Here is a 56,092-nt window from a genome sequence, read left to right as displayed (position 1 = left end):
CTGGCAGCTGACGGGGCTGGTCTCGGTCATGCCGTAGGCGATGGTGATCTCCCCCAGGTGCATGCGGTCGACCACGCGCTTCATCACCTCGATCGGGCAGGCGGTGCCGGCCATGATGCCGGTGCGCAGCGCCGACAGGTCGAACTCGGCGAAGCGCGGATGGTCGAGCTCGGCGATGAACATCGTCGGCACGCCGTGCAGCGCCGTGCACTTCTCCGCCTGCACCGTCTCGAGCACGCTCAATGCATCGAAGCCGTCGTTCGGGAACACGATGGTGCTGCCGTGCGTGAGGCAGGCCAGCACGCCCAGCACCATGCCGAAGCAGTGGTACATCGGCACCGGGATGCAGAGCCGGTCGGCCGGTGTGAGGCGCATGCATTTGCCCACGAAGAAGCCGTTGTTCAGGATGTTGCGGTGCGTCAGCGTCGCACCCTTGGGGAAGCCGGTGGTGCCGCTGGTGAACTGGATGTTGATCGGGTCCGTCGCCTTCAGCGTGGCGCCGACTTCCGCGACGCGCGTGTCATCCGGATCGCCGCTCGCGAGCAGTTCCGAGAAGCGAAGCATGTCGGCCTGATCCGCATCGCCGGCCTTGTCGATCCACACCGTGTGCTGCAGCAGCGGCAACCGCTTCGGGCCCAGCTCGCGCAGCATGCCAAGGTAGTCGCTCGTCTTGAACTGCGCCATGGTCACGAGCAGCTTGCAGCCGACCTTGTTGAGCGCGTACTCGACTTCCGACGTGCGGTAGGCCGGGTTGATGTTGACCAGCACCAGCCCGACCTTGGCGGTCGCGATCTGCATCAGGATCCATGGCGCGTTGTTGTGCGACCAGATGCCGACACGGTCACCGGATTGCAGGCCAGTCTTGAGCAGCGCGCTGGCGAGCCGGTTGGCAGCGGCCTGCAGTTCACGGTAGGTGAAGCGCTGGCCTTCGTGGCGGCTCACCAGCGCCTCATGGTCCGGCTGCTTGCCCACCATGTCGTCGAAGAAGGCGCCGAGCGTCTGCTCGATCAGCGGAATGTCGGTGGCGCCCTGGGCGTAGCTGGGGTTCGCTGCCATCGCGCGGCCTCAGGCGGTTTCGTTGAAGAGCTCGCGGCCGATCAGCATCCGGCGGATCTCGCTGGTGCCGGCACCGATCTCGTACAGCTTGGCGTCGCGCCACAGCCGCTCGACCGGAAAGTCCTTGGTGTAGCCCACGCCGCCCAGCGCCTGGATCGCCTCGCCGGCCATCCAGGTCGCCTTCTCGGCCGAATACAGGATGGCGCCGGCGGCGTCCTTGCGGAAGGTGCGTGCGTGGTCGTTGCGGTCGCAGGCCTTGCCCACGGCGTAGACGTAGGCACGCGTGGCCTGCCACGTCGAGTACATGTCGGCGATCTTGCCCTGCATCAGCTGGAACTCGCCGATGCTCTGGCCGAACTGCTTGCGCTCGTGCACGAAGGGGATCACCGCGTCCATGCAGGCCGCCATGATGCCCAGCGGGCCGCCCGAGAGCACGGCGCGCTCGTAGTCGAGGCCGCTCATCAGCACCTTGGCGCCCATGCCTTCGCCGCCCAGCACGTTCTCCTCGGGCACCTCGCAGTTGTCGAAGAAGAGCGGGTAGGTGTTGCTGCCGCGCATGCCCAGCTTGTCGAGCTTGGTGCCGGCGCTGAAGCCCGCAAAGCCCTTCTCGACAATGAAGGCCGTCATGCCGCGTGCGCCCATCTCGGGCTCGGTCTTGGCGTAGATGACCAGCGTGTCGGCATCGCCGCCGTTGGTGATCCACATCTTGCCGCCGTTGAGCACGTAGCGGTCGCCCTTCTTCTCGGCGCGCAGCTTCATGCTGACGACGTCGGAGCCGGCGTTGGGCTCGCTCATGGCCAGGGCGCCGACGTGCTCGCCGCTCACCAGCTTGGGCAGATATTTCTTCTTCTGCGCTTCGCTGCCGTTGCGGTGGATCTGGTTCACGCACAGGTTGGAATGCGCGCCGTACGAGAGGCCGACCGAGGCCGATGCGCGGGACACCTCTTCCATCGCGACGATGTGCGCGAGGTAGCCGAGTTCGGTGCCGCCGTACTCTTCCTTGACCGTCATGCCGTGCAGGCCGAGGTCGCCGAGCTTCTTCCACAGGTCGTGCGGGAACAGGTTGTCGCTGTCGATGGCGGCGGCGCGCGGCGTGATCTCGTGGTGCGCGAAGTCGTCGATCGCCTCGCGCAGGGAATCGACGGTGTCGCCGAGATCGAAGTTCAGGCCGGGAAGGCTCGGTGCGGGCATGGGCGTTGTCTCCTCTGAGGGGGCGTCGCGCAATGCGCCATAAGGCGGCAACGCGCGCAAAAGCCGCAGCTTACGCCCGCCCCCGGCGCATTTGCGGCCACAATGGTTGCAAATTGCGCCAGCCGTACGCCCATTCGCCATGACCGCCCCCGCCTTCCTCAAGCCCGGCCGCGCCGCCACGCCGATGGCTTTCGTGCGAGCGATCGTGCAGGGCTACGCACGCTACGGCATGGACCCGTCGAAGGCGCTGCGCGCGGCACAGATCGCGCCGCGCGAAGTCGGCAAGGCGAACGCGCGCGTGACCGCCCTGCAGTTCGAGGCACTCAATGCGCACGCGATGCAGGAGCTCGACGACGAAGCGCTCGGCTGGTTCACGCGCCGCCTGCCCTGGGGCAGCTACGGCATGCTGTGCCGCGCGTCGCTCACCGCGCCCGACCTGGGCGTGGCCATCAAGCGCTGGTGCCGGCACCACCGCCTGCTGACCGACGACATCGTGCTCGACCTGCAAGTGGCGAGTGGCGTGGCCACGGTGTCGATCACCGAACAGCGCGACCTGGGCGCCTTCCGCGAGTTCTGCCTGGTGTCGAGCCTGCGCTTTTTGCACGGCTACGCCTGCTGGGCGATCGACTCGCGCATCTCGCTGCGCAGCGCGGACTTTCCGTTTGCGCCGCCACCGCACCGCGACGCCTATCCGCTGATGTTCACCGGCGAGCTGCACTTCGGTGCCCGGTGCGCCAGCTACAGCTTCGACGAACGCTACCTGCACCTGCCGCTACAGCGCGACGAGCCCGCGCTGCGCACCATGCTCAAGCGCGCCCTGCCGCTGACGGTGCTGCAGTACCGGCGCGACCGGTTGCTGGGCGAACGGGTGCGCGAGCTGCTGCGCCTGCGCCCGGCGGAAGCCGCCACGGCCGATGCCATCGCCGCGCTGCTCCACATGTCGAGCCGCACGCTGCATCGGCAACTGCAGGAAGAAGGCGTGCCGCTGCAGGCCCTGAAGGACGAGGTGCGCCAGGCGCAGGCCGCCGACCTGCTGCGGCGCACGAGCCGTCCGATCAAGCAGGTCGCGCTGGCCGTGGGCTTTCGCAATGAGAAGAGCTTTTCACGCGCGTTCCGCGAATGGACCGGCACGACCCCCGGCGAGTTCCGGCGCGAAGGTCGTTGAACGCTGATCAGTGGCGGTAGGGGTTGTTCGGGCGGCGGTCGTAGCGGTTGGGCACGCCGTCGCGGTCGTTGTCGCGCCAGCCTCCGCGGGGACCATGGCGGTCGTAGCGGCGATGGTCGTAGCGGTGGTCATAGCGATGGTCGTAGCCGGGGCGCACCATATGGCGCGGCGGCGGCGGGACCACCACCACGCGCGGCCGGTAGTCCGGGCGATGGTCATAGGGCTGGGCCTGGGCCGGCGCACTCAATGCGGCCAGTGCCAGAAGTGCGGCGGTGCCGAGGGCAAGGGACATCTTCTTCATCATGGCAACTCCTTCGAGGCGTTGTGTTCAGGAGCCTTCATGTTGAAGGCCCGATGTGAACGCCACGTAAGGCTGCGACGAATTCTGATGAACAGGTGCAACGCGCCGGCACGAGGGCGAATCAGCCGCCGGCCATGCGCACACGGCGCGCCGACTCTTCGGCCCGTGCATCGTCCACTTCGCGCAGCACGCCGCCCACGTCCACCGGACCGGTGGCCCGAACGAACTGCCCCGTCAGTGCCGTGGCGGTGTCGAGTTCGCCGCGTTCGTAGAGGTTCCACATCTCCTCGCCGTAGCGGGTCTGCAGCAGTTCGGGCGCGAACTGGCCGAAGAAGACCTTCAGGTTCTCCACGTCGCGCAGCAGCATGCGCTTGGCGTGGTTGTTGCCGGCAGCGTCCACGGCCTGCGGCAGGTCGATGATCACCGGGCCGTCGGCCGCGAGCAGCACGTTGAATTCGGAGAGGTCGCCGTGCACGACGCCCGCGCACAGCATGCGGACCACCTCCCTGAGCAGCGTCGCATGGTGGCGAAGCGCGTCCTCCTGACTGAAGATCACGTCGTTGAGCCGCGGCGCCGCATCGCCCTCGGCATCGGTCACCAGTTCCATCAGCAGCACACCGTCGCAGAAGTTGTAGGGCACCGGCACGCGCACGCCGGCCGCGGCCAGACGGTAGAGCGCGTCGACCTCGGCGCTCTGCCACGCAGCCTCGGTGGCCTGCCGGCCGAACTTCGTGCCCTTGGCCATGGCGCGCTGCAGGCGTGTGTTCTTGACCTTGCGGTTCTCGGTGTAGTCGACGGCCTGGCGGAAGCTGCGGTTGGTCGCTTCCTTGTAGATCTTGGCGCAGCGCGTGTCGTCGCCACACCGCACCACGTAGACCATCGCCTCCTTGCCGCTCATGAGCTGGCGCACCACGGTGTCGATCAGGCCTTCGTCGACGAGCGACTGCAAACGGGGAGGGGCTTTCATCGGCGCATTCTGCGCTGTGGCCGGGTCACCCCTCATTGCCATGCCCCTTGGCCACGCGTACCGTCCAGCCGATTTCGTCCCGTCCCTGCCCTCCCCACTTGCTCAGGAGCCTCGCCATGATCCGTCGTTCATCCTTCGTCGCCCTCTCCGCAGCAGCCGCGGCCCTGTTGGCCGCGTGCGGCGCCATGGGCCCGTCGACGCCACAGGCGGGCATGAGCTTCTTCGTGACCAGCACCAACCCGGGCAAGGGCGCGGACTTCGGCGGCCTGGCCGGCGCGGACCGCTACTGCCAGTCGCTGGCCGCGAGCGCAGGCGCAGGCAGCCGCACCTGGCGCGCCTACCTGAGCGCCAGCGCCACGCCCGGCAGCCCGTCGGTCGACGCGCGCGACCGCATCGGCAGCGGCCCGTGGCGCAACCTCAAGGGCGATGTGATCGCCACCAGCGTGGCCAACCTGCACAGCGACACCAACAACCTGACCAAACAGACCGCGCTGACCGAACGGGGCAGCACCATCAGTGGCCGCGGCGACCCGGTCAACCTGCACGACATGCTCACCGGCTCGTCGCCCGACGGCCGCGCGGTGAACGACGGCAAGGACAACACCTGCGGCAACTGGACGAAGAGCGGCGACGGCTCCGCGCTGGTCGGCCACCACGACCGCATGGGCCTGCGCGACGATGCACCGTCGAAGTCGTGGAACTCGTCGCATCCCACGCAAGGCTGCAGCCTCGACGCGCTCAAGAAGACGGGCGGCGGCGGCTTGCTCTACTGCTTCGCGCAGAACTGATCGACACCTTCAGGCGACGGCGTCGGGCAGCCGCTGCAGGCTGCCGACCTGTGATCGCACGATCAGCAGCGCCTGCAGCACGAAGCCCGCGAGCGCCAGCCACAGGCAGGCGGCCTCGCCCCAGCGCGCGCCGACCAGTCCGCCCAGCGCGGCTCCCACCGGCCGAGCACCCGCGTTCACCGTGAGAAACAGTGCGCCCACGCGTCCGAGCATCGCGCCGGGCGTGAGGCTCTGGCGCAGCGTGGTCGACGTGATGGTCCACACGATCGGCCCCGCGCCGAAGAGGAAGAAGGACAGCCCCGCGACCCAGGCACTCGGCACGAACAAGGTGGCGACCATGGCCGCAGCCGCAGCCACCGACACCACCGGCCCCAGCTGGATCGCACGGCCGAAGGGCATGGCGCGCACGAGGCGCGGCGCCAACAGCGCGCCCACCACCATGCCCGCGCCGAACGCGCCCAACGTGACGCCGACCACGCCGGCGCCCAGGCCGAGCACGCGGATTGCATACGGCACGTAGGCAGACTGCAGCACGAACCACGCGATATTCCAGGCGACGGCGGTCAACAGCATGGGCCGCAGCATCGGGTTGTGCCAGACGAAGGCCGCGCCGTCCTGCACCTCGCGCAACGGGTGACGCGGCGCGCGCGGCACCATCGGCGGCTCGACCAGCCGCCACAACAGCGCGATGGCTGCGATCGACAGCACCGTCGCCAGCACGAAGGCGGCCGACGCACCGGCCCACGCCACCAGCGCGCCACCGATCGCCGGCCCGCCGGCGTAGGCCGCGCTGCGGGCGAGCTCCAGCCGCCCGTTGGCTTGCGCCAAAGCGGCGCGCGGCACCAGCGCAGGCACGAGAGCGGGCGCCGCGACGCTGAAGGCCACCGTGCCCACCGCGCCGATGAAACCCAGCACCGCGAGCCCGCCGATCGACAGCCGGCCCGTCGCCACCGCCGCGAGCAGCCCCAGCAGCGAGGCCGCGCGCAGCAGCTCCGCCCCCACCATGAGCCGCCGCCGCGGCAAGCGGTCGGCCATCCAGCCGAGCGGCAGCGACAGCAGCAGGAAGGGCAGGGTCTGCAGCGCCGCGAGCAGCCCGATCTCGCCGGGCCCGGCGCCGAGCAGCAGTACGGCGACGAGCGGCACGGCCGCCAGGCTCAGTTGCTCAGCCGACTGCGCGGCCAGGTTGGCGGCGGTGAGGGCCGCGAAGGTACGGGGAAGAGGGGCGATCATGCGGTGTGCGGGAAAGGTTCGATCATCGGTGCGCCATCGCGTCTTGGCTGGCCATTTGCGGACATGAAAATTCACGTGCACGATTTATTTCAATAAATCAATTCCGATTTTCAATTGAATATTATTTCGGCCTAGATTTGTGAATTATATTTCAATATACACACCTGCACTTAGGCTGGTATACTTACGTCCCACACACTTCGGCCCATCCGCGCCGCGAACCAGAGGCACCCGGTGACAGAGACATCCGACAGCATCGTCGAACAGGTTTACGAGAAATTGAAGCTGATGAGCATCGACTACAGCTTCAAGCCGGGTGAGCGCCTGAATGAAGGTACGCTCGCGCGCTCGCTCGGCGTGAGCCGGACGCCATTGCGCGAAGCATTGACGCGGCTTTATACCGAAGGGCTTTTGCAATTCGTTTCCGGCAAGGGCTTCTATTGCCGCAACCTCGACGTGCAGGAAGTCTTTTCGCTGTACGAATTGCGAAAGGTGATCGAAGTCGAAGCGCTGCGAATTTCCATCGATCGCGCGAAAGACGAGGACATAGACGCGCTCCTCGCCTTTCTTGACAGCACCGGCCCCGAGCCCGGCGACCGTACCGTCGACGAACTGGTCCGCTTGGACGAAACCTTCCACGAGCGCCTGATGCAGATGTCCGGCAATGCCGAAATGATGCGCGTGCTGGCCAACGTCAACGCCCGGATCCGCTTCGTGCGCTGGATCGACATGGAGCGCTGCGACCGCACCCTGAGCCAGAAGGACCACCGCGACATCCTGCTGGGGCTGAAGGCGCGCGACCCGGATCGGTGCATTCCGATCCTGAGCAAGCACATCAACCGTCGCCTCGACCAGATCTCGTCAGCCCTCAAGGAAGGCTACGCCCAGATCTACATGAGCACCGCGCCGGTCGCCTGAAGCGGCGCCGACGCGGGCCGGCAGCGGATCGCCCCACCCCATCGATGCGCGTCAGTCCACCTGCGCGCCCGACTCCTTCACGATCTTCGCCCAGCGCACCAGGTCCGCCTCGTGCACCTTCTTGAAGGCGGCCGGCGAGCCGTCCTCGATCGGCGCGATGCCCTGGCTAACGAGCCACGCGCGGAAGCTGTCAGTCTGGATGGTCTTGAGCACGGCCTGCGACATCTTGGTCTGGATAGTCGCCGGCAAGGCGGCCGGGCCGAAGAGGCCGTACCAGGTCGTGCTCTCGAAACCCGCGAGGTCGCAGGCCTCGGCCGCAGTCGGCACGTTCGGCAGCGCGGCGATGCGCTGCGATGAGGTGACGGCCAGCGCGCGCGCCTTGCCCGATTGGACCACCGGGATGCTCGGCGAACTCTGGTTGAAGAAGAAGTCGACCTCGCCCGACAGCAGCGCCGTCATGGCTGGACCCTGGCCGCGGTAAGGCACGTGGGTGTAGCGGGTCTGTGATGCCCCGCCGAACTGCACGGCTGCCAGGTGCCCCGAAGCGCCGTTGCCGGTCGACGCGTAGTTCAGTTCGCCGGGCTTCTTCTTGGCCAGCGCCAGCAGGTCCTTGCAGGTCTTGATGTCCGGGTGCTTTTCCGGATTCACCAGCAGCACGTTGGGCAAATTGCCGAGCAGCGCGATGTGCGTGAAATCCTTGACCGGGTCGAAAGGCAATTTCTTGTAGAGCGCCGGATTGATGGCGTGCGTGCCCGCCGTTCCCAGCAGAAAGGTATAGCCGTCGGGCTTGGCCTGCGCCACGATATTCGACGCGATATTCCCGCCGGCGCCCGTCCGGTTATCGGAAATGAACGACGTGTTCAGGATCGGCGTCAACTCACTGCCGAGTTTGCGCGCATAGATATCGGTCGCGGCGCCGCCCGGAAAGCCGCTGACGAAGGAAATGGGCTGGCTTGGCCAATTGGCATCCTGCGAAATGGCCGGCACGCAAAAAAGGGCCATCACGGACGCCAGAACACAACGCAACTTCATACGAATTTCCTCGAAGAGTGGTGCGACGAAGCGGTCCTTGCAACATGCAACGCCTGCGCTCCGCCCTGTATACAGACTATAACTATTGCCTTGTATGCTGACAAGCGATATGCTTTCCGCACGTTTTCATGAGGATGCGCACCGATTTGGTTCGCATCTTTTCACCGATCCAGCCCCCTCTTTTTCCCGGAGAACCAGCCCGTGACGTCTTCCGTTTCCCATGCCGCTGCCGCCCCCGCCAGTCCCCCATTTGGGGAATGGCGGGCGACTTTCGTGGACGCCAATCCCACGCTCTCCGCAGTGTTTTCAAGCCTGCATCGCGCCGACGACCTGCCGTTGCACATCAACCGGCAGCCCGACATCACCTCGGCCGAGCTGCCCGCCCTGCTCGCCGGCGCGCCGATCGCCATCGTCGACCACACCTTCCTGCCGACCGCGATCGCGCGCGAATGCCAGGGCCTGAAGCACGTCGTGTTCCTCGGCACCGGCGCGCGCAGCTACATGGACGTGGAAGAACTCGCGACGCTCGGCATCAGCGTGCACACCATCAAGGGCTATGGCGACACGGCCGTGGCCGAGTGCGCCTTCTCGCTGATGTGGGCAGCGGCCAAGGGCTTCGCGCTGATGGACCGCGGCATGCGCGCCGGCCAGTGGCTGCGCACCGAGGCGGTCCAGCTCACCGGCAAGACGCTGGGCCTGGTCGGCTTCGGCGGCATCGCCGAAGAACTGGCGCGCCTGGCCACCGGCGCCGGCATGAAGGTGATCGCCTGGAACCGCTCGCCCAAGCAGCACGCGGGCGTCGAGTTCGTCGATATCGATGAGCTGCTGGCGCGCAGCGACGTGGTGTCGCTGCACCTGCTGCTCAACGACGAGACGCGCGGCTTCCTGTCGCGCGAGCGCATCGCCGCGATGCGCGATGGCGCGATCCTGGTGAACACCGCGCGTGGCGCGCTGACCGACGAGGACGCGCTGGTCGACGCGCTGCGTGCCGGCAAGCTCCGCGCGGCCGGCCTCGATGTGTTCGTCACCGAGCCGCTGCCCGCCGACCACCCGCTCACGACGCTGCCCAACGTCACGCTGTCGGCGCACTCGGCCTTCCGCACGCCCGAAGCCAATGCCAACCTCGGCGAAGCCGCGCTGGCGCACTGCCGGCGCATCGTCGCCCAGAACACCTGAGGCATCGAATGACCACGCCCACCCCCACCACCGAATCGACCCCGCGCGACATCGTGCGCCTCGACCAGAACGCCCGCCGCAGCCGCGCCGTGATCGCCGGCGGCATGGTCTACCTGGCCGGCCAGGTCGCCGACGACAAGACGCTCGACATCGGCGGCCAGACACGCCAGGTGCTGCAGAAGATCGACGACCTGCTCGCGCAGGCCGGTACCACCCGCGACCGCCTGGTCACGGCACAGATCTGGCTTGCCTCCATGAGCGACTTCGCCGGCCTCAACGCCGTGTGGGACGCCTGGGTCGTGCCCGGCGAGACACCGACGCGCTGCTGCGGCAAGGTCGAGCTCGCCGACCCGGACTTCCGGGTCGAGATCGTGGCGACGGCCCTGCTGCCCTGAACCGACTTCCTTCCCACCGACGGACACCGCCATGATTTCCACCACCGATCCGCACCGCAACCGCAAGCCGCGCAACATCAGCGACGAAGAATGGGCCGTGCGCACGCAGCTCGCCGCGTCGTACAGGCTGGCCGCCAAGTTCGCGCTGACCGACCTCATCTACACACACATCTCGGTGCGCGTGCCGGGCCGGCACGACCAGTTCCTGATCAACCCGCACGGCTGGTTCTTCGACGAGATCACCGCGTCGAGCCTGGTGAAGATCGACGTCGACGGCAACCCGATCGGCGACGACCGCTTCGAGGTGAACGCCGCCGGCTTCACCATCCACAGCGCGCTGCACCAGAGCCGGCCCGACGTCGAATGCGTGGTGCACCTGCACACCAATGCCGGCATGGCCGTGGCCGCGCTCGAATGCGGGCTGCTGCCGCTCAACCAGATCAGCATGCAGTTCTACAACCGCGTGAACTACCACGACTACGAGGGCATCTCGCTCGACCTCGACGAGCGCCAGCGCATCGTGCAGTCGATGGGCAACGCGCACTACCTGATCCTGCGCAACCACGGCCTGCTCACCACGGGGCGCTCGGTGGCCGAGGCCTTCACGCGCATGTTCTACCTGAACCGCGCCTGCGAGATCCAGGTGCAGACGCTGTCGATGGGCCAGAAGTACGTGCTGCCCTCGCCCGAGGTGTGCGAGCACGCCGCCAAGCAGCACGACGACTACGCCTACCTCGACACGGTGCACCTCGACCGCGAATGGACCGCGCTGCTGCGGCTGCTCGACCGCGACGGCGGCGACTACAACTGCTGAAGGCATCGGCATGCTCAAGGTCTGGGGACGGCGCAGCGCGTTCAATGTGCAGAAGGTGATGTGGCTGATCGGCGAGCTCGGCCTGCCGCACGGGCACGTGCCGGCCGGCGGCAGCTTCGGGGGGATCGACCAACCCGACTTCCTGGCGCTGAACCCGCACGGCCGGGTGCCGGTCATCCAGGACGTCGACGGCACGGCGGTGTGGGAGTCGCACAGCATCCTGCGCTACCTGGCGGCGACCTACGGCACAGCCCACGGCGACGACGTGCTCTGGCCGGCCGACGCGGCGGGCCGATCGCAACGCGACCGCTGGATGGACTGGTCGCTGAGCCGCCTGCAGCCCGCCCTCATCGACGGCATCTTCATGCCGCTGTGCCGCACGCCGGAGGCACAGCGCGACCCGGCGCTGGTCGAACGGAGCATTGCGCAGTGCGCGGCATCGTTCCAGCTGCTCGACGCCCGCCTGCAGACGCGCGACTTCCTGGAGGGCGACCGGCTCACGCTGGCCGACATCCCGGCCGGCACCTGCCTGTACCGCTACTTCGAACTCGACATCCCGCGCCCACCGCTGCCGAACGTCACGGCCTGGTACCAACGGCTGCAGGCGCGGCCGGCGTACCGCGACCACGTGATGGTCGCGTTCTAGACGGCTCCTCTTCGCCATCGTTCCTCGCCCCACGAAAGCCACCATGTCATTGCCGCTGGACCACGTCGTCATCGCCGTCCTCGACCTCGAAACCGCCATCGCGGACTACACCGCACTCGGCTTCCAGGTGCTGCGCGGCGGCGACCATCCCGGCCGTCCGACGCACAACGCGCTGGTCGTCTTCGCCGACGGCAGCTATCTCGAGCTGATCGCCTGGAAGTCCCCCGCGCCGCAGGAGCGCTGGTGGCCGCTGCTGCAGCGCCACGGCGAAGGCATCGTCGACTTCGCGCTGCTGCCGCAGGACACGGCCGAGACGGTGGCGGGCGCCGCGCGTCGTGGGCTGGTGCTCGAAGGCCCGCTCGACGGCGGCCGCCTGCGGCCCGATGGCGAGCGCCTGCAGTGGCAGACCGCGCGCCCCGCGTCGGCCGACCTGCCCTTCCTGTGCGGCGACATCACGCCCCGCGCCCTGCGCGTGCCGGAAGGCGCGGCGCGCGTACACCCCAACGGCGCCATCGGGGTAGCGCGACTGGACATTGCCGTGCACGACCTCGACACCAGCCTGGCACGCTACCGCGCCCTGTTCGGTGAGGCCGCCTCCGATGCGCAGATCGGCACCGCGGTCACCGAGCCCGGCAGCGGACTGCGCCATGCGCGGATCACCGTCGGCAGCAGCACGCTGGTGTTGTCGTCGGCGACCGGTTCGGGCGCCGCATCGCCGAACGCGATCGCGCGGCGCCTCGCATCGCGCGGCGAAGGCCCCTCGGCGCTGGTGCTGCGGCGTGCCGACACCGCACGGGCCGGCCAGGTCCTCGACATCGCACGGACGCACGGCGCGCAAATCCGCTTCGAGTCGGACGACGGCCGCTAGGATTTTTCCGCCGCGCCCGGCGCCGGCTTGCCGCCGATCCACAGCCACGCGCTCACCGCACTCAACAGGGCCAGCAGCGCGCTGATGCCCATCACCCACCGGAAGCCCGCGACAAAGGCGCCATGGACCGCGACCTTCACGGCCTGTGCGCTCGCCGCATCGAGGCCGGCGGGCGGCTCGGCGGCGGCAAGCCGGCTGCGCTGCGCCTGCAGGTGGGCGACGAGTTCGGGCGAGGCCTGCATGTCGCGCAGGCCCGTCGCCAGGCTCGCATCGAAGGCCATCGCCATGACCAGGCCGAACACGGCAACGGCCAGCACCGCCGCCGTGCGCGACACCGCGTTGTTCACGCCCGAGGCGATGCCCGCCAGGTCGGGCCCGACCGCGTTCATCACGGTGGTGGTGAGCGGCGCGACGGTGATCGTCATGCCGATGCCCAGCACCACCACGGCAGGGAAGAAGGCTGTCCAGTAGTTCGCGCCCGTGCCCGGCAGCGCGAACAACGCGAAGCCGACACCGGCGATGACCGGCCCGACGACCAGCGGCAGGCGCGGGCCGAAGCGGTCGACCAGTTGCCCGGCCTTGGCGGAGAACAGGAACATGATGACGATGAAGGGCAGCAGCGCCGCGCCCGCCACCGTGGCGGAGTAGCCCTGCACCTGGATCAGGTTGAGCGGGAAGAAGTACAGGCCACCGCCAAGCGCCGCATAGAGCAGCAGCGTCAACGCATTCGCCCCGCCGAAGTTGCGGCGCGTGAACAGGTCGAGCGGCAGCATCGGCGCCCGGGCGCGCGACTCGACCCACACGAAGGCCGCGCTGGCCGCCACGCCGATGAGCAGCGCCGCGATCACCGCGGGCGCGTGCCACTGCTGCACCGGGGCCTCGATGAAGGCGTAGACGATGCCGCCCAGGCCGACCGTCGCGAGCACCGCGCCCCATGTGTCGAGCCCGCTTTCCGACGGGCTGCGGCTTTCGGGCACGCGGCGCCACACCACCCACAGCACCACCGCCGCCATCGGCACGTTGATGAGGAAGGCCCAGGTCCACGAATACTGGTCGACCAGCCAGCCGCCGATGACCGGGCCGATGGCGGCCGTGATGCCGCTCGCGCCCGACCAGGTGCCGATCGCCCTGCCGCGCTCGCCTTCGGGGAAGGACGCGCTGATGAGCGCCAGGCTGCCTGGTACCAGCAGCGCAGCGCCGATGCCCTGCACCGCACGCGCGGCGATCAGTTGCTGCACCGTGGCCGACGCGGCGCACGCCGCCGACGCGACCGCGAACAGCGCGACGCCGGCGGCGAAGATGCGGCGCCGGCCGAAGTGGTCGCCGAGCGAGCCGCCGACCAGCAGCAGCGCCGCGAGGAAGAGCGCATACGACTCCACCACCCACTGCGCCTGGAAGGCATCGGCGTGCAGGTCGCGCTGGATGGCCGGCAGCGCGACATTGACCACGGTGCCGTCGATGAAAGCCATGCTCGAGCCGAGGATGGCGGCCAGCAGGATGCCGCGCTTGGCCGCGTCGGAACAGGGTGCGGCGACGTCGCGACCGCTGCGGATGATGGCGTCATCGCAGGGTGGTTTTCCGATCTGGGTCATGGGACTCCTGGGTGCGCCGCACGAAGACAAAGCGGTGGCGCCCGCGCACTGTGGTGCGAAGCGCCGCGGGCGTCAATCGCCTGTCAGGGTCAGCCCTGGCCGGGCGATGGCTCCACCGACACGCCCTGCCCGGTCGCCGCGGCGGCCTGCGCGGCCATGGCGCGGCCGAAAGCGTCGCGCTGCTGCAGGCGCCCCCAGTAGGTGGCCACGTTCGGCGGAAAGCGGTGGACCAGGTCGAGGTGGCTCGCGAGCAGCAAGGCATAGCCCACCGAGACGTCGGCCGCAGTGAAGCGGCCTGCACAGAGCCAGTCGTTGCCGGTCAATGCGGCCTCGATGCCGCGCAGGCGTGCGATGAACCACTTGGCATAGTCGTCCGCCGCTTGCGGCAGGCGGCGCTCGACGGGCTCGAAGCGGCCGTAGCGCAGCACGATGGTCTGCGGAAAGGTCAGCGTCGCTTCGCCGTGGTGCAGCCAGTTGAGCCACATGCCGTAGGCCGGCTCGTCGCGCCGCACGGCCAGGCCCGTCGTTCCTTCGGGGTCGCAGCGTTCGGCGAGGTACTGGCACATCGCGGCGGACTCGGTCATGCGCGTCTCGCCATCGACCAGCAGCGGCACGGTGCCGAGCGGGTTGATGCCGAGGTAGGCGCGCGCCAGCACGCGCGGTGGAAAGGGCAGCATGCGCAACTCGTACACCGCGCCGAGCTCCTCGAGCATCCAGAGCGGACGAAAGGACCGGGCGCTGACGCAGTGGTGAAGAACGATCATGCGACGAATTTAGCCACCTGCATGCAACGCCGCCACGATGGCATTCCCCATGTGCTCGGTGCCGACGCAGCGCGTTCCTGGGGCCTGCACCATGTCGGCCGTGCGCAGGCCGCCCACGAGCACCGCAGACACCGCGTCTTCCACACGCACCGCCAGGTCGGCGCGGCCCAACGAATGCCGCAGCATGAGCGCCACCGCGCGGACGCAGGCGATCGGGTTGGCGCGGTCCTGCCCCGCAATGTCGAGCGCGGTGCCGTGCCCCGCCTCGTACATGCCGCGCGGCCCGTCGCCCAGCAGCGCGGATGCGGACAACGCGATCGAGCCCGTGAGCACCGATGCCGCATCGCTCAGCAGGTCGCCGAAGAGGTTGCCGGTCACGATCACGTCGAAGCGTGTGGGCTGTGCGATCAACTGCATCAACGCGTTGTCGGCGTAGAGGTGGGTGAGCGTCACGTCCGGGTAGTCCGCCGCCATCTCGCTGACCACGGCACGCCACAGGCCCGAGGTCTCGAGCACATTGGCCTTGTCGACGCTGGCGAGACTGCCGCGCCGCGCACGCGCCGCCTCGAACGCAATGCGCGCGACGCGACGCACTTCGCCCTCGGCATAGCGCATGGTGTCGAAGCCTTCGCGCTGGCCGGTGAAGGGTCCGCCGGGTGCCGCACGCCGGCCGCGGGGTTGACCGGTGTAAACATCGCCATCGAGTTCGCGCACCACCAGCAGGTCGAGGCCTGCGATTCGCTCATCGCGTAGCGGAGAGAGCGAGGCGAGAGTTGGCGGTACGCAGACATGCTTGAGCTGGGCGTAGAGCCCCAGTGCGCGGCGCAGCCCGAGGATGGCGCGCTCGGGCCGCAGCGCGCGCTCGAGGTGGTCGAAGCGCGGGTCGCCCACCGCGCCGAACAGCACCGCATCGGCACCGCGCGCGAGTGCGACGGTTGCGGCGGGCAGTGGATCGCCGTGCATCTCGTAGGCCATGCCGCCGACCGCCCCCTCGACCCATTCCGCCTCGAAGCCGAAGTGCCGCAAGGCCTCGAAGACCTTGCGGGCCTGCGCGACGATCTCGGGGCCGATGCCCTCGCCCGGCAGCACGGCGATGCGCGTCATGCGGCGCTCAGTCGAGCGTGGCGCCGGACTGCTTCACCAGTTTCTGGTGCTTGGCCAGCTCAGCCTGAAAGAAAGCCGGTGCAGCGTCGGGACCGATCGACATCGGCGTCAGGCCCTGGCCGGCCAGCGCGCTCTGCAGTTCGGACGCGGCCATCGCGGTCTTCACCGCGGCGGCGTAGCTGTCGATGGTGGCCTTGGGCAGGCCCGCCGGGCCGACCAGCGCGATCCACGCGTCGAAGCTGTACTTGGGCACACCAGCCTCGGCCAGCGTCGGCACGTCGGGCAACGCGGCCGAGCGGGACGTGGTCGACACGCCGAGCGCGCGCAGCGTGCCGGCCTTGATGTGCGACGCCACCTGCGAGATCGACACGAAGCCCATCTGCACCTGGCCGCCGACCAGGTCGGTCACCAGCGGACCGGTGCCGCGGTAAGGCACATGCTTGATCTCGATCCCCGTCTCGCTCACGAGCAGCTCCGACGCCAGGTGCAACGTGCTGCCGTTGCCGGCCGAACCGTAGTTGAGCGTGCCGGGCCTGGCTTTCGCGAGTGCGATCAGTTCCTTCACGTCCTTGGCAGGCACCGACGGATGCACCACCAGCACCAATGGCACCGTCGCGATCACGGCGATCGGCGTGATGTCCTTGAGCGAGTCGTAGGGCACCGTCTTATAGATGCCCGGGTTGATGACGTGATTCGACGAGATCATGCCCAGCGTCAGCCCGTCCTTCGCGGCTTTCACCAGCTGCGAGGTGCCGGGAATGCCGCCCGCGCCGCCGATGTTCTCGACCACCACCGGGTGTCCGGTGGCGCGACCGAAGCCCGGCCCGAGGGCGCGCGCCACCGCGTCGACGGTGGAGCCGGCGGCCAGCGGCACGATCATGCGAAGGGGTCGGTCGGCATGGGCGGTTTGCGCGCCGGCCGTGAAGGATGCGCCGAGCAACGCGGCGACGCCGAAGGCTGCGGCGAGGCGTTGGGTGATGCTTGCGTGGTTCATGTCTCTGTCTCCTTTTTTTTGGGATGGATCGATGCGGCTTCAGGGCGGTCGCTGCTGCAACTCCGCGAAGGACACCAATTGGCCGGCGATGGCGCTTGCGGCCACCGTGGGCGGACTGGCAAGCCAGACCTGCCCCGGCCCGCCGCGGCCGGGAAAGTTGCGGTTGATGGCGCTGACGGTGACCTGCTCCGCACGCACCGAGCCGCCCGGGCCGCAGTTGCCACAGGCGCCGCAGGAGGGCTGCAGCATCCGTGCGCCCACCTGCTCGAACGCATCCATGTAGCCCGCGGCGATGCAGTGGTCGCGAACGGCCGTGGTGCCGAACTGCAGGAACAGTTCGACCCCCGGCGCCACCTTCAGGCCGCGGTCAGCGGCCCAGCGCAGCACCGCGTGGTAGTGGTCGAAGTCCTCTCGTTTGCCCGCGGTGCATGAGCCGCCGTAGGCGATGTCGATGCGCGGCCGCTCGGCCAGATCGGCCAGCGGCAGTCCGTTGCCCGGGTCGCCGGGTGCGGCCACCATGGGCGGCACCGCGCTCACGTCGAGCACGATCTCGGCCGCATAGGGCGCGCCGGCATCGCTGTGCATCCAGGGCTCGATCGTGAAGTCGACGCCACGACGTTCGCGCAGGAAGCGCACCGTCTCGTCGTCGGGCGCGACGATGCCGGTAAAGCCACCGAGTTCGGCCGTCATGTTGGTGAGCGTGGCGCGTTCGTCGGTCGACAGTCGTGCGATGGCCTCGCCGGTGAATTCGAACACCTTGCCGACACCGCCACCCTCTCGGATGAAGGGAAGCGCCAGCAGGTGCAGCACGATGTCCTTGGCGGTCACGCCCGCGGGCACGCGGCCATCGAGCACGATGCGCAGCGACTGCGGCACGGTGAGCCGCACGGCGCCGGTGACGAAGGCATTGGCCATGTCGGTGGTGCCCACGCCGAACGCCACGCAGCCCAGCGCGCCGCTGTGCGGCGTGTGCGAATCGGTGCCGACCACCAGCTGCCCGGGCAGCGCATAGTGCTCGGCCACCATGGCGTGCGAGATGCCGGCGACATGGCGGCCGTCGTCCGCGGCGGCTTCGCGCTCGGTCAGCGTCCGGTGCGTGCGCAGGCCGAAGCGCGCCGCGAAGGCACGCTGCGCCTCGACCATGCGGTGCACGTTCGGCACGATGCCGCCGCGCACATGGGCGGGGCTTTCCGCCACGTAGGAGGTATGGTCCTCGAAGACCACGATCGATTCCGGCGCATGCAGCGCCAGCGCGTCGCCGAAGGTCTTGGCCAGCATGTGCGCGGCCATGCCCGTGTAGTACTCGTGAATGAAGCGGCGGTCGGCATGCACGAAGGCACCGTCGCCCGGTGCCGGGTGCGCCTGCGTCAGCTCGGTGCCGAGCGCGTGGCGCGAGACGATCTTCTCGAACAAGGTGCGCGGGCGGGCATCCTCCGTGTCGTCTGCCGTGTCGATCTGGCGCATGAAGCGCTGACCGAAGCGCAGCAACCCGCCGTTGCGCAGGATGGCCGCCGCCAGGGCGTCGCGGCCAGCCACCAGGTCGTCGACGGCGATCGGCTCGCCCGCGCGGATGCGCTCGATCAGCGAGAAATCGGTCGACGTGAAGAGCCCGATGTTGTCGGCGTTCTGTCGGTAGATGCGCTCGAAGCTCTCGGCCACGACCAGCCGCACGCCGGCGGCGCGCTCCGCCGCCGGGCTGTGCTCGCGCGACGAGCCCTTGCCGTAGCGCTTGCCGCCGACCACCACCTCGATCTCGGCGCGGCGGACGGCGTCGATGCCGATCGGTGTGCGGTCGCCCGCGCGAAAGCCGGTGTAGGGGTAGCGGCCCAGCGTGTCGTCGTAGTGCGTGAGGATGGGCAGCGGCGTGATCTCGTCGGTCGAGACGTCGTCGCGCAAGGGCAGCGCGTCGGCCAGCGCGGGCGTGTCGCCGGCAAGCGCACGCTCGACGGATGCTGCAGCGCAGCTCAGGAAGAGGATGCGCGGCGAGAACCGCAGCGACGAGGGAGACGCCGACGGTGCGGCGCCGGCTGGCGTGGAAGCTGGCATGCCCCATCTTCCGTGCGACCGTGCCACGGCGGTAGCGCCAAGTCGGCACGGGGGCTCTCGCGAAATGCGCGAGCCCCGGCGCACGGCCCCGGGTTCAGGACGTCGTCCGCGGCGGCCGGGCCCGCCTGCGCGTCGGGCCCTCCTCCGTGGGCAGCCGCAGCGCATCGATGAGCGCCTCGACGGCGCGCGAGCGCGGCGCCTTGCGCAGGGCATACACGCTCAGCTCGCGATCCGCCCAGGGCTCGGCCAGCGGCCGCCGCACGAACCGCGGGTTGCCCGCATAGGCCGCCGCGGCGCTCCGAGGGATCACGGCGATGCCCAGACCCGCCTCGACCATGCGGCAGACCGCGTCGAAGCTGCTCACCGTCACCTTGGGGGCGAACACGCGCGCCAGGGCTTCGGCCCGCGCGTGCAGCGAGCGGTCGAGCGCGCCGCCGCTGTGCACGCCGATGAGCGGATGGTCGAGCGCCTGGGCGAATCGCAGCGAAGGGCGGCGCGCCAGTGCATGCCCTGCCGGCATCACGACCTGGAGCGGATCGACGGCGAAAGGCCAGGCCTCCAGGCCGGCCGGCACCGGCAGCGCGACACCGACGCCCACGTCCGCCCGGTCATCGATGCAGGACCGCAGCAGGTCGCGTGTGTCCTCCTCCTGCAGCTGCACCTCGACATGCGCGTAGGCCGCCATGAAGGGCTGAAGGCGCTCGGGCAGGAAGCCGATGACAGCCGACATGTTGGCGTGCAAGCGCACGCTGCCGCGCACCGCGTCGTCGAGCGTCTGCACCTCACGCACCAGGCCCTGCAGGTCAGCGTCGATCTGCTCGCCGCGCGCCAGCACCAGGTGGCCGGCATCCGTCAGCGCGATGCCGCGCGGCGACCGCACGAACAGCGCCGCGCCGAAGGCATGTTCCAGGTCGGTGATGCGACGCGACAGCGCAGACGGCGCGATGTGCTCCTGCTGGGCGCCGCGAACGATGGAGCCGGCGCGCGCCGTCGAGACGAAAAGGCGGAGGCTGTAGGCGTCGATGCGGCGGGTCATCGCGCCATTCTGACCTTTCGTCGTCGCCGTCAGGCTCGGTGCGTCAACGCCCGCACCGCCGTCGCCTCGATCTCGAACAACATGCCGTCGAGCGCCAGCCGCGGCACGGGGATCAGCGTGCAGGCCGGCGGCGGCTCGTCGCCCCACGCGACGGCCAGTGCGCGGCTCAGCACCGCCAGCCGTGCTTCGCTGTGGTCGACCACGAGCACGACCAGGCGCACCACGTCGAGCGGCTCGGCGCCCGCGGCTTCGAGGGCGATCCGCAGGTTGCATAAGGCCTGGTCGACCTGTGCGCCGAAGTCCGGCGACAGCGCGCCCGACGCATCCTCCCCACCCTGCCCCGCCACATAGATGAAACGGGCCGGTGAGGTCGCGACGGCCACGTGCGAGTAACCGTTGGGGCGCGGGTCGTAGAGGCGCGGCGGGTTGATGAACAACGGCAGCGGCTGTGGCGCCGGCACCGTGGTCGTGAAGAAGGACAGGGTTGTCATGGCGAACGATGAGTGCGGGAGGAAGAGGCTAGTATCGAATCTCAACCTAACTTGAGGTCAAGCGCTTTCGACAGGCGCGCTTCCTTTCATGGCATCTGCAATCACGCCCCTCCCCGACACACGCGCCCCGGCGCCCGAACTGGCCGTCGGCGATGTCGCCGCGCGCAGCGGCGTCGCCGTCTCGACGCTGCACTTCTACGAATCGAAGGGCTTGATCCAGGCCGCGCGCACCGGCGGTAACCAGCGCCGCTACCCGCGCGCGATCCTGCGGCGCGTGGCCTTCATCAAGGTCGCACAACGCGTGGGCATTCCGCTGGCAGAGATCGCCGAGGCGCTGCAGGCGCTGCCCGAAGGGCGCACGCCCACAGCCACCGACTGGCGGCGCCTGTCACGCGAATGGCGTGCCGAACTCGACGAGCGCATCCGCACGCTGACGCAGCTGCGCAACCAGCTCGACGGCTGCATCGGCTGCGGCTGCCTGTCGCTCAAGGCCTGCCCGCTGCGCAATGCGCAGGATGCGCTCTCGCAGGAAGGGCCGGGGCCGCACTTCGAGGATTGAGGCGCTGCGCTGTCAGGCCGCGCGCGGGCGCCAGGCCGCCAGCACCGCCGGCAGCGCGGCCATGTCGGTGAAGACCTCCACCACGCCGGCCGCACGCAGCGCCTCTGCCCCGCTGTGGCCCAGGCCGCCGGGGCTGTAGCCGAACACGGTGGCGCCCGCAGCGACGCCGGCGGTGGCGCCCGTCACCGTGTCCTCGACCACCGCGCAGCGCGTCGGGTCGACGTCCAGCGCGGCGGCGGCGGCGAGGTACACGTCCGGGTAGGGCTTGGAGCGTGGCGTCTCGTGGCCGCTGAAGATGCGGCCGTCGAAGGCATCGAAGAGACCGATCTTCTGCAACTGCAGCTCGACCTTCCTGCGGTCGGCGCCCGACGCGCAGGCGATGCGCCCTCCCAGCGCGGCATGCAACGCGCGCGCAGCCGCCGGCGCGCCGGGAATCTCGAGCAGGTCGCGGTCGAGCTGCACGTTGCGCCGCTCCCAGAAGCTGCGCAGCCATTCGTCGGTGACGGGCGCGCCGGTCTGCGCCTCGATCAACGCGCGCTCGTCCTTGACGGCCTTGCCGACGAAGATGCGCATGCATTCTTCGGGCGTGAGCACCCAGCCGCGCTCCTCGAGCATGTCGCGCAGCACGCCGTTGGTGATGGGTTCGGAGTCGACCAGCACGCCGTCGCAGTCGAACAGCACGGCATCGAAAGGAATGGAAAGGGTCATGGGGCGATCGTAGCAACCGCCCCACCTCGACCGCCTGCGATTGATGACTTTAGGCACTCCCTTGCCAGCGCACTCCGGGCCAATATCCGTCGCCGACCGTTCTGGTCGATCGAGCAACCTTGAGACGGAGAAGCCCGGATGAGAGAAAGTCTATGGCGCGTGGGCGCCGCGACGGCGATGGCCGCTGCCGCACTGGCAGCATGTGGTGGTGGCGGCGGAGATGGCGGTGGCCAGACCACACCGGCACCAACTCCCGCTCCCGCTCCCGCGCCGGCTCCGGCTCCGGCTCCCGCGCCCGGAACTTCCGAATCGGCCAGTGCGTGTGTCAACGAAGCGGACTTCAACCCCGGCACCGTGCTCGATTACGACCTGCGCTCCACACCGACAGGAGGCAATCCGACCACCGGGCGGCTCGTGGTGACCACCGGCCCACGCGACGCCTTCGCCGGCGCCAATCCGGTGGCCTTCGGCCAGACCATGTACAACGGCGCGAACGCGCTGCCCGTCGCGACGATCTTCAAGGACCTCATCGACGGGAACGTGGTGCGCTATGGACAACGCACCGGCACGGGCAGTTCGACCGTCACCACCACCGAGGCGCCAGCCGTCACGATCCCGCGCGCGATGCAGCCCGGCCAGACTGTCAAGCTGACGCGACGTTCCACGTCGGTGAGCAGTGCCTCGACGACTAGCCTGAATGTCACCGAGGACCTCACCTACGTCGGCCGCGAGACACTGCAGTCGCCGGTGGGCACTTTCAGCACCTGCCGTTTCGCCAGCGTGATCACCACCACGCCCGACCAGGGCTCGGCGTTCGTCACCTCTGCGACCACCTGGATCGCGGCCGAAGGTCCGTACCGGGGCCAGATGCTGAAGACGTACGTGCCGACCGAAGGCAACCGGGTCGAGACCACGAGCGAGGTGACGCGCATGACCTATGCGCCCCAATAGCCTCGACCGCGGCGCCACCCACGTCGCTCGTGGCCTGCGGGTCGCCTTTCTTCTTCCTGCTGGACGGCTCTCGACCCGTTCGCTCCTGATGCCTCCTATGAATCTCTCCCTGATCTCCACAACCACCGCGGTGGCCGCGGCCTTGACACTCGCCGGCTGCCAGACCATGCCCGGCCTGGACATGCAGATGGGCAGCCCGTCGGCCAAGACGGTCGCCACCGGCGCCACCGCGGGCGGAACCGCTGCCGGCGAAAGCACCGCACTCGAGCGCTGCGATTCGCCACTCGGCACCGTGTCGCTGGTCGAGAATGTGAACGCAGGCTGGTACACCATCCTCACCAACGAATACAAGCTTCCGCCGACCGCCAATCTGCTGCGTCTGCTGGTGCAGCAGTCCAACTGCTTCGTCGTCGTCGAGCGCGGTGCGGCCGGCATGAACGCCATGACGCGCGAGCGGGCGCTGATGCAGTCCGGCGAGATGCGCGGCGGCAGCAATTTCGGCGCTGGCCAGATAGTCGCGTCCGACTACGGGCTGTCGCCCGAGATCGTGTTCAGCAACAGCGACGCCGGCGGCCTCGGCAGCGCGCTGGGCGGCCTCCTCGGCGGCAGTCGGGGCCGCACCGTGGCCAACCTCAGCGCCAACGTGCAGACCAAGGAAGCCGCCGCCATGCTGACCCTGGTCGACAACCGGTCGGGCGTGCAAGTGGCTGCCGCCGAAGGCAGCGCGTCCAAGACCGATTTCGGTGGTTTTCTGGATCTCAGCGGCGCCAGGGGCGCCGGCAATGTCGGTGGCTACACCCGCACCCCGCAGGGCAAGGTGATCGCGGCCGCGTTCATGGATTCGTTCAACCAGATGGTGCGCGCTTTGCGCAGCTACAAGGCACAGGCGGTTCAGGGCCAGGGGCTCGGAGGCGGCGGCCGCCTGAGCGTCGATGGCGCGGCCGCACCGTCGCAGACCAGCGCACCGGGTGCCAAGCCCCGTCGCAAGTAGTCGCATCACGCGGCCGGACACGGGCCAGCGTGGCCGGTGGCGAATCAGGCCGGTCTAACCCGCTGCTCGCGCGGCCCCATGGGCCCTGCCTTGCCAGCGGACACCACCGCGTCCATCGTCCGCAGCAGCGCCGTCGCGCTGACCGGCTTGAACAGCATCGGCACACCCGAGGCTCGTGCGCTCAGCAGGCGCTCGGGCGAGGTCTCCCCGGTGATCAGCAGCAGCGATGAAGAGGGCAGGAAGCGCCCGCACAGGCGCAGCCCGGCCTCCAGACCGTCCGCACCATCGGCCAGGCGGTAGTCACACAGCAAAATCACGAAAGGGCGGGCCTTCGCCTCGGCACTCGTCAGCACCTCGATGGCCTGCGTCTCGTCGGCCACCGCCACGACCTCGATGCCGTAGGCGCGCAACAACTCCGTCATCGCCACCCGGATCTCTGCCTCGTCGTCGATCAGCAGTACGCGCCCGCCCAGGTCCGGCGCAACGAGGCGATGACGCACCTGGGACTCGAGCCCCTGCAGCAGGAGATCCGTGGCCGCATGATCGACGGCCTCGGCGAGCGGCAGCTGAACGGAAAAACGTGTCCCTCGTCCCTGGCGCGAATGCACCCGCACCGGATGATCCAGCAGGCGCGACAGCCGCTTCACGATCGACAGGCCGATGCCCAGGCCCCGGGCACGGTCGCGGCCGGGGTTGTCGACCTGGTAGAACTCCTCGAAGACGCGGCTGGTCTGTTCCGGTGCGATGCCGATCCCGGTGTCCGTCACATCGATCCACACCCCCGAGCCGCGCGAGCGTGCGGTGACACTCACGCCGCCGCGCTGGGTGTACTTCAAGGCGTTGTCGATCAGGTTCGAGAGCATTCGATAGAGCAACTGCACGTCGCTGCGCACCCATAACCCGCTGGCGCGCAGACGCAGTTGCAAGCCCTTCTCTTCCGCCGGCCCGGCAAAGGTGTGGTCCAGCGCCTGGAACAGCACGTCGAGGTCCAGCTCACGCGGATCGGCGCTCACCACGCCGGCATCCAGGCGCGAGACATCGAGCATGGTGTCGAGCGAGGCACTCAGGGCATTGACTGCGCGCATCAGCCGCTCGGCGCTTTCTCCGGCTGGATGGTCGACCAGTGCGTTTTCCAACGCGGCGCCGAACAGCGCGACGGCGTGCATTGGCTGGCGCAGGTCATGGCTCGCGGCCGCGAGAAATCGGGTCTTCTCGGCGCTGGCGCGTTCGCTGATGGCGATCTGCTCCTTCAGGCTGGTGGCCAGTGCTTCGTTCTCGAAGCGCAGGATGAGCGATTCCGTCAGTCGCTTGTTCTGCTGGACGCCAAAGCGCAGCGTGAGCACCAGATTGACGGTACAGAATGCTGCAAGGAACAGGCACAGGACTCCCCCTTGCCAGACCAGCCCTGCGATCAGTCCGGAAATCATGGGGATACCGTAGCCGAACATCGCCGACTTGAGCGGCCATCGCGCCTGGACGGCCCGCGTCCAGCTGCCGATGACCACGACGGTGATCACTGTCGTCACGACAAGGTCGGCCGTTGCCACGAAGACAAAAGACACCGGCGCGGATGCACCACTCACCATCGTCACGGCGAAGGCATAACGGCGGACCCACAAGGGGCTGTCGGACACAGGCCGGTCGGGGTTCCAGCGTGGTAACAGCAAGACATAGATGTCCACCACCGCAAGCAGCGCCAAGCCATAGAGCGGCAATCGAGTGCCCTGGTGCCAGAAGGTAAAGAGGCCCAGGGCCGTCGTAAAGCCGAGATGTGCCAGGATCGCGGTACTGTGGCCGGTATAGACCGACGCCAGGTGCTCGCGCAGCACGCGCTGCTCTAGGCTTGCAACCTCCGTCTGCCCGCTGGTTGTGCTGTTAGTCATCTGCATCTCTGCCCGGAGTCGGCTGCTGCGCTGCTGCCAGCAGTACGAACCCCACTCATCGGAGGCTGCTGATCAGCTGCGCGCGAGAGCGCACGCCGAAGCGCAGCAGGATCGTCGACACATAGTTCTTCACTGTGCCCTCGCTGAGGTGGACCGCCTCGGCGATCTCCCGGTTGTTCTTGCCCTCGAGCATCAGTTGAAGGACCGGAACGTGGCGCGGCGAAAGCGCTTGCAACGCGCGTTCGGACAGGCTGCGCGCGCTCGGCGGTGTGTTGCTCGACAAAGGGGGCAAGCCGTCGACGACGTCGCTGCCGAGCACCCCGCAGGCGCGGATGAAACTCAGCACTTCCTTCAGGTTGGCACTCTTCGGCAGGAACGCACTCGCGCCCATCGCCAATGCGCTCTGCGCCAAGCCGTTCTGGGCCAGCGACGACGCGCCGGTGCCGGAAATGACGACGATGCGCGCATCCGGGTAGCGCGCATGGAGCTGCGTCACACCATTGAGGCCTTGCGTGTCCGGCAAGGCGATGTCGAGCAAGACGAGATCGATCGCCTCCTCGTGGCGCTCGTACAGCGCAAGCGCATCGGCCAGGCTGCCCGCCTCCAGGATCTCCACCGTGGTGCCCGACGCTGACACCTGGCACTGAAGCAGCGCACGCACCCCCAGACGAACCAGTTCGTGATCGTCGACCACCAGGATGGTGAAGCGTCGTCCGGATGGGGGCACATTCATGGCCACAATGTTAGACGGCTCGCATGCGCGTCATGGTGACGAAAGTCACTCCCGCTGTCGACCTCGCACCGCGCCGACCTTTCGATCCGGTGCTGTCGACGAGGCGAGCCGTGGCTGCGCAGACCCTATTGCTGCACCAGTTCGACCCGCCGGTTGCGTGCGCGACCGGCCTCACTCGCATTGCTGGCGAGTGGCGCGAGCGAGGCGACCCCTTTGGCCACCATGCGCTGCGGATCGATCCTGAGCGCGGCCAGTGCCTTGGCCACTGCTTCGGCGCGCCGCTGCGAGAGTTCGAGGTTGGCGCCGAGCCCACCGGCGCTGTCGGTGTGGCCGACAACGTAGATACGCAGCGCCGGATTCGACGTGAGCAGCTTGGCCATCTCTTCCAGGGAAGGTCGGGACTCGGGCTTCACATCGGCCTTGGCCGTGTCGAAATAGACGCCGTAGATCGCGACGCGGCCCTCGGCATCGAGGCTTTTCTTCAAGTCCGATGCGCTGAGCACGCTGACCTGCCCGGTGGCCATGGGCCGACCCTCGACGATCTGCTGGTAGGCGAGTGTCCGCTTGTTGGCGGGGTCTTCCACCACCCAGAGCAGCACATGCACATCGCCGTCGGGGCCCGACCGCCGGGTGAGCAGGTAGCGGCTCTTCTCGTCGAAGCTCGCCGTGAAGCCCGTCGGCATCACCTTCCCGCTGTTGGCGATATATCCGCCCATGTCCCGCCCGCACGCGTCCGATGCGCACTGGAACACAACCTGGAAGCCGCCGCGGCTCAGCGCCTGCTCGTAGTTGCGCATCACCTCCAGCGCTGTCTTCTCGCCCTCGATGACGTAGCCGATGCGGGTGATCTTCCCCTCGACCTTGGCGAGGTCGCCCGCGCCGATCTTGTCGACCGCCGGAATCGCCTTGACGGGCAAGACGGCTTCGTCGAACGCACTGACCTTGTACTCCGCAATTGCTGCGCCCTTGAAGCGCGTGAGCAGCGGATGGTCCTTCGCGCCGGCCGCGTCCGCCGCGACCGCCGACGGGCTGGCGAGCAGTGCATGGGCCGCGAAGGCCGAGAGGATGAGGCGATGGATCGGATGCATGGTCCCCGAGGGCTCCCTGAAGTCAATGGCGGTCGCCGCGGATGCGGCGCTCTTCGAAAAATTCTAGGGGTGCAAAGGTTCGGCGTTGGATGACTTTGGTCACCAACGAAAGCCATGCGCGGTCAACCCGTGCGCTGCGTGCGGCTTGTCTGCCATGTTCTGAAGAGCCGGGCGCGACGATCGACGCGTCGGTCTGTACCAGTCGCGCTGATCGGCGGCCGCGTGTACGGTGAGCTGCGGTCACTCGGTCCGGATCGGGATGTACATCTCCCCGCCCGCCGCCTTGAACTCCGCCGACTTGGCATGCATGCCGTCGAACACCGCCGCGCCCTCGTCGAGCCCGCGCTGCGCGGCGTACTCGCGCACTTCCTGCGTGATCTTCATCGAGCAGAACTTCGGGCCGCACATGGAGCAGAAGTGCGCCGTCTTGCTGGCGTCCTTCGGCAACGTCTCGTCATGGAAGTCGCGCGCGGTGTCGGGATCGAGGCCGAGGTTGAACTGGTCCTGCCAGCGGAACTCGAAGCGCGCCTTGCTGAGCGCGTCGTCGCGCGAGCGCGCACCCGGGTGGCCCTTGGCGATGTCGGCCGCATGCGCGGCGATCTTGTACGCGATGATCCCCTGCTTGACGTCGTCCCGGTCGGGCAGGCCCAGGTGTTCCTTGGGCGTGACGTAGCAGAGCATCGCGGTGCCGGCCCAGCCGATCATCGCGGCGCCGATGGCGCTGGCGATGTGGTCGTAGCCCGGTGCGATGTCGATGGTCAGCGGGCCCAGCGTGTAGAACGGCGCCTCGTGGCAGTGCTTGAGCTGCTCGTCCATGTTGGCCTGGATCATGTGCATCGGCACGTGGCCCGGCCCTTCGATCATGGTCTGCACGTCGTGCTTCCAGGCGACCTGCGTGAGCTCGCCCAACGTGCGCAGCTCGGCGAACTGCGCCTCGTCGTTGGCATCGGCGCCACTGCCCGGGCGCAGGCCGTCGCCGAGCGAGAAGCTCACGTCGTAGGCCTTCATGATGTCGCAGATGTCCTCGAAGTGCGTGTAGAGGAAGCTCTCCCGGTGGTGCGCGATGCACCACTTGGCCATGATCGATCCGCCGCGCGAGACGATGCCCGTCATGCGGTTCGCGGTGAGGTGGATGAAGGGCAGCCGCAGCCCGGCATGGATGGTGAAGTAGTCGACGCCCTGCTCGGCCTGCTCGATCAGCGTGTCGCGGTAGATCGCCCAGGTCAGGTCCTCGGCCACCCCGCCCACCTTCTCGAGCGCCTGGTAGATCGGCACCGTGCCGATGGGCACGGGCGAGTTGCGCACGATCCAGTCGCGCGTGGTGTGGATGTTCTTGCCAGTCGAAAGATCCATCACGTTGTCGGCACCCCAGCGGATCGCCCACACCAGCTTCTCGACCTCTTCCTCGATGCTCGAGGTGACGGCCGAGTTGCCGATGTTGGCGTTGATCTTCACCTTGAAGTTGCGGCCGATCGCCATCGGTTCGACCTCGGGGTGGTTGATGTTCGCGGGGATGATGGCGCGGCCGCGCGCCACCTCGTCGCGCACGAACTCGGGCGTGATGATCTGCGGGATGCGCGCGCCCATCGGGTTGCCCATGACGCGCCTGGCGCGCTCTTCGTTGGCTAGGTACTCGGCCATCCATTCGCGCTTGCCGTTCTCGCGCAGCGCCACATATTCCATTTCGGGCGTGACGATGCCGCGCCTTGCATAGTGCATCTGCGTCACGTTGGCGCCGCTCTTCGCGCGGCGCGGCGTGCGCTGCAGGGCGGCCGCATCGGCACGCAGCTGCGCGATGCGCGCGTTCTCCTCGCCCTTCACGCCGTCGTCGAGCGCGGCCAGCTGACGGCCTGCGTAGCTTTCGGTATCGCCGCGCTCCACGATCCACGCGCCGCGCACGTCGAGCAGCCCGAGGCGCACGTCGATGGCTACCGTGGCATCGGTGTACGGCCCCGAGGTGTCGTAGAGCGACACGCACTCGCCGTTGGTCAGCGCCACGTCGCGCACGGGCACGCGCAGGTCGGGCCGGCTGCCGACGATGGCGGACTTGGTGGAGGCGGGGAAGGGCTCGCGCGTGAGCGTGAGCAGCGAGGCGAACTTGTCGGTGGCGTTCATGGGGGCACTCCGGTGGGATGAGGGTGCTCCGCAATCGCTCGACGGACCCATGGCCCCAAAAGAAACGGGGCCTGTGGATCAGGGGAACTGCAGCTCTTCTTCCGCCGGTACTAACCGGTTCAAGTTCGCGGGTTCGACGATAGGAATCGCCATCTCAGCACGTCGACACATGCGCCCCGGAGCGGGTTGGATTCTAGGGGCCGAGCAACGGCCGACGCAAGGGCCGTGATCGCGATCCGCACATCGGTTGCCGCTCGTCGGCTGTCAAAGGCTTGTCACGCACGCGGATGAAGATCGTGGCACGAATGGTAGTTGTGGATTTGGTTGCACTTTCGACGCAACTGCAATTCGCCGGATTCACCGCCTCGACCACCCCTTTGAAAGCCCCCGATGAAACCTCTCTCGCCTTCGTCGCGCACCACGCCGCGCCAGCTGGCTGCCGGCGCCGCGCTGGCCCTGCTGACCCTCACGCTGACCGCTTGCGGCGGCGGCAGCGACAGCACGCCGGCCACCCCCACGACACCGACCGCGCCCACCACGCCTGACACCACCGTCAAGCCCGAGATGCGCTGCGCGCCCTGACCCTTTAGCGAGCACACACCATGACGACATCCCGCCGCAACTTCCTGCGCAACACCGCCACCACCGGCATCGCCGCCGCCACGTTGGCGGCCTTTCCGCCGAGCATCCGCCGCGCCCTGGCCATCCCCGCGAACAACAAGACCGGCACGATCAACGACGTCGAGCACGTTGTGATCCTGATGCAGGAGAACCGCTCCTTCGACCACTACTTCGGCACGATGCGGGGCGTGCGCGGCTTCGGTGATCGCTTCACGATCCCACTGCCGAATGGCCGCACGGTTTGGGAGCAGGAGTATCGGGCGGGCCAGATCGTGTCGCCGTACTACCTCGACAGCTCTCAGGGCAACGCGCTGCGCGTCAAGGGCACACCGCACGACTGGAGCGATGGTCAGGACGCCTGGGACGGTGGTCGCCTCAGCAAATGGCCGCTCTACAAAGAGACATCGAAGGCGCCCTTCACGCAATCGATGGGGTACTACAAGGAGGCCGAACTGCCGTTCCAGTTCGCCCTTGCCAACGCCTTCACGCTTTGCGATGCCTACCACTGCGCGATGCACACAGGCACCAACAGCAACCGGACTTTTCTGTGGACCGGGACCAACGGCCCCACGGCCGCCAATGTGGCCATGGTCACCAACGAATGGGACGACATCGGGCCCTCGACCAGCGGCTACGACTGGACCACCTACCCCGAGCGCCTCGAGAAGGCCGGTGTGAGCTGGATCGTTTATCAGAACATGCCGTCGAACTACACCGACAACTCGCTGTGTGGCTTCAAGCAGTACCGGCGCGCCAACGAGGCGTCCGGCAAGCCCGTGAGTCACGACGGCAACGTCGTTTCGCCCGCCTATGACCCGGCGTCCGACAACGTTGGCAACCCGCTCTACAAGGGCATCGCCAACACCATGCCGGACGGCGGCTTTCTCGGCACGTTCAAGCAGGATGTCCTGAACCGAAAGCTGCCGAATGTCAGTTGGATCGTCGCACCGTCGACCTACTCGGAGCACCCGAGTCCCTCCAGCCCGGTACAGGGCGCCTGGTACACCCAGGAGGTGCTCGACGCTTTGACCGCCGTGCCGGAGGTCTGGAGCAAGACCGTGCTGATCGTCAACTTCGACGAGAACGATGGCTTCTTCGATCACCTGCCTTCACCCGCAGCGCCGTCCCTCAATGCCGACGGCACGCCCGCCGGCAAAACCACGCTGACGGAAGCCGAAGTGGCGTTCGAGCGGTTCACACATCCTCACCCGCCCGGTACGACGGAGCAAGACACACCGGACGGTCGCGTCTATGGCCCCGGCATGCGGGTGCCGATGTACGTGGTGTCGCCGTGGAGCCGCGGCGGCTGGGTCAATTCGCAGGCCTTCGACCACACTTCGGTGGTGCGCTTTCTGGAAGCCCGCTTCAACGTGATGGAACCCAACATCAGTCCGTTCCGACGCGCGGTATGCGGTGACCTGACGAGCGCCTTCAACTTCGCGACGCCCAACACCGAAGTGCTGCCCAAGCTGGCCGGCCGTACGACGAAGGTGGATGCGGACACACTGCGGGCAACACAGGACGCACTCACTCAGATCGCACTGCCCGGCACCGTGGTGCGCCCGACACAAACCACCGGTACCCGCCCCTCGCGAGCGCTGCCTTACGAACTGCACACCAGTGCGCGGGTCGATACCACGCGCGGCACGGTACAGCTGCTGTTCTCGAACACCGGCCGGCAGGCCGCCGTGTTCCACGTCTACGACAAGCTGCACCTCAATCGGTTGCCGCGCCGCTACATGGTGGAGGCCGGCAAGGCACTGGACGACACCTGGAACGCCGCGACCGACAACGGCTCCTACGACCTGTGGGTGCTCGGCCCGAACGGCTTTCACCGCCACTTCAAGGGCGACCTGAACATGCTGCGCGCGGGCGACGCGCCGGTGCCGGAGGTGCGCGTCTGCTACGACATCACCAACGGCAACGTCTACCTGAGCATGACGAACACGGGCAAGAACGCGGCCAAGTTCAGCATCCGCGCGAAGGCCTACCGCGAGGATGGCCCGTGGGTTTCGACGGTCGCCGGCGGCGCCACGGCGGAACAGCACTGGGAGCTCGCCGGGAGCGGCCGCTGGTATGACTTCGAGGTCACCTGCGACGCCGACGTGAACTACTACCGCCGATTCGCCGGCCGCGTCGAGACCGGCGAGCCGTCGGTGAGCGATCCGGCCATGGGCCTGACCGCGCTGTGAGTTCGGCCTGAGCGCAACGGCCCGCCCTGCGCGGGCCGTTTTCCTTTTCAGGCGGCGATGTCCGGCACGGTCGCCAGCCATGACAGCGCCTCGCGGTGCAACGCCGCGGTCGCGGCCGCCAGCACCCGCCCGTTCGAATGGATGGACAGCGCGCGTCCTTGCCAATCGGTGATCACGCCCCCCGCCCCTTCCACCACACCCACCAGCGCCATGTAGTCGTAGGGCTGCAACTGGCATTCGGCCACCAGATCGACATGGCCGCCCGCGAGCTGCGCATACCCATAGCAGTCGCCACCGAAACGGCGCATCGCGGCACGCCGACTGAGCGCATCGTAGGCGGCCCATTCATCGGGGGCAAAGGCATCGGGCGACGTGGTGAGGACGCGGGCCTGCGCCAGCGCCGTGCAGCCGCTGGTGTGAACCGGCTGCCCGTTGCAGTGCGAGCCCCGGCCGGGGCGGCCGATCCAACGCTCACCCAGGACCGGCATGTCGATCAGTCCGAGATCGACCGAACCTTGGTGCACCAGCGCGATGAGCGTGCCCCACAGCGGCGAACCGGTGATGAAGCTCTTGGTGCCGTCGATCGGGTCGAGCACCCAGACATGCGCCGCGTCGATGCGCTCGCGGCCGTGCTCCTCGCCCAGGATGCCGTGCGTCGGCGCCTCCTCGTTGATCAGGGCACGCATGGCGGCCTCGGCGGCACGGTCGGCCAGGGTGACCGGGCTGGCGTCGGCCTTGAGGTCGACCTGCAGGCGGGTACGGAAGCTGCCCAGCGAGTGCGTGCCAGCGACATCGGCCAGACGGCCGGCGAGTGAGAGGGGGTCGGTGTAGGGCATGTCGGAGGTGAGCCGCAAGCGGCGCAGGTTGTCAAAGAGTTGTCATGCCTGTCGATCAAGATCGTGGCATAGATGGTGCTTGTGGATATTGTTGCAAATTACCAGTATTCGCACAAACGCAATTATTTGCACAATATTGGTGAAGCGCCCCGACCCGTTCCGCCCCATTTCCGATCACCGCACCCAGGAGGTTCACATGTCTGCCACCGCTCGCTTCCGTCCCGCGATCCTCGTCGCCGCCTTGCTCGCATGCGCCGCCCACGCCGGCACCCTCACCGTCTATTCCGCCCTGGAAGAAGATGAAATCAAGGACTACGTCGCCGCGGCCAAGAAGGACATGCCCGACATCGACGTGAAGGTGCTTCGCCTGTCGACCGGGGACCTCGGTGCCCGCATCCTGGCCGAGTCGGCCAACCCGCAGCACGACGTGATCTGGGGCTGGGCCCTGACCAACATGCTCGACCCGCGCATCACCGCGCTGCTCGAGCCCTATGCGCCCAAGGGCAGCGACAAGCTGGCCGCCGCCAACAAGGCCGCCGACAGCAAGTGGTTCACCACCACCGGCTACGTGGGCGCCTTCTGCGTCAACACAGAGGTGCTCAAGGCCAAGGGCCTGCCGATGCCCACCAGCTGGAAGGACCTGACCAACCCGGTCTACAAGGGCGAGGTCGTGATGCCCAACCCGGTGTCCTCGGGCACCGGCTACCTGCAGATCGCGGCGCTGCTGCAGTCCAAGGGCACGGACGAAGGCTGGAAGTTCCTGAAGACGCTCGACGGCAATGTCGCGCAGTACATCAAGTCGGGCTCGCGCCCGTGCAAGGCGGCGCGCGCGGGTGAATTCGCGATCGGCACCTCGCTGGCCTTCGCCGCCATGCAGTCCATCGAGGAAGGCTACCCCGTCAAGATGGTGATCCCGAGCGATGGTGCCGGCTACGAGCTCGAAGCCTCGGGCCTGATGGCCAAGGCGAAGAACAAGGCCGATGCGCAGCGCTTCCTCGACTGGACACTGTCGCCCGGCGCGTCGGCGCTGTACACCAAGTACAAGGAAATGGTGACCATCCCTGGCGCAGCGCAGTCGAAGGCCGCCAAGGCCGCCGGCCTGCCGGTCGACCTGAGCACCGTGCTCTACAAGATGGACTTCGCCCAGTCCGCCAAGGACCGCGACGCGATCCTGGGCGCCTGGACCAAGAACATCGGCCGCTGATCCCGCCCTGCGGACGGCCGGCCCACCGCCCCTCCGCAGATTCGAAGCCGGACACGTCGCGACAACGTGCCCGCGCGCCCTTCTGTTGCTCGAGCTCCACCGATGAAAACACCAAGATCCCGCATCGCGCGTGCCGCGCTGCACGCGAGCCTGCTGCTCCTGCTGACCGCCTGCGGCGGCGGTGGCGTCGGCAGCGATCCCGCGCCTGCCGAGACGACCACGCCGCCCCCACCGACCGCGGCCACCCCCGCGCCCCCTGCCCCCCCTGCGGCACAGAGCAAGACCTTGTTGATCGGCATCGACGGCGTTCACTACACCGAGCTGCAGCGGGCGATGGCCGAGGCACGCGTGCCCAGCCTGCAGGGGCTCGGCACCGTGTTGCCCGCCTATACCGGCGGCATCCTGGGAAGGCCCACGCAACAGCAGGCGACCGCTGGTCCGTCGTGGGCCACGCTGCTCACCGGCGCCTGGGCCGACCGTCACGAGATCCGCTCGAACTACGAAGGCCAGGCCTTCCAGGCCGACACCGTCTTCAAGATGCTCAAGCAGCGCAACGCCGGCGCGCGCACCGCGGCCATCGCCAGCTGGAGCGGCCTGCCGCAACTGCTGCGCGCCGACAAGGCCGCGGGCTACCTCGACCTGGCCAAGGACTGCGATGGCAGCGACAGCTGCGTGTCGTCCGAAGCCGGTGCCGCCATCGAGGGCGGCAGCTATGACCTGATCGTGGCGGACTACCAGGGCCCGGCCCAGGTCGCCGACGTGGCGGGCTACGGCACCGACTATCAGAACGCACTGGCCGAAGTCGACCGCCAGGTTGCGCTGCTGAAGGCGTCGCTGGCCAAGCGCCGCGCCGCGCACCGGAACGAGGACTGGCTGGTGATCGTCACCACCACGCATGGCCTGGGCGCCACCGGTGTGGCCGACGGCATTCCGGTCCCGTCCAATCTCGCGACGGTCATCGCACTCGACAAGCCGGCCAATCTGTCACCGGCGCTGCCGGCCGGCCTGCCGACCGACATCGCACCCTGGTATGCCTACGCGGCGGCCACCGACGTCACGCCGACGGTACTCACCCACCTGTCGGCCCGCCCCGCCGCCACGCAGTACGGGATGGACGGCAGCCCGCTGATCGGCGCGGCGGCCGTGCGCCAGCTCGCCGCGACGACCAACGCGAAGCAGACCGGCATCCAATTGAACTGGACCTTGCCCGCGACGCCCGCCGCCATCACGGTGCTGCGCGATGGCGTCGCAGTGGCCACGCTGCCGGGCAATGCCCTGGCCTTCGAAGACACGACCATGGCACCGGCCGCCAGCGGTTACTTCAGCTACGACTACACGGTGGTCGCCGACCAGGTGCCGGTGTCGCTGCGCGCCACGCTGAACTATGTCAAGCCCATCTCGCTGCTGGCGAGCGTGGCGAACGGCATCACGCACCTGTTCACGCTGAAGACGACGCTGGTCGACCGCATCGGCGGCACGCAGGCCTTCACGCCCTGGGTCAGCGGCGCGGCACCGGTGTACACCGCCGCGGGCGAGGGTCCGTTCGCCGGCACCGACACCGCGTTGGCCTCGACCAGCTATGCCGGCCCGACCGTGTGCAGTGCCTGCGACGGGGGCTACCGCATCCCGACCAGCCAGGTCACCAGCACCAGCGCGCCCTTCACCTTCGGCTTCTGGTTCCGCTCCGACGCGACGCGCTCGGGCATGCCCATCGTGTCGAACAAGAACTGGGGCAGCGGCAACAACGCCGGCATCGCCCTGGGCCAGTACGGCAGTGCGATCCGCTTCAACATCGGCCGCGGCGGCGGGCGGCTCGGCGACAAGGACCTGAGCTTCAGCGCGAACACCTGGGTGTACGTGGCAATGGCGGTGGACGTGCCGAACCTGAAAGTCACCTACCACGCCTACGACCCGGTGTACGGCATGCAGAGCAGTTCCGCCGTGCTGACCAGCGCCTTCGTCGCGGCGCTCAACGGCCTGGGCAACGGCTTCTCGCTGAACGAGGACGGCGACGGTGGCTATGGCCCGAACTACCGCAACGGCAACGCCAGCAACACCATCGGTGGCCGCTTCGACTTCGGCGAGTTCAGCACCTGGAACCGCGCACTGACGAACGCGGAAGTCGAGTCGATCGGCCGCTCCGGCACGTCGCTCACGACGCTGGTTCCCTGAAGGAGGCGACCGTGCACATCACATCTTTCGAGACGACCGCCCGCCCGGCGGGCAGGCCCCTGCGGCTTGCCGTCGCACTGGCCCTTGCCGCGGTGCTGAGCGCCTGCGGTGGCGGCGGCGGCAGCAGCAGCAGCAGCAGCGATAGCAGCGGCAGCGGATCTTCCACCGTCATGGTCACGCCCAACGACCCGGCGACCGCCGGGCCGCCCGCCTCGGCGCTCACGCCGCCCGGCGGCGAAGCCTCGTCCCCCACCCCCGCGCGCCGTCCCGAGACGGTGCGCTGCGCCCCCTGAGACATGCCCATGAGCCAAGACTCCGTATCCAGCAGCCGCCGCGGCTTCCTGCGCGGCGCAGCCACCGCCGCGGGCGCCACGGCGGCCCTCGGCCTGTTGCCACCGAGCATCCGCCGCGCACTCGCCATCCCTGCCGCGCAGGACACCGGCACGATCAGCGACGTCAAGCACGTCGTGATCCTCATGCAGGAGAACCGCGCCTTCGACCACTACTTCGGCACGCTGCGCGGCGTACGCGGCTTCGGTGATCGTTTCCCCGTGCCGCTCGCCAACGGCAAGCCGGTCTGGTACCAGCCCGCGACCTCGGGCACCGGCACGCACCTGCCCTTCCACTACGACACGACCAGCACCAGCGCACAACGCACCACCGCGATGGCGCACAGCTGGCCCGACGGCCAGCAGGCCTGGAACGGCGGCCAGATGAACCAGTGGGTCGCGGCCAAGACCGCGCGCGCGCTGGGCTACTACCAGGAAAGCGACATGCCTTTCCAGTTCGCGCTGGCCGATGCCTTCACGGTGTGCGACGCCTACCACTGCAGCGAACTGACCGGCACCAACTCGAACCGGCTGTTCCTCTGGACCGGCAGCAACGACCCGCTGGGCCAGGGCGGCGGCCCGGCCATCGACAACACGAACGACGACCTCGCGAACGCGCCCGGCTACAGCTGGACGACCTACCCCGAGCGCCTGGAGGCGGCCGGCGTGAGCTGGCAGATCTACCAGGACATGGCCGACAACTTCACCGACAACCCGCTCGAGGGCTTCACCACCTACCGCGAGGCCTACTACGCCACCGCGCCGACCGCCGCGCAGGTGTCGCTCAAGACGCGCGCGCTGTCGACGCGCGACCTGGACGCCCTCGCGGACGACGTGAAGAACGACCGCCTGCCGCAGGTGAGCTGGATCGTCGCGCCGGCCAAGTACTCCGAGCACCCCGGACCGTCCTCGCCGCTGTGGGGCGCCGAATACACCGAGCGCGTGCTGGATGCGCTGACCTCCGACCCGGCCGTCTGGAGCAAGACGGTGCTCTTCCTGATGTTCGACGAGAACGACGGCTACTTCGACCACATGCCGCCGCCGGCCATTCCTTCGCGCAACGCGGACGGCACCGACGCCGGCATGAGCACGGTGTCGACGCTGGGCGAGCGCAACGACCTGAAGGCCCCCTACCTCGGTTCGCCCTACGGCATGGGCTGGCGCGTGCCGATGTACGTGGTGTCGCCGTGGAGCCGCGGCGGCTGGGTCAACTCCCAGGTGTCCGACCACACCTCGGTGATCCGATTCCTGGAAGCGCGCTTCGGCGTGGTGGAGCCCAACATCAGCGCCTGGCGCCGCTCGGTCAGCGGCGACCTGACCACCTGCTTCAACTTCGCGACGCCCAACGCCGCATTGCCGACGCTGCCGACCATCACCAGCGCCGCCGCCGACGCGGCCATCGCGCAGCAGCTGCTCTATCCGACGCCGACGGCACCGGCAGCGGGCACCGGCACGATGCCGGTGCAGGCGACCGGCGTTCGCTACTCGCGCGCGCTGCCGTACGAGCTGCACACCAGCGGCCGGCCCGACGTCGAGCGCAAGAAGTTCTGGCTGGTGTTCGGCAACACGGGCCGGGTCGGCGCCGTCTACCACGTCTACAACCACCTCGCGCTCGACAAGGTGCCGCGCCGCTACACGGTCGAGCCCGGCAAGCTGCTCAACGACAGCTGGGCGCCCGCCGCGGACGGCGGCTACGACCTGTCGGTGTTCGGGCCGAACGGCTACTTCCGGCGCTTTCGCGGCAAGCTGCCGGCCTCGCTCGCGGGCGGGGCCGGACTGCCCGAGATCCGGGTCTGCTACGACACCGCCAACGGCGACGTGCACCTGGAGATGCAGAACCTCGGCAACATCAGCTGCACGGTCACCGTCACGCCCAGCGCCTACCGCACGGACGGCCCGTGGAGCTTCGCGCTGGCGCCCGGCCAGTTGCTGGTGCAGCAGTGGGACCTGAGCTACAGCAAGCACTGGTACGACTTCAGCGTGAGCGCGAACGTCGACGCGGGCGGCAGCTTCCTGCGCCGCTTTGCCGGCCGCGTGGAAACCGGCGCCGATGGCATCAGCGACCCCGAGATGGGGCTCGTCACCTGAGGCCATGGCGCAGCCCCCAGCGATTCAACGACAGACGACACAGACCGGTAGAGACAGCATGGCCTTGCAGATCAGGAACCTTCACAAGAGCTTCGGCGGCCAGTCCGCGCTGGAGCGCATCGAACTCGACGTGGGGGGCGCGGAATTCGTCTGCCTGCTGGGCCCCAGCGGCTGCGGCAAGACCACGCTGCTGCGCATCATCGCGGGGCTGATGGCGGCCGACGGCGGCAGCGTGTCGCTCAACGGCCGCGACCTGGCGCAGATGCCGGCGCGCGAGCGCGGCTTCGGCATCGTGTTCCAGTCCTACTCGCTGTTCCCGCACATGACGGTGGCGCAGAACGTGGGCTACGGCCTGCGCATCCGCGGCGAGGCGGCAGCGACCGTCGACAAGCGCGTGGCCGAACTGCTCGACATGGTCAAGCTGCCGAGCTTCGGCGCGCGCTTTCCCGGCGAGCTCTCGGGCGGCCAGCAGCAACGCGTAGCCATCGCGCGGGCGCTGGCCGTCAACCCCTCGCTGCTGCTGCTCGACGAGCCGCTGTCGGCGCTCGACGCACGGGTACGCGCCGACCTTCGGCGCGAACTGCGCGAGGTGCAGCGCGGCCTGGGCATCCCGACGCTGATGGTCACGCACGACCAGGAAGAGGCCATGTCGATGGCCGACACCATCGTCTGCATGAACCAGGGGCGCATCGAACAGCAGGGCTCGCCGCAGGACCTCTACCTGCGCCCGCGCACCCGCTTCGTGGCCGACTTCATGGGCCACAGCAACCTGCTGCCGGCCGCGCTCGCCAGCGCGCTGGTGCCCGTGCTGCCGCCGCTGCCCGCCGACATCGATGCGGCCGGTGCGCTGCTGTGCATCCGGCCCGAGCGCATTCGCCTCGAGCCCGCTGCCGGCGCGCGCGGCGAAGTGACCGACATCGGCTTTCTCGGCAGCATCCAGCGCGTGCGGGTGCGCTGGGGCGACCAGGCGCTGCTGGCCGAAACCAGCAGCGCCATGCCACTGTCCGTCGGCCAGCGGGTGTCGCTTGCCATCGGCGCGGCCGACTGCAGCTGGGTGACGGCATGAGGGCGCCCGCCCTGCCGATGCACGCGGCCGATCGCTGGCTGCTACGCGCCTGCCTGTGGCTGCCGCTGGCCGCGCTCGTCATGTTCTTCGGCATACCGATGCTCGGCATCGCCTGGCGCAGCCTGGTGCAGGACGGCACGGGCGGTATCGGCCTGGGCAACTACGCCGCGCTGCTCGACACACCTGGCGTGTGGCGTGCGCTCTTCAACAGCCTGCTGCTGGGCGTGTCGACCACGGGCGTCACGCTGCTGCTGGCCTTCGTCGTGGCCTACGGCATCGAGCGCACGCGCATGCCCGGCCGCAGCTTCACGGCCATCGGCATGACGCTGCCGGTGCTGGCGCCCTCGCTGGTGCTCGGCCTGGGGCTGATCTTCCTGCTGGGGCGCAACGGCGTGGTCGGCAAGGCGCTCGGCATCCGGCCCGAGATCTACGGCTTCTGGGGCCTGCTGATCGCCGACGTGCTCTACGCACTGCCGCAGGCGGTGCTCATCCTGCGCACCGCGCTGCGCCACGGCGACGCGCGCCAGTACGACGCGGCCGAGGTGCTGGGGGCCACGCCGTGGCGGCAGTTTGTCGACATCACCCTGCCGGGCGTGCGCTACGGCCTGCTGAGCGCGGGCTTCGTCGTCTTCACCGTGACCATCACCGACTTCGGCAATGCGGTGGTCATCGGCGGCAATTTCCAGGTGCTGGCCACCGAGATCTACAACCAGGTCAGCGGCCAGATGAAGTTCGGCATGGGCGCGGTGATCGGCATCGTGCTGCTAGTGCCGGCCGCGCTGTCGGTCTTCATCGAACACCTGGCGGCGCAGCGCCAGGCCGGGCTGGGCGCGGAATCGGCCCTGCCGCCGACACCCCGACCCCACGCGGGCCGCGACGGCGCGTTCTTCGCCGCCTCGCTCGTCATCGTGGGTTCCATCTACGCGGTGGTGCTCACGGTGATCGTCGCCAGCTTCATCCGCCTGTGGCCCTACCGGCTCGACCTCACGCTCAAGCACTACGACATCGACATCGCCGGCGGCTATGCGCCGCTGTGGACGTCGATCGGCGTGTCGCTCGTCGCTGCGGCGGTGGGCACGGCGTTGCTGTTCCTGCTGGCCTTCGGCGTGCAGCGCCTGCCCGGCCGGGCCGCCAGCGCGGCACGGCTGCTGAGCGCGCTGCCGGTGGCGGTGCCGGGGCTGGTGCTCGGCCTGGCTTACGTCTTCACCTTCAACACGGCCGACAGGCCCTGGGGCGTGCTGTACGGCAGCGCCCTGCTGCTGGCGCTGTGCAACTACTACCACTACCACACACAAGGTTTCGTGAGCATGATGACGGCCATGCGCACCGTGCCCACCGCCCTCGACGACGCCACCACCGTGCTGGGCGGCGGCGTGGCGCGGGTGCTGGGCGACGTCCACTGGCCGGCGCTGCGCACCACGCTGCTGGCGATCGCGGTGTTCCTGTTCATGCGCTCGATGGTCACGCTGTCGGCCGTCATCTTCCTCATCACACCGTCCCTGTCGATGGGCGCCGTCACGGTCATGCGGCTGGACGAAGCCGGCTTCACCTCGCAGGCGGCCGCCTTCTCCACCTGCATCATGGCGGTGGTGGGCACGATGGCACTGCTATTGCATCTGCTCACCCGCCAACCCGTTCCGTCGGCGCACTGACACCGCAACCCCTCTTTTCACATGCTCCAAGAAGAACGATTCCTCCGCATCCGCAGCCTGCTGGCGACCTTCTCGCGGGTGAGCGTCGACCGCATCGTGCAGGACCTGGAAGTCTCGCGCGAAACCGTGCGGCGCGACCTGCTCGAGCTCGAAGGCAGCGGCGAACTGCGCCGCGTGCACGGCGGCGCGGTCGCCACCGGCCCCGAGCCCGAGCCGCCGCTGTCGGTGCGCCTGGTGGCGCGCCAGAAGGAGAAGCGCGCCATCGCCAAGGCCGCCGTTGGCCTGCTGCGCCCGGGGCAGACGCTGTTCCTGGATGCCGGCAGCACCACCTCGACGCTGGCCGAGGAGATCGCCACGCTCAGCGGCATGACGGTCATCACCAACTCGCTGACCATCGCGCTCAAGCTGGCCGGCGCCGACGAGGCCCGCAGTTCGCGCAACGACGTGCGCCTGCTCGGAGGCCAGATCGACGTGAAGACCCAGGCCACGCACGGCGAAGGCACGCTGGAGGACATCCGGCGCTTCCGGGTCGACGTGGCGCTGCTGTCGCCCGTGGGCCTGCACGCCAGGCACGGCGCCATGAGCTTCGAGCACCACGAGGCCGCGGTGGCGCGCGCCATGGCCGAGCAGGCCCAACAAGTCGTGATCCTGGCCGATCACAGCAAGATCGGCCTGGCGAGCCGCGTGACCTACGCACGCACGGCCGACATCGACATCGTCGTGACCGACGCCAAGGCGCGCGAGGTCGCGGGCCTGGCCGCGTTGCGCAAGGCCTGCGAGCGCCTCGTCATCGCCTGACGCCCTGACAGACATACCGAGGCCGACCCACCATGCCCTACCGCCACGCCGCCGGCGACACCACCTGGCACTTCGCCGACCTGCGCACGCTGATGGCCAAGGCCACCCCGGCGCGTTCGGGCGACGTGCTGGCCGGCGTCGCGTCCGAGACGGCGGTGGAACGCATGGCCGCGCGCATGGCGCTGGCCGACGTGCCGCTTCGGCGTTTCCTCGACGAGGCGCTGGTGCCCTACGAAGACGACGAGGTCACGCGCCTCATCATCGACACGCACGACGCCGCCGCCTTCGCGCCCATCGCGCACCTGACGGTCGGCGACTTCCGCGACTGGCTGCTGTCCGACGCGGCCGACAGCGCGATGCTGGCGCAGGTGGCGCCCGGCATCACCCCCGAGATGGCGGCCGCCGTGAGCAAGCTGATGCGCAACCAGGACCTGATCCTCGTCGCACGCAAGTGCCGGGTGGTCACGCGCTTTCGCAACACCATCGGCCTGCCCGGCCACCTGGCGGTGCGGCTGCAGCCCAACCACCCGACCGACGACCTGCGCGGCATCGCGGCGTCGATGGTCGACGGCCTGCTCTACGGCGCGGGCGACGCGGTGATCGGCATCAACCCGGCCAGCGACAGCGTGCCGGCGCTCACGCGGCTGGTGCACATGCTCGACGAGGTGATCGGCAGGCTGGGCATCCCGACGCAGTCCTGCGTGCTCACGCACGTGACCAACACGGTGCAGATGATCGAGCAGGGTGCGCCGGTCGACCTGGTGTTCCAGTCGGTCGCCGGCACCGAAAAGGCCAACACCAGCTTCGGTGTGAACCTGGCCGTGCTGAAGGAAGCGCACGAGGCCGCCCTGTCGCTGCGGCGCGGGCCGCTGGGCGACAACGTCATGTACTTCGAGACCGGCCAGGGCAGCGCGCTGTCGGCCGGCGCCCACCACGGCGTCGACCAGCAGACCTGCGAGGCACGGGCCTATGCGGTGGCACGCGCGTTCCGGCCGCTGCTGGTGAACACGGTGGTCGGCTTCATCGGGCCGGAGTACCTGTACGACGGCAAGCAGATCATCCGCGCCGGGCTCGAGGACCACTTCTGCGGCAAGCTGATGGGGCTGCCGCTGGGCTGCGACGTCTGCTACACCAACCATGCCGAGGCCGACTCCGACGACATGGACACGCTGATGACGCTGCTAGGCGCCGCAGGCCTGACCTTCATCATGGGCGTGCCGGGGGCCGACGACATCATGCTCAACTACCAGAGCACGTCCTTCCACGACGCGCTCTACCTGCGCGAGGTACTGGGCCTGAAGCGCGCGCCCGAGTTCGAGGTTTGGCTGCAGCAGATGCAGTTGGCCGACGCACAGGGCCGCGTGCACAGCGTGACGCCGCAGCACCCGGCGTTGCAGCAGCTGCGTCAATTGCAGCTCGGCGGCGGGAGCAATGCATGAGTACGCCCGACCCCTGGGACGATCTGCGCGCCTACACCGCGGCCCGCCTCGCGCTCGGTCGCGCGGGGTCGAGCATGCCCACCGCCGAGCTGCTGCGATTCGGCTTCGCGCATGCCCAGGCGCGCGACGCGGTGCATGTGCAGCTCGACACACAGGCGCTGGCCGACGCACTGGCCGCCGACGGCCTGCCCACGCTGCAGGTGCACAGCGCCGCCGTGGACCGCGCCAGCTACCTGCTGCGCCCCGACCTCGGCCGCCGGCTCGACGACGCCAGTGCGCAGCGGCTGCGCGACGCGGCCGGCCCGAGCCCCACGGCGGGTTGCGACCTGCTGCTGGTCATCGGCGACGGGCTCTCGTCGCTGGCGGTCGAGCGCAACGCGCACGCCATGGTCACCGCCATCCGCGCCGGCCTGCCCGCGGGCTGGACGCTCGGCCCGGTCGTGATCGCGCAGCAGGCGCGCGTCGCGCTGGCCGACGAAGCGGGCGCGCTGCTCGGCGCCCGCCTGGTCGCGATGTTGATCGGCGAGCGCCCGGGCCTCAGCTCACCCGACAGCCTGGGCCTGTACCTCACCTGGAAGCCCGCCGTCGGACGCCACGACGCCGAGCGCAACTGCATCTCGAACATCCGACCCGAAGGCCTCTCGCCCGCGGCCGCCGCCGGCCGCTTCTGGTGGCTGGCGCAGGAGGCGCGGCGCCTGCAGCTCACCGGCGTGCAGCTCAAGGACCGCAGCGACGCCGCGGTCATCGCGGCCCCGCCATCGACCGCTTTGCCGGCCCTGCCGGACTGAACGCCCACGTTCCCCGTCGGCACGGGAATTCGCCCGGGCCGGCCTGTGTCGTCGGTGGCATTGCGCCACCTTGTCCCCTGCAAACTGGAGTTGCCATGATCCGCACCCTTCGACCCCTGGTCCTCACCGCCATCGTCGGCTCGTTCCTGACGGCCTGCGGGACCACCGGCCCCTCGGCGCCCGCCATCGACAACAGCGCCATCGGCCAGCCCGATTTCCGCGCCCACACCGCCACCTACGGCGTGGTCTACACGCTGCCGAAGGACGTGAACGACGTGCTCGACGCACGCGTGTACCCGGCCTTGCGGCAAGACCTGGTGCGCCTGGGCCTGCAGACCGAGGCGCAGAACGTCAACATCCCGCACGTGACGGTGGTGCACATCCACAGCGCCGACCCGACGACGCCGCAGAAGATGCTCAAGGCCCTGCCCAAGCCGCCCGCGCCGATCCAGCTCACGTTGAAGAACTTCTACACGACCGAGGCCGCCAAGGACGCGGGCCGCCCGTGGTGGCTCGACCTCGGCATCGTCAAGACCGGCCCTGGCTTCGAGTCCCTGATGGCCTACAACACCGTGACCACGGCCGCCATGGCGCCGCTGCGCGACGGCCCGCTGCCGCGCGTGACCGGTCCCGTCTACGCCAAGATGGGCGACGCCGGCAAGGATCTGGTGAAGACGGTGGGCGTGAGCGGCGTGAACGTGGTGAAGGACGGCAAGGAACTGCGTTCGCACAACCCGCACAACACGCTGGTCTACAGCATGACGCCGTTCACGCCGGCGCTGCAGGCGTCGATGAACCAGGTCGCGGCCAAGTTCAACACCGTGCTGCCCAACGGCATCGACACCACCTTCCGCAACGTGTCGATCGTCGAGCTGGCCTTCTCGGGCAACGTGACGCGCGAGATCTACCGCGTGAGCCTGGTCGACGGCAGCGTGCTCGACGTGGCAACGGGCAAGGTTCTCCGGTAGCCGATGAAACGGCACGCCCGAGGCCAGGGCACCCGCGGAACTGGCTCTGCCAGGCCGCCGGGTGCGCCCCCTTGAGGGGCTGAGGGCCGCGGCTCCAAGTCTGCCCGCGCAGACTTGGACGGTCCCGAAGGGCGCCGGACTCCGGCCGGCGCACGGGGCGACGACACGCAGTGCGCCGCATCGGGGGTGGTTTCATTTCAGGGCGCGTGCGTCGCCTGCATCTGCGGCACGGCCGGCGCGCCCTGCATTTCCACATCGGAGAAGAAGGCGAGACCGTGCCCTTCGGTGTTGTCGGCGTCGGCAGAGATGGCGACACCGACGATGTCGGGCTGCAGGCCGCCGGCTTCGTCGCCGAAGGCGCGCTGGTAGTCGGCCAGCAGGTTGCGGCGCTCGCCGCGCCAGCTGTCGATGCCGGCACCGGCCGGGCCCGACTCGAGCACCAGCATGCGGATGCGCCGGGTGAAGGCGTTCGGCAGCAGCGTGCTCTTCGCCTCCTTCGCGTCCCACACGTAGCACAGCGTTTCGCTCGGCACGTCCTCGCCGGTGGCCGAACGCGCCAGTGCCAGCCGGGTGCGCTCGCCGAAGGGCAGCCGGTCGGTCGGCAGCGCGAAGAAGACGCACAGCTTGGCCGCGCCGTCGTCGCCGCTGCGGCTGCGCAGGTCGGTGCCTTCGACGAAGCGCTCGACGCGCCAGCGCCAGGCGAGCGACGCAGCGCCGTCCAGCGCCACACGCACCGGATGCACCAGGTTGCCGTAGGAATCGTCGGCCTGCACCTTGAGCACCGACTTGCCGTCCTGCCGCACCACCTCGAAGCTGGTCGGGTTCTTGTTCGGCAGGGTGGTGAAGTGCCAGGATGCGGGCACCGGGCCGGGCGCGGCGTTCGAGAAGCTGGTCAGCCAGGCCTGGGCCGTGGCCTGCGCCTGCGCCTGCGCGGGGCCGGCCACCGCCCAGGCCAGGGCGCCGGCCAGCAGCCAGGCAAGCCCCGGCCACGCGCGGGGAAAGGACCGATTCGCCGGGGGTGCGGATGGCATGGGGCAGCTCCTGTGTCGTCGGACGGCCGGAAAGCGGCCAGTGTGCCGCGGCGCCGCAGGCGGATAAATACGCCGAAAGGAACCCGGTGTCTCTCTCCTCGAGACAATGCCGCGCCGTCGTCCTACCCTACCCGGCTTCGCCGTCGACGTAGTACCAGCGCTGCAGCTCGCCATCGGGCTCGCGCTGGAAGTTGCTGCGCTCGTGCAGCCGGCTGGCGGTGCCTGAGGCATCGCGCTGGCGGGCGACGAACTCGACCCGTGCATGGTCGGCGTCGAGCACCGAGCGCGAGCGCACGTCCAGGCCGAGCCACTTGGTGCCGGGCTCGAAGGTCAGCGCGGCCGGCCGGGTCGACGCATGCCAGGTGGCCAGCAGGTAGTCGGCCTGCTCGCGCACGAAGGCGGTGTAGCGGGAGCGCATCAGCGACTCGGCATCGGGGGCCGGCGTGCCCGCGAAATCCTCGAGATAGCGTCCGCAGCACAGCGCGTACTGGAGCGGGCGCGCACGCTGGTCGGTGCGTCCGCAGGGGCAGGGGCCGGAGAGTGGTTTGGTGCTCATCGAAGCCTCCATTGGAACACCAGCGGCGGCACGGCCGCCCGAAAGCGTGTGCCGGGGCCTCTCATGCGCCGTCCGGAAGCAGTTCGGCGAGGCTCTCGCGGATGGTCCGCGCGATGAGCTGCTGACGCTCGCGCGGCATGCGCGGCAGGGTCGACGCCACGCTGATGGCCGCCACCGGCTCGCCGCCGGCGTTGCGCACCGCCATGCCCGCCGCGAGCACGCCGCGGGTCGCATGGTTGCCGATGACCGACCAGCCACGCTCCCGTGTGGCACGCACCAGGATCTGCATGCGCTCGGGCGTCATGCCGCCATAGGCATGCAGCCGGGGCGCGTTGGCCGCAATGATGTTCGCGACCTCCGCATCGGGCAGCGCGGCCAGCAGCGCCAGTCCGGCGGCCCCGACGCCCAGCGGCTGCTGCGTGCCGACCTGGATGACCAGCACCTGCACCGGGTGCGTGCCCACCTGCCGGGCGATGCAGTGCGACAGCGGCCCCTCGCGCACCACCGCGAAAGCCGCATCGCCGCAGGCCGCGCTGATGCGGGCCAGCACCGGCTGCAGCCGCACCGCCATGTTGGGCAGCGCGTCGGCCGGGGCCAGGGCCGCCACGCGCGGGCCCGGCACGTAGCGGAAGCGCCCGTGCTGCGCCACGTAGCCGGTCTCCATCAGGGTCGACAGCAGGCGGTAGACGGTGGCGCGTTCGAGCCCGGCCGCGCGGCACAGGTCGACCACGCGCACGCCGTCGCGGCCGCCCGCCAGCACCGCGTCGAGCAGCTGCAGGCCACGGCGCAAGGTGCGGCTGCCGGCATCGTCTTCCGTGGCCGCCGAACGTAAAACGTCCGCTGAACGAACGTTTGAAGTGGAGGTGCGCGCGGTCATGGCGAAGAATTTGGGCGTCGACGAGGTCGTCGCCAGTGTGCCGCAGGGCCACCGTGCCGACGCCCCGGGACATCCTCGATACCCAAAAAGGAGACATCGCCATGCGCCTCGAAGGCCCCCTCTCGCGCCGGCATCTGCTGGCCCTCGCCGCCGGCATCGCCGGCGCCACCGCCCTGCCGCTGCACGCCCAGCCCGACGCCTGGCCGAGCCGGCCCATCAAGCTGGTGGTCGGCTATGCCGCCGGCGGCGCCACCGACGTGATCGCGCGCCTGGTGGCCGTGAAGCTGGGCGAGCGGCTCGGCCAGCCCGTGGTGGTGGACAACCGCGCCGGCGCCAACAGCAACGTGGGCGCCGAGGTGGTGGCGAAGTCGCCGCCCGACGGCTACACGCTGTATGTCTTCACCATCGCCAACACCATCAACGCGTCGCTGTACGCGAAGCTGGGCTACGACCCGCAGAAGGACTTCGAGCCGATCGGCCTGATCGCCAAGATCCCGAACATCCTGGTGGTCAACAACAACCTGCCGATCAAGAGCATTGCCGACTACGTGCGCTTCGCCAAGGCCTCGAAGGACGGCATCACCTTCGCGTCGTCGGGCAGCGGCTCGTCGATCCACCTGTCGGGCGAGATGTTCAAGATGCAGACCCACCTGAACATGCTGCATGTGCCCTACCGCGGCAGCGCCCCGGCCGTGACCGACCTGCTGGGCGGCCAGGTGCAGTCGATGTTCGACAACACGCCCTCGGCACTGCCGCATGTGCAGGGCGGGCGGCTGCGCGCGATCGCCATCACGAGCGCCAAGCGCTCGCCGCTGCTGCCCGACGTGCCCACGGTGGCGGAGTCGGGCTTCCCCGGCTTTGACGTGCAGTCGTGGTTCGGCCTGGCCGCGCCCGCCGGCACGCCCAAGCCCATCATCGACCGGCTCAACGCCGAGCTGAACAAGGTGCTGGCGGCGCCCGAGCTGCGCCAGCGCTTCCAGGACCTGGCGGCTTCGCCCGAGCCCGGCACGCCCGAGCAGATGCGCAGCTTCGCCGCGGCCGAGACCCAGCGCTGGCGCGAGGTCGTGAAGACCTCCGGCGCCAAGGCCGAATAAGGCCACCCGCACCCCATCACCAGGAGCTCCCTCGCCCATGTACCCAATCGATTTTTTCTGGCGCGCCGCCGAGCGCTGGCCCGAGCGCATCGCCATCGACGCCCCCGAGGGCACGACGCGCTACGACACGCTCGCCGCGCGCGTCGCGGCGCTGGCGGCGGCCTTCGTCGCCATCGACCCCACGCCACAGAGCCGCGTGGGCATCTGCGCGAAGAACAGTGCCGAGCACATCACGGCGCTGCTCGCGGTGCTGGCCTGCGGCAAGGTGTGGGTGCCACTCAACCCCAAGAGCACGCGGCCCGAGATCCGCCGCATCGTCGACGCGACCGCGCCGTCCATCCTGGTGCTCGACGGCGACTGCGCCGGGCTGCTCGACGGTGCACCCGGCGAGCGCATCCACACCCACGGCCCGGCCGGCGAGGGCACGCACACGGTGGCCGGCCTGGTGGCGCGCCATGCCGGCGCGGCGCGACCGGCGTTCACGCTGCCCGACGACGCCACGCAGGCCATCAAGTTCACCGGCGGCACCACCGGTGCGCCCAAGGGCGTGATGCAGCCTTATCGGGCCTGGATGGCGAACATCGCCAACCAGATCCATGCGTGGGGCTTCGACGAGCACGAGCGCTACATCGTGGCCGCGCCGATCACGCACGGCACGTCGACCTACATCGTGCCGATCCTCGCGCAGGGCGGCTGCCATGTGGTGCTGGCCGAGGCCGGCGCCGAGGCGGTGCGCACGGCATTCCGCGAACGCGGCGGCACCGTGTGCTTCATGCCGCCGACGCTGGTCTACATGCTGATGGCGCTGCCGGGCGCGAACCGCGCCGACTTCCCGCAACTGCGCCGGCTGATCTACGGCGGCGCGCCGATGCCGCCGGAAAAGATCCGCGAGGTGCGCGCCTTCTTCGGCCCGGTCCTGGGCACCACCTACGGCCAGACCGAGGCGCCGCAGATCCTCACCGTGATGCGCCCCGAGGACTTCGAGGACGAGCGCAACTGGGCCGCGGTCGGCCGCACCGCCTGGTTCAGCGACGTGGCCGTGATGTCGCCCGACGGCCGCCTGCTGCCGACCGGCGAGGTGGGCGAAGTGGTGGCGCGCGGCGACCTCGTCATGACCGGCTACTGGCGCCTGCCCGAGAAGACCGCCGAGACGCTGGTCGACGGTTGGCTGCACACCGGCGACCGCGGCCTGATCGACGCGCGCGGCTACCTCTACCTCAAGGACCGGCTCAAGGACATGGTGATCACCGGCGGCTTCAACGTCTACCCCGTCGACGTCGAAAACGCGCTGGGCCAACACCCGGCGGTGCACGAGTGCGCGGTGTTCGGCATCCCCGACGACAAGTGGGGCGAGGCGGTGCAGGCCGCGGTGCAGCTGCGCCCCGGCCAGCAGGCAACGGAGGCCGAGCTGATCGCCTTCGTGCGCGAGCGGCTCGGCCCGGTGCAGACGCCCAAGCGCGTGCACTTCCACGACAGCCTGCCGCGCTCGCCCGTCGGCAAGGTGCTCAAGACCGCGGTGCGCGAGCAAGCCCTCGCCGCCGCCTGACCCCATTCCAACGAACACGGAGACATCCCCATGGCATCGCCAACGAACCCGCCCGTCACCCGCCTGTGCACGCACACGCTGACCAGCCTGCACTACCGCGACGCCGACCTGGTCGAGGACCTGATGGGCAAGCGCACCTTCACCGAAGTGATGCTGATGCAGATCCTCGGCCGCACGCCGCGCCCGGTCGACCTGCGCATCACCGACGTGGTGCTGATCGTGCTGATGGAGCACGGCCTCACGCCCAGCGCCATCGCCACGCGGCTCATCTACATGAGCGCGCCGGAGAACCTGCAGGGCGCCGTGTCGGCCGGCCTGCTGGCGGTGGGCAGCTCCTTCGTGGGCACGATGGAGAACTGCTCGCGCCTGCTCGACCGCATCATCGCCGCGGCCGCCCCGGACTCTGAAGCGCTGGCGATCGCGCGCGAGCACAAGGCCACGAAGAGCGCCATGCCCGGCTTCGGCCACCACCTGCACAAGCCGGTCGACCCGCGCGCCTACAAGCTGCTCGAGCTGGGCCGCGCCGAAAGCGAACTGGCCGGCGACAAGATCCGCGCGCTGGAGACGCTGTCGAAGGCGGTGGACGACGTGGCCGGGCGGCCCATCACCATCAACGCCACCGGCGCCGTGGCCGCGCTGCTGGGCGAGATCGGTGTGCCGACGAATGTGATGCGCGGCTTCGCCGTGATCTCGCGCGCGGCCGGCCTGGTGGCACACATCGTCGAGGAGCAGCAGAGCCCGTCGGGCCGCTTCATCTGGGACACGGTGGAGCATGCGATCCCGTACGTGGGCGAAGGCGGGAAGGCATGAGCGCTGGGCGCCCTCCGGCGCTGCCGCTCGACCTGAGCGGCCGGGTCGTGTTCGTCGCCGGCGGCGGCTCGGCCGGCCCGGGCTGGAGCATCGGCCGCGCGTCCTGCGTCATCTATGCGCGCCAGGGCGCACGCGTGTGCGTGGCCGACCGCGACGCCGCCTCGGCCGAAGAGACCACCGCGCTGATCCACGCGGAGGGCGGCGAGGCGGCCACCTTCGTCGGCGACGTGGCGCAGCCGGCGGATGTCGAGCGGCTCTTCACCGAAGCTCGCGCGCGCTTCGGCGGCATCGACGTGCTGCACCACAACGTCGGCATCGGCCAGACCGGCGGCCCGATGGAAACGAACGCCGAGGACTTCGACCGCATCCACGCCGTGAACGTGCGCAGCCTGCTGCTGTGTTCGCAGCAGGTGCTGCCGGGCATGGTGGCGCGCGGTCGCGGCGCGCTGATCGCGATCTCGTCGGTGGCCGGCATGCGCTACATCGGCTACCCGCATCTGGCCTACAGCGTGACCAAGGCGGCCGTCACGCAGTTCACCCGCATGGTGGCGCAGCAGTACGCGCCGCATGGCATCCGCGCCAACACGGTGGTGCCGGGGCTGATCGACACGCCGCGCATCGCGACCACGGTGGCGAAGATGTTCTCGGACAGCGGCCTCGACGATGCGCGTGCCGCCCGCGCGCGGCAGGTGCCGATGGGCCGCATGGGCACGGCCTGGGACGTCGCGCATGCCTGCGCCTTCCTGGCCTCCGACGCGGCGGCCTACGTGACCGGCACCGAGCTCGTCGTCGACGGCGGCATCACCGGGAGTACGTCTAGGGCCTGTTCACGCTATTTCCGGAGATTGCGTTGCCCGGCGCAGGGGCTGGATGCAAGGCGGCCGGGCGCAGCAAGGCTGAAGCCTTGCAAGCGCGGGCAACGCCGCAGACGGCCCCTGCACCGGGCAACCCGAAGGGAAGGCATGCCCAGGCCGGCCACTCGGCGTTGCGCTCCTTGCATGTGCCGACGCACATGCGGCGTCACGCGCCTTGATTGGCCGGCCTGGGCATGCCTTCGCAACTCCGGAAATAGCGTGAACAGGCCCTACGCCAACGCGCGCTGAATGAGCAGCTTCTGGATGTCCGAGGTTCCTTCGTAGATCTGGCACACGCGCACGTCGCGGTAGATGCGCTCCAGCGGAAAGTCATTGACGTAGCCGTAGCCGCCGAGCGTCTGGATGGCGGCGCTGCAGACCTTCTCGGCCATCTCGCTGGCGAAGAGCTTGGCCATCGCGGCTTCCTTCAGGCAGGGCCGGCCGGCGTCGCGCAGGGCGGCGGCATGCCAGATGAGCTGGCGCGCGGCCTCGAGCTGCGTGGCGCATTCGGCCAGGCGGAAGCCGACCGCCTGCTGGTCGAAGATCGATCCACCGAACGCCTGACGCTCCTTGGCATAGGCCAGCGCCACGTCGAAGGCGCTGCGCGCCATGCCCACGCTCTGCGCCGCGATGCCGATGCGGCCGCCTTCGAGCGCGCCGAGCGCGATCTTGTAGCCCTCGCCTTCGGCCCCGATCAGGTTCTCGGCCGGGATGCGGCAGCCGTCGAAGTTGATCTGCGCCGTGTCGCTGCTGTGCTGGCCGAGCTTGTCTTCGAGACGTGCGACGTTGTAGCCCGGCGCATCGGTCGGCACCAGGAAGGCGCTCATGCCGCGCTTGCCGGCGCCCTTGTCGGTGACGGCGATGACGATCGCGACCTGGCCGTTCTTGCCGCTGGTGATGAACTGCTTGACGCCGTCGATCACGTAGGCGTCGCCGTCCTTGCGTGCGGTGGTGCGCAGGCTCGACGCGTCGCTGCCGGCCTGCGGCTCGGTCAGGCAGAAGGCGCCGAGCATCCGGCCCTGCGCCAGCGGCCAGAGCCACTGCTTTTTCTGCGCGGCGTTGCCGTAGCGCATGAGGATCGCGTTGACCGGGCAGTTGGTCACGCTGATCGCCGTGCTGGTGCCGCCGTCGCCGGCCGCGATCTCCTCCAGCACCAGCGCGAGCGTGAGGTAGTCGAGCCCGGCGCCGCCGTCTTCCTCCGGCACGCAGATGCCGTAGGCGCCGAGTTCGGCCAGGCCCTGGTGGGCCGCCTTCGGGAAGCTGTGCTCGCGGTCCCACGCGGGGGCATGCGGCCACAGTTCCTTCTGCGCAAACTCACGCACCGCGTCGCGGATGGCTTCCTGGTCGGGGGTCAGCAGCATGTTGTCTCTTTCGTTGTTGTTCGGGGGCGCCGCGTCTAGCGCGAAGGCGTCTGCTCTTCGGCCAGTTGCTGGCGGTAGCGCACCGCCATGTCGGCCGCGGGTTCCGGTGCCTCGGCCATGCCGAGCTGGTCGTGCAGCATCTGGTTGAGCGAGGGCAGCAGGTCGCGTGCGGGCCAGTCGGCCGGCTGCCACAGCTGCGAACGCATGAAGGCCTTCGCGCAGTGCAGGTACGCCTCCTCGACATGGACCTCGATCACCAGCTTGGGACGCTGGCGTTCCGCCGCGAAGCGGTCGACGAACGCGGCCTCGTCACGCAGGCGCGCGGTGCCGTTGATGCGCAGCGTTTCCTCGAAGCCCGGGATGACGAAGAGCAGGCCGATGCGGGGATCGGCCAGCAGGTTCTCCAGCGTGTCGAGCCGGTTGTTGCCGCCGGAGTCGGGCAGCAGCACGGTGGAGGGGTCGGTGACCTTGGCGAAGCCCGGCGCACCGCCGCGCGGCGAGGCATCGAGCAATTGACCCGACGGCCCGGCACTGGCGACCACGCAGAAGGGCGACAGCGTGATGAAGCGCGTCATGTGCACGTCGAGTCGCGGAAGCTGCTTGCGCACGGCGCGCTCACCGGGTTGCGCATAGAGCGCACGAAGCTGGTCGCGTGTTTCGATCATCGTCTTGCGTCCTACTTTCCAGATCCCAGGTCCATGATCAGCCGCGCCGCCATGTAGAGCCGGCGCGGGATCGCGTCGACCAGCACGTACTCGGCCTTGTCGCTGTGGTAGCCGAAGCCCGGCAGGCCCAGCCCTTCGATCACCGGCTTGCCCGACAGCGCGGCGTAGGCCGCGTCGGTGCCACCGCCGCTGCGTTCGTCGATCTCGAGTGTGCCGCCGGCTTCGCGGTAGAAGGCGCTCGCCTTGTCGATCAGCTTGCGGCCTTCGGTGCCGGCGTTGAAGGCCGGGCGGCCGCGCGTGACGGTGAGCTTGACCTCGGCAGCGGGCAGCTTCTTCTGCTGGGCGCGCTCTTCCAGCGTCTTGAGCATGGCCTCAAGGTCGTCGTTCTGGGCGTAGCGCACATCGGCGTTGAGCGTGGCGCTGTCGGGGATGATGTTCGACACGGTGCCGGCCTTGGCCACCGTCCAGTTGAAGCGCAGGCCCTTGGCCTTGTCGTCCAGGTCCATGGTGCGCAGCACCACGTCCGATGCTTCGACCAGCGCATTGACGCCTGCCTCGGGCGCAGCGCCCGCATGCGAGGCCTTGCCCTTGATGTCGGCCTGCACGTAGGCGATGCCGGAGGTGCCGAGGTAGAAGCTCTCTCTTTCGGCGCTGGTGGGCTCGAAGGACAGCACGTAGTCGGCCGCGCGCGCCTCCTGCTGGATCAGGTCGCGCGAGCCGAAGGAACCCTTCTCCTCGTCGACGTTGAACAGCACCGTGATGGTCGCGAAGTCGCGGAAGCCGTAGGTGGTGAGCAGCTTGAGCGCATGCAGGATGACCGCGCTGCCGCCCTTGTCGTCGGCGATGCCCGGCCCGTAGGCCTTGTTGCCTTCGACGCGAAACGGCGCCTTGGCGAGCATGCCGCGCGGGTAGACGGTGTCCATGTGCGACAGCAGCAGCAGGCTCTTGCCGCCACGGCCCTTGAGCCGGCCGACGATGTTGTCCCCGACCACGGCGCCGGCCGCCTTCTGCCGCGTGACCGTGAAGCCCAGCGCCTTGAGTTCGCCTTCCAGCATTGCGCCCGCCGCCGCGATGCCCTCGGCATCGCCGGTGCCGCTCTCGATCTTGACCAGGCGCTCCAGCGTCTTCACGACCGCCGGCTGTTCGCTCGTGGCGGCATCGAACAGCACGTTGTCGCGCTTCTGCGCCCAGGCCGCGGGCGCGAACCCGGCGCTGCCCAGGAGCAGCGCGGCGGTCAGGGCGAACGTGGTCTTCTTCGGAAAGATCATGCGGTCAGACGAGTTCGATGGCGACGGCCGTGCCTTCGCCGCCGCCGATGCACAGCGTGGCGACGCCGCGCTTCTGGCCGCGCGACTGCAGTGCGTGCATAAGCGTGACCATGATGCGCGCGCCGCTGGCGCCGATCGGGTGGCCCAGTGCGCAGGCGCCCCCGTGCACGTTGACGATGTCGTGCGCCACGCCCATCTCCTTCATCAGCGCCATCGGCACCACGGCGAAGGCCTCGTTCACCTCCCACAGGTCGACGTCCTTCACGCCCCAGCCG

51 protein-coding genes, 2 pseudogenes and 1 riboswitch (1 of these 54 cut by a window edge) are annotated in these 56,092 nt (G+C 69.1%); of the genes and pseudogenes, 27 read left to right on the top strand and 26 right to left on the bottom strand.

Features of this window, described 5'->3' with window-relative positions; translation table 11 throughout:
- Both QTH86_RS26565 and QTH86_RS26560 read right to left on the bottom strand, forming a co-directional pair.
- Positions 1-1,056, bottom strand: the 5' portion of a protein-coding gene (locus QTH86_RS26565) for an AMP-binding protein (protein WP_286644227.1). Its footprint begins 609 nt before the window's first position; 1,056 of the gene's 1,665 nt are visible here — the first part of the coding sequence; the start codon lies at positions 1,054-1,056; the stop codon falls past the left edge of the window.
- Positions 1,057-1,065: 9 nt separating this feature from the next.
- Positions 1,066-2,247, bottom strand: a complete 1,182-nt coding sequence (locus tag QTH86_RS26560; RefSeq protein ID WP_286644228.1) for an isovaleryl-CoA dehydrogenase — start codon at positions 2,245-2,247, stop codon at positions 1,066-1,068.
- A gap of 139 nt (positions 2,248-2,386) precedes the next feature.
- Here QTH86_RS26560 and QTH86_RS26555 point away from each other — a divergent pair, with 139 nt between their 5' ends.
- Entirely contained in the window at positions 2,387-3,412 is a 1,026-nt protein-coding gene (locus QTH86_RS26555; RefSeq protein ID WP_286644229.1) for an AraC family transcriptional regulator, read from the top strand.
- Between the two features lie 7 nt (positions 3,413-3,419).
- Here QTH86_RS26555 and QTH86_RS26550 read toward each other — a convergent pair whose 3' ends face one another.
- On the bottom strand, positions 3,420-3,713 hold the full coding sequence (locus tag QTH86_RS26550; protein WP_286644230.1) for a hypothetical protein: 294 nt from the start codon (positions 3,711-3,713) through the stop codon (positions 3,420-3,422).
- A gap of 121 nt (positions 3,714-3,834) precedes the next feature.
- Positions 3,835-4,680 carry a PA4780 family RIO1-like protein kinase gene (locus tag QTH86_RS26545; protein WP_286644231.1) on the bottom strand — a complete coding sequence of 282 codons (846 nt, stop codon included), beginning with the start codon at positions 4,678-4,680 and terminating at the stop codon, positions 3,835-3,837.
- A gap of 116 nt (positions 4,681-4,796) precedes the next feature.
- On the opposite strand from QTH86_RS26545, the gene QTH86_RS26540 reads away from it, so the two are divergent.
- Positions 4,797-5,468, top strand: coding sequence for a hypothetical protein (locus tag QTH86_RS26540; RefSeq protein ID WP_286644232.1), 672 nt, complete (start codon positions 4,797-4,799; stop codon positions 5,466-5,468).
- Between the two features lie 9 nt (positions 5,469-5,477).
- Here the strand turns inward: QTH86_RS26540 and QTH86_RS26535 are convergent, their stop codons facing one another.
- Entirely contained in the window at positions 5,478-6,698 is a 1,221-nt protein-coding gene (locus QTH86_RS26535) for an MFS transporter (RefSeq protein WP_286644233.1), read from the bottom strand.
- Between the two features lie 234 nt (positions 6,699-6,932).
- Here QTH86_RS26535 and QTH86_RS26530 point away from each other — a divergent pair, with 234 nt between their 5' ends.
- Positions 6,933-7,616, top strand: a complete 684-nt coding sequence (locus QTH86_RS26530) for a GntR family transcriptional regulator (protein ID WP_286644234.1) — start codon at positions 6,933-6,935, stop codon at positions 7,614-7,616.
- A gap of 51 nt (positions 7,617-7,667) precedes the next feature.
- On the opposite strand, the gene QTH86_RS26525 is transcribed toward QTH86_RS26530, so the two are convergent.
- A complete protein-coding gene (locus QTH86_RS26525; RefSeq protein WP_286644235.1) occupies positions 7,668-8,618 on the bottom strand; it encodes a Bug family tripartite tricarboxylate transporter substrate binding protein in 951 nt (316 codons plus the stop codon).
- A gap of 303 nt (positions 8,619-8,921) precedes the next feature.
- Between QTH86_RS26525 and QTH86_RS26520 the strand changes: the two genes are divergently transcribed.
- From QTH86_RS26520 to QTH86_RS26500, 5 genes are read left to right on the top strand one after another with little or no spacing between them, the layout of a single operon-like run.
- Positions 8,922-9,824, top strand: a complete 903-nt coding sequence (locus tag QTH86_RS26520) for an NAD(P)-dependent oxidoreductase (protein WP_286644236.1) — start codon at positions 8,922-8,924, stop codon at positions 9,822-9,824.
- Between the two features lie 8 nt (positions 9,825-9,832).
- Positions 9,833-10,219 carry a RidA family protein gene (locus QTH86_RS26515; RefSeq protein ID WP_286644237.1) on the top strand — a complete coding sequence of 129 codons (387 nt, stop codon included), beginning with the start codon at positions 9,833-9,835 and terminating at the stop codon, positions 10,217-10,219.
- A 31-nt stretch (positions 10,220-10,250) separates the two neighbouring features.
- Positions 10,251-11,033 (top strand): class II aldolase/adducin family protein, encoded by a 783-nt coding sequence (locus QTH86_RS26510; RefSeq protein WP_286644238.1) that lies wholly within the window; start codon positions 10,251-10,253, stop codon positions 11,031-11,033.
- A 10-nt stretch (positions 11,034-11,043) separates the two neighbouring features.
- A complete protein-coding gene (locus QTH86_RS26505) occupies positions 11,044-11,679 on the top strand; it encodes a glutathione S-transferase family protein (RefSeq protein ID WP_286644239.1) in 636 nt (211 codons plus the stop codon).
- 43 nt (positions 11,680-11,722) lie between these two features.
- Positions 11,723-12,547, top strand: coding sequence for a VOC family protein (locus QTH86_RS26500; RefSeq protein WP_286644240.1), 825 nt, complete (start codon positions 11,723-11,725; stop codon positions 12,545-12,547).
- Here the strand turns inward: QTH86_RS26500 and QTH86_RS26495 are convergent.
- The 7 genes from QTH86_RS26495 to QTH86_RS26465 form a co-directional block, all read right to left on the bottom strand.
- Positions 12,544-14,139 (bottom strand): MFS transporter, encoded by a 1,596-nt coding sequence (locus QTH86_RS26495; protein WP_286644241.1) that lies wholly within the window; start codon positions 14,137-14,139, stop codon positions 12,544-12,546. The two genes, QTH86_RS26500 and QTH86_RS26495, sit on opposite strands and share 4 nt — an antisense overlap.
- 89 nt (positions 14,140-14,228) lie before the next feature.
- Positions 14,229-14,903: a glutathione S-transferase family protein gene (locus QTH86_RS26490; protein WP_286644242.1), complete on the bottom strand. Its 675-nt coding sequence runs from the start codon at positions 14,901-14,903 to the stop codon at positions 14,229-14,231.
- 9 nt (positions 14,904-14,912) lie between these two features.
- Entirely contained in the window at positions 14,913-16,007 is a 1,095-nt protein-coding gene (leuB, locus tag QTH86_RS26485; protein WP_286644243.1) for a 3-isopropylmalate dehydrogenase, read from the bottom strand.
- Between the two features lie 7 nt (positions 16,008-16,014).
- Complete coding sequence (locus QTH86_RS26480) at positions 16,015-17,001, bottom strand: Bug family tripartite tricarboxylate transporter substrate binding protein (RefSeq protein ID WP_444814116.1); 987 nt, start codon at positions 16,999-17,001, stop codon at positions 16,015-16,017.
- A gap of 39 nt (positions 17,002-17,040) precedes the next feature.
- Complete coding sequence (locus QTH86_RS26475; protein ID WP_286644244.1) at positions 17,041-19,047, bottom strand: aconitase family protein; 2,007 nt, start codon at positions 19,045-19,047, stop codon at positions 17,041-17,043.
- A gap of 94 nt (positions 19,048-19,141) precedes the next feature.
- Positions 19,142-20,083, bottom strand: a complete 942-nt coding sequence (locus tag QTH86_RS26470; RefSeq protein WP_286644245.1) for a LysR substrate-binding domain-containing protein — start codon at positions 20,081-20,083, stop codon at positions 19,142-19,144.
- A 29-nt stretch (positions 20,084-20,112) separates the two neighbouring features.
- The gene (locus tag QTH86_RS26465) at positions 20,113-20,574 is read right to left on the bottom strand and encodes a RidA family protein (RefSeq protein ID WP_286644246.1); all 462 of its coding nucleotides are present in this window, start codon (positions 20,572-20,574) and stop codon (positions 20,113-20,115) included.
- Between the two features lie 88 nt (positions 20,575-20,662).
- On the opposite strand from QTH86_RS26465, the gene soxR reads away from it, so the two are divergent.
- Entirely contained in the window at positions 20,663-21,133 is a 471-nt protein-coding gene (gene soxR, locus QTH86_RS26460) for a redox-sensitive transcriptional activator SoxR (RefSeq protein WP_286644247.1), read from the top strand.
- 12 nt (positions 21,134-21,145) lie between these two features.
- On the opposite strand, the gene QTH86_RS26455 is transcribed toward soxR, so the two are convergent.
- Positions 21,146-21,841: an HAD family hydrolase gene (locus tag QTH86_RS26455; RefSeq protein WP_286644248.1), complete on the bottom strand. Its 696-nt coding sequence runs from the start codon at positions 21,839-21,841 to the stop codon at positions 21,146-21,148.
- A 354-nt stretch (positions 21,842-22,195) separates the two neighbouring features.
- Between QTH86_RS26455 and QTH86_RS26450 the strand changes: the two genes are divergently transcribed.
- Positions 22,196-22,792, top strand: a complete 597-nt coding sequence (locus QTH86_RS26450) for a hypothetical protein (RefSeq protein WP_286644249.1) — start codon at positions 22,196-22,198, stop codon at positions 22,790-22,792.
- A gap of 97 nt (positions 22,793-22,889) precedes the next feature.
- On the top strand, positions 22,890-23,783 hold the full coding sequence (locus tag QTH86_RS26445) for a CsgG/HfaB family protein (protein ID WP_286644250.1): 894 nt from the start codon (positions 22,890-22,892) through the stop codon (positions 23,781-23,783).
- Between the two features lie 44 nt (positions 23,784-23,827).
- On the opposite strand, the gene QTH86_RS26440 is transcribed toward QTH86_RS26445, so the two are convergent.
- The 4 genes from QTH86_RS26440 to thiC all read right to left on the bottom strand — a co-directional run bounded on the left by QTH86_RS26440 (position 23,828) and on the right by thiC (position 29,602).
- Positions 23,828-25,666: an ATP-binding response regulator gene (locus QTH86_RS26440; protein WP_286644251.1), complete on the bottom strand. Its 1,839-nt coding sequence runs from the start codon at positions 25,664-25,666 to the stop codon at positions 23,828-23,830.
- 55 nt (positions 25,667-25,721) lie between these two features.
- Complete coding sequence (locus QTH86_RS26435; protein WP_286644252.1) at positions 25,722-26,360, bottom strand: response regulator transcription factor; 639 nt, start codon at positions 26,358-26,360, stop codon at positions 25,722-25,724.
- A 164-nt stretch (positions 26,361-26,524) separates the two neighbouring features.
- Positions 26,525-27,487, bottom strand: a complete 963-nt coding sequence (locus QTH86_RS26430; RefSeq protein WP_286644253.1) for an OmpA family protein — start codon at positions 27,485-27,487, stop codon at positions 26,525-26,527.
- A 240-nt stretch (positions 27,488-27,727) separates the two neighbouring features.
- Positions 27,728-29,602: a phosphomethylpyrimidine synthase ThiC gene (gene thiC / locus QTH86_RS26425; RefSeq protein ID WP_286644254.1), complete on the bottom strand. Its 1,875-nt coding sequence runs from the start codon at positions 29,600-29,602 to the stop codon at positions 27,728-27,730.
- A 79-nt stretch (positions 29,603-29,681) separates the two neighbouring features.
- Positions 29,682-29,791: riboswitch (TPP riboswitch) on the bottom strand.
- Positions 29,792-29,992: 201 nt separating this feature from the next.
- Here thiC and QTH86_RS26420 point away from each other — a divergent pair.
- Both QTH86_RS26420 and QTH86_RS26415 read left to right on the top strand, forming a co-directional pair.
- On the top strand, positions 29,993-30,184 hold the full coding sequence (locus tag QTH86_RS26420; protein WP_286644255.1) for a hypothetical protein: 192 nt from the start codon (positions 29,993-29,995) through the stop codon (positions 30,182-30,184).
- Positions 30,185-30,204: 20 nt separating this feature from the next.
- Positions 30,205-32,415 carry a phosphocholine-specific phospholipase C gene (locus QTH86_RS26415; protein ID WP_286644256.1) on the top strand — a complete coding sequence of 737 codons (2,211 nt, stop codon included), beginning with the start codon at positions 30,205-30,207 and terminating at the stop codon, positions 32,413-32,415.
- A 47-nt stretch (positions 32,416-32,462) separates the two neighbouring features.
- On the opposite strand, the gene hisN is transcribed toward QTH86_RS26415, so the two are convergent.
- Entirely contained in the window at positions 32,463-33,251 is a 789-nt protein-coding gene (gene hisN, locus QTH86_RS26410; RefSeq protein WP_286644257.1) for a histidinol-phosphatase, read from the bottom strand.
- Between the two features lie 196 nt (positions 33,252-33,447).
- Here hisN and QTH86_RS26405 point away from each other — a divergent pair, with 196 nt between their 5' ends.
- The 10 genes from QTH86_RS26405 to QTH86_RS26360 all read left to right on the top strand — a co-directional run bounded on the left by QTH86_RS26405 (position 33,448) and on the right by QTH86_RS26360 (position 45,755).
- Entirely contained in the window at positions 33,448-34,455 is a 1,008-nt protein-coding gene (locus tag QTH86_RS26405; protein ID WP_286644258.1) for an ABC transporter substrate-binding protein, read from the top strand.
- 102 nt (positions 34,456-34,557) lie between these two features.
- Positions 34,558-36,627: a LamG domain-containing protein gene (locus QTH86_RS26400; RefSeq protein WP_286644259.1), complete on the top strand. Its 2,070-nt coding sequence runs from the start codon at positions 34,558-34,560 to the stop codon at positions 36,625-36,627.
- 11 nt (positions 36,628-36,638) lie between these two features.
- Positions 36,639-36,920, top strand: coding sequence for a hypothetical protein (locus QTH86_RS26395; protein ID WP_286644260.1), 282 nt, complete (start codon positions 36,639-36,641; stop codon positions 36,918-36,920).
- Between the two features lie 3 nt (positions 36,921-36,923).
- Entirely contained in the window at positions 36,924-39,044 is a 2,121-nt protein-coding gene (locus QTH86_RS26390; protein WP_444814113.1) for a phosphocholine-specific phospholipase C, read from the top strand.
- A gap of 58 nt (positions 39,045-39,102) precedes the next feature.
- Positions 39,103-40,110, top strand: coding sequence for an ABC transporter ATP-binding protein (locus QTH86_RS26385; RefSeq protein WP_286644262.1), 1,008 nt, complete (start codon positions 39,103-39,105; stop codon positions 40,108-40,110).
- On the top strand, positions 40,107-41,762 hold the full coding sequence (locus QTH86_RS26380; protein ID WP_286644263.1) for an ABC transporter permease subunit: 1,656 nt from the start codon (positions 40,107-40,109) through the stop codon (positions 41,760-41,762). Before QTH86_RS26385 ends, QTH86_RS26380 begins: the two co-directional genes overlap by 4 nt.
- A 21-nt stretch (positions 41,763-41,783) precedes the next feature.
- On the top strand, positions 41,784-42,560 hold the full coding sequence (locus QTH86_RS26375; RefSeq protein WP_286644264.1) for a DeoR/GlpR family DNA-binding transcription regulator: 777 nt from the start codon (positions 41,784-41,786) through the stop codon (positions 42,558-42,560).
- Between the two features lie 32 nt (positions 42,561-42,592).
- A complete protein-coding gene (locus tag QTH86_RS26370) occupies positions 42,593-43,999 on the top strand; it encodes an ethanolamine ammonia-lyase subunit EutB (RefSeq protein ID WP_286644265.1) in 1,407 nt (468 codons plus the stop codon).
- On the top strand, positions 43,996-44,787 hold the full coding sequence (gene eutC, locus QTH86_RS26365; RefSeq protein WP_286644266.1) for an ethanolamine ammonia-lyase subunit EutC: 792 nt from the start codon (positions 43,996-43,998) through the stop codon (positions 44,785-44,787). Before QTH86_RS26370 ends, eutC begins: the two co-directional genes overlap by 4 nt.
- Positions 44,788-44,882: 95 nt before the next feature.
- A complete protein-coding gene (locus tag QTH86_RS26360; protein ID WP_286644267.1) occupies positions 44,883-45,755 on the top strand; it encodes a hypothetical protein in 873 nt (290 codons plus the stop codon).
- Positions 45,756-45,952: 197 nt separating this feature from the next.
- Here the strand turns inward: QTH86_RS26360 and QTH86_RS26355 are convergent, their stop codons facing one another.
- From QTH86_RS26355 to QTH86_RS26345, 3 genes are all read right to left on the bottom strand, one after another.
- A complete protein-coding gene (locus tag QTH86_RS26355) occupies positions 45,953-46,786 on the bottom strand; it encodes a DUF3047 domain-containing protein (protein ID WP_286644268.1) in 834 nt (277 codons plus the stop codon).
- A 127-nt stretch (positions 46,787-46,913) separates the two neighbouring features.
- Positions 46,914-47,342 (bottom strand): YchJ family protein, encoded by a 429-nt coding sequence (locus QTH86_RS26350; protein ID WP_286644269.1) that lies wholly within the window; start codon positions 47,340-47,342, stop codon positions 46,914-46,916.
- Between the two features lie 61 nt (positions 47,343-47,403).
- The gene (locus QTH86_RS26345) at positions 47,404-48,219 is read right to left on the bottom strand and encodes an IclR family transcriptional regulator (protein ID WP_286644270.1); all 816 of its coding nucleotides are present in this window, start codon (positions 48,217-48,219) and stop codon (positions 47,404-47,406) included.
- A 101-nt stretch (positions 48,220-48,320) separates the two neighbouring features.
- Between QTH86_RS26345 and QTH86_RS26340 the strand changes: the two genes are divergently transcribed.
- The 4 genes and pseudogenes from QTH86_RS26340 to QTH86_RS26325 form a co-directional block, all read left to right on the top strand.
- A complete protein-coding gene (locus QTH86_RS26340; RefSeq protein WP_286644271.1) occupies positions 48,321-49,313 on the top strand; it encodes a tripartite tricarboxylate transporter substrate binding protein in 993 nt (330 codons plus the stop codon).
- Between the two features lie 37 nt (positions 49,314-49,350).
- Positions 49,351-50,859, top strand: coding sequence for a class I adenylate-forming enzyme family protein (locus QTH86_RS26335; RefSeq protein WP_286644272.1), 1,509 nt, complete (start codon positions 49,351-49,353; stop codon positions 50,857-50,859).
- 30 nt (positions 50,860-50,889) lie between these two features.
- Complete coding sequence (locus QTH86_RS26330) at positions 50,890-51,669, top strand: citryl-CoA lyase (RefSeq protein ID WP_286644273.1); 780 nt, start codon at positions 50,890-50,892, stop codon at positions 51,667-51,669.
- A pseudogene (locus QTH86_RS26325) lies at positions 51,666-52,478 on the top strand (SDR family NAD(P)-dependent oxidoreductase); the annotation flags it as partial. The gene QTH86_RS26330 and the pseudogene QTH86_RS26325, both read left to right, overlap by 4 nt.
- 275 nt (positions 52,479-52,753) lie before the next feature.
- Here QTH86_RS26325 and QTH86_RS26320 read toward each other — a convergent pair.
- The 4 genes and pseudogenes from QTH86_RS26320 to QTH86_RS26305 form a co-directional block, all read right to left on the bottom strand.
- A complete protein-coding gene (locus tag QTH86_RS26320) occupies positions 52,754-53,884 on the bottom strand; it encodes an acyl-CoA dehydrogenase family protein (RefSeq protein ID WP_286649344.1) in 1,131 nt (376 codons plus the stop codon).
- A gap of 35 nt (positions 53,885-53,919) precedes the next feature.
- On the bottom strand, positions 53,920-54,549 hold the full coding sequence (locus QTH86_RS26315; protein WP_286649345.1) for a pyridoxamine 5'-phosphate oxidase family protein: 630 nt from the start codon (positions 54,547-54,549) through the stop codon (positions 53,920-53,922).
- A gap of 11 nt (positions 54,550-54,560) precedes the next feature.
- A complete protein-coding gene (locus tag QTH86_RS26310; protein ID WP_286649346.1) occupies positions 54,561-55,817 on the bottom strand; it encodes a glutamate carboxypeptidase in 1,257 nt (418 codons plus the stop codon).
- A 4-nt stretch (positions 55,818-55,821) separates the two neighbouring features.
- Positions 55,822-56,092, bottom strand: a pseudogene (locus tag QTH86_RS26305) (acetyl-CoA C-acetyltransferase); the annotation flags it as partial.

The sequence above is a fragment of the Variovorax sp. J2L1-78 genome (genome assembly GCF_030317205.1).
Classification (GTDB): domain Bacteria; phylum Pseudomonadota; class Gammaproteobacteria; order Burkholderiales; family Burkholderiaceae_C; genus Variovorax; species Variovorax arabinosiphilus.
The sequence above is the reverse complement of the archived record's forward strand: the minus strand, read 5'-3'. Positions and strand labels throughout refer to the sequence as shown.

What these genes read in the sequence shown, in the direction of transcription:
- QTH86_RS26360 (WP_286644267.1), top strand. Translation starts at nt 44,883, where the DNA reads ATGATCCGCACCCTTCGACCCCTGGTCCTCACCGCCATCGTCGGCTCG.
- QTH86_RS26385 (WP_286644262.1), top strand. Translation starts at nt 39,103, where the DNA reads ATGGCCTTGCAGATCAGGAACCTTCACAAGAGCTTCGGCGGCCAGTCC.
- QTH86_RS26535 (WP_286644233.1), bottom strand. Translation starts at nt 6,698, where the DNA reads ATGATCGCCCCTCTTCCCCGTACCTTCGCGGCCCTCACCGCCGCCAAC.
- QTH86_RS26480 (WP_444814116.1), bottom strand. Translation starts at nt 17,001, where the DNA reads ATGAACCACGCAAGCATCACCCAACGCCTCGCCGCAGCCTTCGGCGTC.
- QTH86_RS26490 (WP_286644242.1), bottom strand. Translation starts at nt 14,903, where the DNA reads ATGATCGTTCTTCACCACTGCGTCAGCGCCCGGTCCTTTCGTCCGCTC.
- QTH86_RS26470 (WP_286644245.1), bottom strand. Translation starts at nt 20,083, where the DNA reads ATGACCCGCCGCATCGACGCCTACAGCCTCCGCCTTTTCGTCTCGACG.
- QTH86_RS26420 (WP_286644255.1), top strand. Translation starts at nt 29,993, where the DNA reads ATGAAACCTCTCTCGCCTTCGTCGCGCACCACGCCGCGCCAGCTGGCT.
- QTH86_RS26390 (WP_444814113.1), top strand. Translation starts at nt 36,924, where the DNA reads ATGCCCATGAGCCAAGACTCCGTATCCAGCAGCCGCCGCGGCTTCCTG.
- QTH86_RS26340 (WP_286644271.1), top strand. Translation starts at nt 48,321, where the DNA reads ATGCGCCTCGAAGGCCCCCTCTCGCGCCGGCATCTGCTGGCCCTCGCC.
- QTH86_RS26430 (WP_286644253.1), bottom strand. Translation starts at nt 27,487, where the DNA reads ATGCATCCGATCCATCGCCTCATCCTCTCGGCCTTCGCGGCCCATGCA.
- thiC (WP_286644254.1), bottom strand. Translation starts at nt 29,602, where the DNA reads ATGAACGCCACCGACAAGTTCGCCTCGCTGCTCACGCTCACGCGCGAG.
- QTH86_RS26545 (WP_286644231.1), bottom strand. Translation starts at nt 4,680, where the DNA reads ATGAAAGCCCCTCCCCGTTTGCAGTCGCTCGTCGACGAAGGCCTGATC.
- QTH86_RS26330 (WP_286644273.1), top strand. Translation starts at nt 50,890, where the DNA reads ATGGCATCGCCAACGAACCCGCCCGTCACCCGCCTGTGCACGCACACG.
- QTH86_RS26495 (WP_286644241.1), bottom strand. Translation starts at nt 14,139, where the DNA reads ATGACCCAGATCGGAAAACCACCCTGCGATGACGCCATCATCCGCAGC.
- QTH86_RS26445 (WP_286644250.1), top strand. Translation starts at nt 22,890, where the DNA reads ATGAATCTCTCCCTGATCTCCACAACCACCGCGGTGGCCGCGGCCTTG.
- QTH86_RS26510 (WP_286644238.1), top strand. Translation starts at nt 10,251, where the DNA reads ATGATTTCCACCACCGATCCGCACCGCAACCGCAAGCCGCGCAACATC.
- QTH86_RS26500 (WP_286644240.1), top strand. Translation starts at nt 11,723, where the DNA reads ATGTCATTGCCGCTGGACCACGTCGTCATCGCCGTCCTCGACCTCGAA.
- QTH86_RS26370 (WP_286644265.1), top strand. Translation starts at nt 42,593, where the DNA reads ATGCCCTACCGCCACGCCGCCGGCGACACCACCTGGCACTTCGCCGAC.
- QTH86_RS26310 (WP_286649346.1), bottom strand. Translation starts at nt 55,817, where the DNA reads ATGATCTTTCCGAAGAAGACCACGTTCGCCCTGACCGCCGCGCTGCTC.
- QTH86_RS26440 (WP_286644251.1), bottom strand. Translation starts at nt 25,666, where the DNA reads ATGACTAACAGCACAACCAGCGGGCAGACGGAGGTTGCAAGCCTAGAG.
- soxR (WP_286644247.1), top strand. Translation starts at nt 20,663, where the DNA reads ATGGCATCTGCAATCACGCCCCTCCCCGACACACGCGCCCCGGCGCCC.
- hisN (WP_286644257.1), bottom strand. Translation starts at nt 33,251, where the DNA reads ATGCCCTACACCGACCCCCTCTCACTCGCCGGCCGTCTGGCCGATGTC.
- QTH86_RS26555 (WP_286644229.1), top strand. Translation starts at nt 2,387, where the DNA reads ATGACCGCCCCCGCCTTCCTCAAGCCCGGCCGCGCCGCCACGCCGATG.
- QTH86_RS26405 (WP_286644258.1), top strand. Translation starts at nt 33,448, where the DNA reads ATGTCTGCCACCGCTCGCTTCCGTCCCGCGATCCTCGTCGCCGCCTTG.
- QTH86_RS26560 (WP_286644228.1), bottom strand. Translation starts at nt 2,247, where the DNA reads ATGCCCGCACCGAGCCTTCCCGGCCTGAACTTCGATCTCGGCGACACC.
- QTH86_RS26525 (WP_286644235.1), bottom strand. Translation starts at nt 8,618, where the DNA reads ATGGCCCTTTTTTGCGTGCCGGCCATTTCGCAGGATGCCAATTGGCCA.
- QTH86_RS26475 (WP_286644244.1), bottom strand. Translation starts at nt 19,047, where the DNA reads ATGCCAGCTTCCACGCCAGCCGGCGCCGCACCGTCGGCGTCTCCCTCG.
- QTH86_RS26550 (WP_286644230.1), bottom strand. Translation starts at nt 3,713, where the DNA reads ATGAAGAAGATGTCCCTTGCCCTCGGCACCGCCGCACTTCTGGCACTG.
- QTH86_RS26380 (WP_286644263.1), top strand. Translation starts at nt 40,107, where the DNA reads ATGAGGGCGCCCGCCCTGCCGATGCACGCGGCCGATCGCTGGCTGCTA.
- QTH86_RS26505 (WP_286644239.1), top strand. Translation starts at nt 11,044, where the DNA reads ATGCTCAAGGTCTGGGGACGGCGCAGCGCGTTCAATGTGCAGAAGGTG.
- QTH86_RS26345 (WP_286644270.1), bottom strand. Translation starts at nt 48,219, where the DNA reads ATGACCGCGCGCACCTCCACTTCAAACGTTCGTTCAGCGGACGTTTTA.
- QTH86_RS26465 (WP_286644246.1), bottom strand. Translation starts at nt 20,574, where the DNA reads ATGACAACCCTGTCCTTCTTCACGACCACGGTGCCGGCGCCACAGCCG.
- QTH86_RS26515 (WP_286644237.1), top strand. Translation starts at nt 9,833, where the DNA reads ATGACCACGCCCACCCCCACCACCGAATCGACCCCGCGCGACATCGTG.
- eutC (WP_286644266.1), top strand. Translation starts at nt 43,996, where the DNA reads ATGAGTACGCCCGACCCCTGGGACGATCTGCGCGCCTACACCGCGGCC.
- QTH86_RS26335 (WP_286644272.1), top strand. Translation starts at nt 49,351, where the DNA reads ATGTACCCAATCGATTTTTTCTGGCGCGCCGCCGAGCGCTGGCCCGAG.
- leuB (WP_286644243.1), bottom strand. Translation starts at nt 16,007, where the DNA reads ATGACGCGCATCGCCGTGCTGCCGGGCGAGGGCATCGGCCCCGAGATC.
- QTH86_RS26355 (WP_286644268.1), bottom strand. Translation starts at nt 46,786, where the DNA reads ATGCCATCCGCACCCCCGGCGAATCGGTCCTTTCCCCGCGCGTGGCCG.
- QTH86_RS26350 (WP_286644269.1), bottom strand. Translation starts at nt 47,342, where the DNA reads ATGAGCACCAAACCACTCTCCGGCCCCTGCCCCTGCGGACGCACCGAC.
- QTH86_RS26315 (WP_286649345.1), bottom strand. Translation starts at nt 54,549, where the DNA reads ATGATCGAAACACGCGACCAGCTTCGTGCGCTCTATGCGCAACCCGGT.
- QTH86_RS26320 (WP_286649344.1), bottom strand. Translation starts at nt 53,884, where the DNA reads ATGCTGCTGACCCCCGACCAGGAAGCCATCCGCGACGCGGTGCGTGAG.
- QTH86_RS26400 (WP_286644259.1), top strand. Translation starts at nt 34,558, where the DNA reads ATGAAAACACCAAGATCCCGCATCGCGCGTGCCGCGCTGCACGCGAGC.
- QTH86_RS26415 (WP_286644256.1), top strand. Translation starts at nt 30,205, where the DNA reads ATGACGACATCCCGCCGCAACTTCCTGCGCAACACCGCCACCACCGGC.
- QTH86_RS26455 (WP_286644248.1), bottom strand. Translation starts at nt 21,841, where the DNA reads ATGACCCTTTCCATTCCTTTCGATGCCGTGCTGTTCGACTGCGACGGC.
- QTH86_RS26540 (WP_286644232.1), top strand. Translation starts at nt 4,797, where the DNA reads ATGATCCGTCGTTCATCCTTCGTCGCCCTCTCCGCAGCAGCCGCGGCC.
- QTH86_RS26375 (WP_286644264.1), top strand. Translation starts at nt 41,784, where the DNA reads ATGCTCCAAGAAGAACGATTCCTCCGCATCCGCAGCCTGCTGGCGACC.